The 57,671-nt window shown below is 57.5% G+C and carries 48 protein-coding genes and 1 tRNA gene (2 of these 49 only partly in view); 34 read left to right on the top strand and 15 right to left on the bottom strand.

The window, feature by feature from the left end; all coding sequences use genetic code 11:
* From C5F70_RS23795 to C5F70_RS23710, 18 genes are all read left to right on the top strand, one after another.
* Positions 1–1,516, top strand: the 3' portion of a protein-coding gene (locus C5F70_RS23795; protein ID WP_104904160.1) for an FUSC family protein. The gene continues 563 nt to the left of window position 1, outside the view; the window shows 1,516 of its 2,079 coding nt (coding positions 564–2,079); its start codon lies off the left edge, out of view; it ends in the stop codon at positions 1,514–1,516.
* Entirely contained in the window at positions 1,513–1,722 is a 210-nt protein-coding gene (locus C5F70_RS23790) for a DUF1656 domain-containing protein (RefSeq protein ID WP_017845525.1), read from the top strand. Before C5F70_RS23795 ends, C5F70_RS23790 begins: the two co-directional genes overlap by 4 nt.
* Positions 1,719–2,609, top strand: a complete 891-nt coding sequence (locus tag C5F70_RS23785) for an efflux RND transporter periplasmic adaptor subunit (protein WP_017845524.1) — start codon at positions 1,719–1,721, stop codon at positions 2,607–2,609. Before C5F70_RS23790 ends, C5F70_RS23785 begins: the two co-directional genes overlap by 4 nt.
* The gene (locus tag C5F70_RS23780) at positions 2,606–4,048 is read left to right on the top strand and encodes an efflux transporter outer membrane subunit (protein WP_046385110.1); all 1,443 of its coding nucleotides are present in this window, start codon (positions 2,606–2,608) and stop codon (positions 4,046–4,048) included. Before C5F70_RS23785 ends, C5F70_RS23780 begins: the two co-directional genes overlap by 4 nt.
* A 96-nt stretch (positions 4,049–4,144) precedes the next feature.
* Positions 4,145–4,777 carry a hypothetical protein gene (locus C5F70_RS23775; protein ID WP_026139839.1) on the top strand — a complete coding sequence of 211 codons (633 nt, stop codon included), beginning with the start codon at positions 4,145–4,147 and terminating at the stop codon, positions 4,775–4,777.
* A 149-nt stretch (positions 4,778–4,926) separates the two neighbouring features.
* The gene (locus C5F70_RS23770; protein WP_104904159.1) at positions 4,927–6,423 is read left to right on the top strand and encodes a YdgA family protein; all 1,497 of its coding nucleotides are present in this window, start codon (positions 4,927–4,929) and stop codon (positions 6,421–6,423) included.
* A gap of 296 nt (positions 6,424–6,719) precedes the next feature.
* Positions 6,720–9,200, top strand: coding sequence for a poly-beta-1,6 N-acetyl-D-glucosamine export porin PgaA (gene pgaA / locus C5F70_RS23765; RefSeq protein ID WP_104904158.1), 2,481 nt, complete (start codon positions 6,720–6,722; stop codon positions 9,198–9,200).
* A 12-nt stretch (positions 9,201–9,212) separates the two neighbouring features.
* Positions 9,213–11,210: a poly-beta-1,6-N-acetyl-D-glucosamine N-deacetylase PgaB gene (gene pgaB / locus C5F70_RS23760; protein WP_046489622.1), complete on the top strand. Its 1,998-nt coding sequence runs from the start codon at positions 9,213–9,215 to the stop codon at positions 11,208–11,210.
* A 2-nt stretch (positions 11,211–11,212) separates the two neighbouring features.
* The gene (gene pgaC, locus C5F70_RS23755; RefSeq protein WP_017845518.1) at positions 11,213–12,553 is read left to right on the top strand and encodes a poly-beta-1,6-N-acetyl-D-glucosamine synthase; all 1,341 of its coding nucleotides are present in this window, start codon (positions 11,213–11,215) and stop codon (positions 12,551–12,553) included.
* 2 nt (positions 12,554–12,555) lie between these two features.
* The gene (pgaD, locus tag C5F70_RS23750) at positions 12,556–13,038 is read left to right on the top strand and encodes a poly-beta-1,6-N-acetyl-D-glucosamine biosynthesis protein PgaD (RefSeq protein ID WP_104904157.1); all 483 of its coding nucleotides are present in this window, start codon (positions 12,556–12,558) and stop codon (positions 13,036–13,038) included.
* A gap of 432 nt (positions 13,039–13,470) precedes the next feature.
* Positions 13,471–15,192: a ShlB/FhaC/HecB family hemolysin secretion/activation protein gene (locus tag C5F70_RS23745; RefSeq protein WP_104904156.1), complete on the top strand. Its 1,722-nt coding sequence runs from the start codon at positions 13,471–13,473 to the stop codon at positions 15,190–15,192.
* Between the two features lie 31 nt (positions 15,193–15,223).
* Positions 15,224–22,123 (top strand): DUF637 domain-containing protein, encoded by a 6,900-nt coding sequence (locus C5F70_RS23740; protein WP_104904155.1) that lies wholly within the window; start codon positions 15,224–15,226, stop codon positions 22,121–22,123.
* On the top strand, positions 22,120–22,431 hold the full coding sequence (locus C5F70_RS23735) for a colicin (RefSeq protein WP_082107817.1): 312 nt from the start codon (positions 22,120–22,122) through the stop codon (positions 22,429–22,431). The genes C5F70_RS23740 and C5F70_RS23735 overlap by 4 nt, the downstream gene beginning before the upstream one ends.
* Before the next feature lie 280 nt (positions 22,432–22,711).
* Positions 22,712–23,266, top strand: a complete 555-nt coding sequence (locus C5F70_RS23730; RefSeq protein ID WP_046385102.1) for a hypothetical protein — start codon at positions 22,712–22,714, stop codon at positions 23,264–23,266.
* A 74-nt stretch (positions 23,267–23,340) separates the two neighbouring features.
* Complete coding sequence (locus tag C5F70_RS23725; RefSeq protein ID WP_082107816.1) at positions 23,341–23,736, top strand: hypothetical protein; 396 nt, start codon at positions 23,341–23,343, stop codon at positions 23,734–23,736.
* Complete coding sequence (locus C5F70_RS23720) at positions 23,736–24,212, top strand: lytic transglycosylase (RefSeq protein ID WP_082107815.1); 477 nt, start codon at positions 23,736–23,738, stop codon at positions 24,210–24,212. Before C5F70_RS23725 ends, C5F70_RS23720 begins: the two co-directional genes overlap by 1 nt.
* 539 nt (positions 24,213–24,751) lie before the next feature.
* Complete coding sequence (locus C5F70_RS23715; protein ID WP_256588305.1) at positions 24,752–26,023, top strand: DUF637 domain-containing protein; 1,272 nt, start codon at positions 24,752–24,754, stop codon at positions 26,021–26,023.
* Between the two features lie 29 nt (positions 26,024–26,052).
* A complete protein-coding gene (locus C5F70_RS23710; RefSeq protein ID WP_227778761.1) occupies positions 26,053–26,499 on the top strand; it encodes a pentapeptide repeat-containing protein in 447 nt (148 codons plus the stop codon).
* Between the two features lie 926 nt (positions 26,500–27,425).
* Here the strand turns inward: C5F70_RS23710 and C5F70_RS23700 are convergent.
* The 3 genes from C5F70_RS23700 to C5F70_RS23690 all read right to left on the bottom strand — a co-directional run bounded on the left by C5F70_RS23700 (position 27,426) and on the right by C5F70_RS23690 (position 29,407).
* A complete protein-coding gene (locus C5F70_RS23700; protein WP_046385097.1) occupies positions 27,426–27,683 on the bottom strand; it encodes a hypothetical protein in 258 nt (85 codons plus the stop codon).
* Positions 27,684–28,239: 556 nt separating this feature from the next.
* Positions 28,240–28,827: a hypothetical protein gene (locus C5F70_RS23695; RefSeq protein WP_104904154.1), complete on the bottom strand. Its 588-nt coding sequence runs from the start codon at positions 28,825–28,827 to the stop codon at positions 28,240–28,242.
* A gap of 16 nt (positions 28,828–28,843) precedes the next feature.
* Positions 28,844–29,407, bottom strand: a complete 564-nt coding sequence (locus C5F70_RS23690; protein WP_104904591.1) for a hypothetical protein — start codon at positions 29,405–29,407, stop codon at positions 28,844–28,846.
* Positions 29,408–29,783: 376 nt separating this feature from the next.
* Between C5F70_RS23690 and C5F70_RS23685 the strand changes: the two genes are divergently transcribed.
* The 8 genes from C5F70_RS23685 to C5F70_RS23650 all read left to right on the top strand — a co-directional run bounded on the left by C5F70_RS23685 (position 29,784) and on the right by C5F70_RS23650 (position 37,184).
* Positions 29,784–30,464 (top strand): CsgG/HfaB family protein, encoded by a 681-nt coding sequence (locus tag C5F70_RS23685; RefSeq protein WP_017848624.1) that lies wholly within the window; start codon positions 29,784–29,786, stop codon positions 30,462–30,464.
* 28 nt (positions 30,465–30,492) lie between these two features.
* Positions 30,493–30,855 carry a DUF4810 domain-containing protein gene (locus C5F70_RS23680; protein ID WP_017848623.1) on the top strand — a complete coding sequence of 121 codons (363 nt, stop codon included), beginning with the start codon at positions 30,493–30,495 and terminating at the stop codon, positions 30,853–30,855.
* Complete coding sequence (locus C5F70_RS23675) at positions 30,852–31,505, top strand: DUF799 domain-containing protein (RefSeq protein WP_017848622.1); 654 nt, start codon at positions 30,852–30,854, stop codon at positions 31,503–31,505. Before C5F70_RS23680 ends, C5F70_RS23675 begins: the two co-directional genes overlap by 4 nt.
* A gap of 684 nt (positions 31,506–32,189) precedes the next feature.
* Positions 32,190–33,812, top strand: coding sequence for a VWA domain-containing protein (locus tag C5F70_RS23670; protein ID WP_104904153.1), 1,623 nt, complete (start codon positions 32,190–32,192; stop codon positions 33,810–33,812).
* Between the two features lie 38 nt (positions 33,813–33,850).
* Complete coding sequence (locus tag C5F70_RS23665) at positions 33,851–34,423, top strand: RNA polymerase sigma factor (RefSeq protein WP_046488820.1); 573 nt, start codon at positions 33,851–33,853, stop codon at positions 34,421–34,423.
* Positions 34,420–35,007, top strand: coding sequence for a hypothetical protein (locus C5F70_RS23660; RefSeq protein WP_046385092.1), 588 nt, complete (start codon positions 34,420–34,422; stop codon positions 35,005–35,007). The genes C5F70_RS23665 and C5F70_RS23660 overlap by 4 nt, the downstream gene beginning before the upstream one ends.
* Positions 35,008–35,424: 417 nt before the next feature.
* A complete protein-coding gene (locus C5F70_RS23655; RefSeq protein WP_226926362.1) occupies positions 35,425–36,489 on the top strand; it encodes a 2,3-butanediol dehydrogenase in 1,065 nt (354 codons plus the stop codon).
* Positions 36,490–36,728: 239 nt separating this feature from the next.
* A complete protein-coding gene (locus C5F70_RS23650) occupies positions 36,729–37,184 on the top strand; it encodes a hypothetical protein (protein WP_017848617.1) in 456 nt (151 codons plus the stop codon).
* Positions 37,185–37,670: 486 nt separating this feature from the next.
* Here C5F70_RS23650 and C5F70_RS23645 read toward each other — a convergent pair whose 3' ends face one another.
* Positions 37,671–37,805 (bottom strand): KTSC domain-containing protein, encoded by a 135-nt coding sequence (locus C5F70_RS23645; protein ID WP_236447483.1) that lies wholly within the window; start codon positions 37,803–37,805, stop codon positions 37,671–37,673.
* Positions 37,806–39,432: 1,627 nt separating this feature from the next.
* Here C5F70_RS23645 and C5F70_RS23640 point away from each other — a divergent pair.
* The 6 genes from C5F70_RS23640 to C5F70_RS30685 all read left to right on the top strand — a co-directional run bounded on the left by C5F70_RS23640 (position 39,433) and on the right by C5F70_RS30685 (position 46,566).
* Positions 39,433–40,593: an AAA family ATPase gene (locus tag C5F70_RS23640; protein WP_218276633.1), complete on the top strand. Its 1,161-nt coding sequence runs from the start codon at positions 39,433–39,435 to the stop codon at positions 40,591–40,593.
* 209 nt (positions 40,594–40,802) lie between these two features.
* Positions 40,803–41,483, top strand: coding sequence for an HNH endonuclease (locus C5F70_RS23635; RefSeq protein ID WP_158683886.1), 681 nt, complete (start codon positions 40,803–40,805; stop codon positions 41,481–41,483).
* Positions 41,484–41,818: 335 nt separating this feature from the next.
* A complete protein-coding gene (locus C5F70_RS23630; RefSeq protein WP_158683885.1) occupies positions 41,819–42,667 on the top strand; it encodes a Dam family site-specific DNA-(adenine-N6)-methyltransferase in 849 nt (282 codons plus the stop codon).
* Complete coding sequence (locus C5F70_RS23625) at positions 42,664–43,839, top strand: metallophosphoesterase (protein ID WP_104904150.1); 1,176 nt, start codon at positions 42,664–42,666, stop codon at positions 43,837–43,839. The genes C5F70_RS23630 and C5F70_RS23625 overlap by 4 nt, the downstream gene beginning before the upstream one ends.
* On the top strand, positions 43,832–45,625 hold the full coding sequence (locus tag C5F70_RS23620; RefSeq protein WP_158683884.1) for a hypothetical protein: 1,794 nt from the start codon (positions 43,832–43,834) through the stop codon (positions 45,623–45,625). The genes C5F70_RS23625 and C5F70_RS23620 overlap by 8 nt, the downstream gene beginning before the upstream one ends.
* Positions 45,626–45,627: 2 nt before the next feature.
* The gene (locus C5F70_RS30685; RefSeq protein ID WP_158683883.1) at positions 45,628–46,566 is read left to right on the top strand and encodes a hypothetical protein; all 939 of its coding nucleotides are present in this window, start codon (positions 45,628–45,630) and stop codon (positions 46,564–46,566) included.
* A 193-nt stretch (positions 46,567–46,759) separates the two neighbouring features.
* Here the strand turns inward: C5F70_RS30685 and C5F70_RS23610 are convergent, their stop codons facing one another.
* The 11 genes from C5F70_RS23610 to C5F70_RS23565 all read right to left on the bottom strand — a co-directional run bounded on the left by C5F70_RS23610 (position 46,760) and on the right by C5F70_RS23565 (position 54,813).
* Positions 46,760–46,969: a hypothetical protein gene (locus C5F70_RS23610; RefSeq protein ID WP_227451530.1), complete on the bottom strand. Its 210-nt coding sequence runs from the start codon at positions 46,967–46,969 to the stop codon at positions 46,760–46,762.
* Positions 46,970–47,031: 62 nt separating this feature from the next.
* The gene (locus C5F70_RS23605; RefSeq protein ID WP_104904146.1) at positions 47,032–47,874 is read right to left on the bottom strand and encodes a chromosome segregation protein SMC; all 843 of its coding nucleotides are present in this window, start codon (positions 47,872–47,874) and stop codon (positions 47,032–47,034) included.
* A 98-nt stretch (positions 47,875–47,972) separates the two neighbouring features.
* Complete coding sequence (locus C5F70_RS23600) at positions 47,973–50,861, bottom strand: DUF927 domain-containing protein (protein ID WP_104904145.1); 2,889 nt, start codon at positions 50,859–50,861, stop codon at positions 47,973–47,975.
* Positions 50,858–51,130: a DUF3077 domain-containing protein gene (locus C5F70_RS23595; protein ID WP_104904144.1), complete on the bottom strand. Its 273-nt coding sequence runs from the start codon at positions 51,128–51,130 to the stop codon at positions 50,858–50,860. Before C5F70_RS23595 ends, C5F70_RS23600 begins: the two co-directional genes overlap by 4 nt.
* Positions 51,127–51,411, bottom strand: a complete 285-nt coding sequence (locus tag C5F70_RS23590) for a hypothetical protein (RefSeq protein WP_104904143.1) — start codon at positions 51,409–51,411, stop codon at positions 51,127–51,129. Before C5F70_RS23590 ends, C5F70_RS23595 begins: the two co-directional genes overlap by 4 nt.
* Positions 51,408–51,893 (bottom strand): hypothetical protein, encoded by a 486-nt coding sequence (locus tag C5F70_RS30680; RefSeq protein WP_158683882.1) that lies wholly within the window; start codon positions 51,891–51,893, stop codon positions 51,408–51,410. The genes C5F70_RS23590 and C5F70_RS30680 overlap by 4 nt, the downstream gene beginning before the upstream one ends.
* A 47-nt stretch (positions 51,894–51,940) precedes the next feature.
* Positions 51,941–52,246 (bottom strand): hypothetical protein, encoded by a 306-nt coding sequence (locus C5F70_RS23585; protein ID WP_104904142.1) that lies wholly within the window; start codon positions 52,244–52,246, stop codon positions 51,941–51,943.
* A complete protein-coding gene (locus C5F70_RS23580) occupies positions 52,243–52,503 on the bottom strand; it encodes an AlpA family transcriptional regulator (RefSeq protein ID WP_104904141.1) in 261 nt (86 codons plus the stop codon). Before C5F70_RS23580 ends, C5F70_RS23585 begins: the two co-directional genes overlap by 4 nt.
* Positions 52,504–52,595: 92 nt before the next feature.
* Positions 52,596–52,844, bottom strand: a complete 249-nt coding sequence (locus C5F70_RS23575; protein ID WP_104904140.1) for a helix-turn-helix domain-containing protein — start codon at positions 52,842–52,844, stop codon at positions 52,596–52,598.
* A gap of 489 nt (positions 52,845–53,333) precedes the next feature.
* Positions 53,334–54,569 (bottom strand): tyrosine-type recombinase/integrase, encoded by a 1,236-nt coding sequence (locus C5F70_RS23570; protein WP_104904139.1) that lies wholly within the window; start codon positions 54,567–54,569, stop codon positions 53,334–53,336.
* A gap of 167 nt (positions 54,570–54,736) precedes the next feature.
* Positions 54,737–54,813, bottom strand: a tRNA-Arg gene (locus C5F70_RS23565).
* 370 nt (positions 54,814–55,183) lie between these two features.
* Between C5F70_RS23565 and gabD the strand changes: the two genes are divergently transcribed.
* Complete coding sequence (gene gabD / locus C5F70_RS23560) at positions 55,184–56,626, top strand: NADP-dependent succinate-semialdehyde dehydrogenase (protein WP_017848616.1); 1,443 nt, start codon at positions 55,184–55,186, stop codon at positions 56,624–56,626.
* Between the two features lie 181 nt (positions 56,627–56,807).
* Positions 56,808–57,671, top strand: partial view of a 4-aminobutyrate--2-oxoglutarate transaminase gene (gabT, locus tag C5F70_RS23555; protein WP_017848615.1) — the 5' portion only. Its footprint extends 414 nt past the window's final position; 864 of the gene's 1,278 nt are visible here — the first part of the coding sequence; its start codon is at positions 56,808–56,810; the stop codon falls past the right edge of the window.

The following is a 57,671-nucleotide window of genomic DNA, read 5'->3' as shown; positions in this document are numbered from 1 at the left end:
TATGAGCCGCAACGTGGCGCGCGACGAAGTCAGCGCCTTGCGCGGCGGCATGGTCGCCACCTTCAACACGTTGGAATTGATGATCGGCCAGTTGCCCCACGAAGGCGCCCGGCCGCAGACGGTACGCAACACCAAGGAACTGCGCGGGCGGATGATCCACCTGCTGCCGGTGGTGGATGCGCTCGACGATGCGCTATACGCCATCGAACACCGTGCGCCGGAGTTTCTCGAAACGCTCGCGCCGCTGTTGGAGGCCACGGATCAGTGGCTGCAAAGCACCACCGAGTCGGCCCCGTTGGAACGCTGGCGCACCCTGCGTGAGCAACTCGACGCGCTGCAACCGGCAGGCGAAGCGCTGGACGACCGCCACACGCTGCTGTTCTCCAACGCGCTGTATCGCCTGGGTGAGTGGATCGACCTGTGGCAAGACTGCCGCAGCCTGCAGGCCGCGATCCAATGCGAGAGCCAGGACACCTGGCGCGCTGTTTACCGCCACTGGCGCCTGGGCCGCCTGACGCCTTTTCTCGACCGTGGCCTGATGTTCTACTCGGCGTTTTCCACCGTCACCGCGATCATCGTCGCCTCGGTGCTGTGGATTCTGCTGGGCTGGACCGACGGCGGCAGCGCCGTGATCCTGGCAGCCGTCGCCTGTAGCTTCTTTGCGTCGATGGACGACCCGGCGCCGCAGATCTACCGGTTCTTTTTCTGGACCGCCATGTCGGTGCTGTTCGCCAGCCTGTATCTGTTCCTGGTGCTGCCCAACCTGCACGATTTCCCCATGCTGGTGCTGGCGTTCGCGGTGCCGTTTATCTGCATCGGCACACTCACGGTCCAACCGCGTTTCTACCTGGGCATGCTGCTGACGTTGGTGAACACCTCGTCGTTCATCAGCATCCAGGGCGCCTATGACGCCGACTTCCTCAACTTCGCCAACGTCAACCTGGCCGGGCCCGTGGGCCTGCTGTTTGCCTTTGTGTGGACGCTGATCGCGCGGCCCTTCGGTGCCGAGTTGGCCGCCAAGCGCCTGACCCGGTTCACCTGGCACGACATCGTCGGCCTGACCGAACCGGCGAACCTGGCCGAACAACGGTACCTGGCCGCGCAAATGCTCGACCGCTTGATGCAGCACCTGCCGCGCCTGGCCATCATCGGCCATGACACCGGCGTCGCCCTGCGCGATTTGCGCGTGGCGCTGAACCTGCTCGACCTGCTGGCCTACTCGCCACGGATCTACGGCGTACCGCGGGTGTTGCTCGGCCAAGTGGTAGAAGGCGTCGGCGCTTACTACAAGGCCTGCCTCAAGGCGGGCCGACGCTTGCCCTCGCCGAGCGGCCTGCTGATGACCCTCGACCGCACGCGCCGCGCCCTCAACGGCCAAGGCCTGCAAGACGAAGACGACACCCGCCTGCATCTGTTGCATGCCCTGGTGGGTCTGCGCCTGGCGCTGTTGCCCGGCGTGGAATTGATTGGCGGCACCGAGACCGAGGCGCCGCTGCCTGATGGAGCGCCTTTATGATCGGTGATCTGGATGTCAGCGGGGTGTTCCTGCCCACGCTGCTGGTGCTGATGGGCATTGCGTACCTGTTGTTTCTGCTGGTGCATGGGTTGTTGACCCGTCTGCACTTTTATCGCCTGGTCTGGCACCGGGCATTGTTCAACGTGGGGCTCTACGCGCTGTTGCTGGGCGCGGTGGACTCACTCAGTCGATACCTGATGACATGAAAAAACCTTTTTTGACCATCGGCCGTGTCGTCCTGACGTTGTTGATCGTGAGCTTCGCGGTCGTCGTCGTATGGCGCATGGTCATGTACTACATGTTTGCGCCCTGGACCCGTGACGGCCACATCCGTGCCGATATCGTGCAGATCGCCCCGGACGTGTCCGGGCTGATCCAGCGCGTCGACGTGCGCGACAACCAACTGGTGAGCAAAGGCCAGGTGCTGTTCGCCGTCGACCAGGACCGCTTCAAGCTGGCCCTGCGCCAGGCCCAGGCCGCCGTGGCCGACCGCCAGGAAACCCTGGCCCAGGCCCAGCGCGAGTACAAGCGTAACCGTGGCCTGGGCAACCTGGTGCCGAGCGAGCAACTGGAAGAAAGCCAGTCCCGCGTCGCCCGTGCCCAGTCGGCCCTGGCCGAAGCGCAAGTGACGGTGGACTCGGCGCAACTCAACCTCGACCGTTCGGTGATCCGCAGCCCGGTGGACGGCTACGTCAACGACCGTGCGCCGCGCACGCAGGAGTTCGTCACCGCCGGGCGCCCGGTGCTGTCGGTGGTGGACAGCAACTCCTTCCATATCGACGGCTACTTCGAAGAGACCAAGCTCGACGGCATCCACGTCGGCATGGGCGTCGATATCCGTGTGATTGGCGACGGCGCCCGCCTGCACGGCCATGTGCAGAGCATCGTCGCCGGTATCGAGGACCGTGACCGCAGCAGCGGCGCCAACCTGCTGCCCAACGTCAACCCGGCGTTCAGCTGGGTGCGCCTGGCCCAGCGGATTCCGGTGCGTATCGCGTTTGACGAGGTGCCGGCGGACTTTCGCATGATCGCCGGGCGCACCGCGACGGTGTCGATCATCGGCGACAAGCCCAAGGACGGAGCCCAGCCATGAAGCAGATTTTGGCAACCGCGGCGCTGGGTGTGCTGTTGTCAGCCTGCCAGGTGGTCGGCCCGGATTATCGACTGCCGGACAAGGCCGCCATGAACCGTGGCGACCTGCAAGGGCAACTGGCGGGCGAGGGCGCCAACGTGGTCTCGGCGCCGGTGCCGGCGGACTGGTGGAAGCTGTACAACGACCCGCGCCTGGATGAACTGGTGCGCCAGGCCATGGCTTCCAACACCGACCTGCGCGTCGCCGCCGCCAACTTGCAGCGGGCGCGCTATCAGGTGCAGGAGGCTGAATCCGTCGGCGGCTGGAGTGCCGGCGCCAAGGCCGAAGCCCAGCGCCTGCAAGAGTCCGGCGAAGCGTTTTTACTCTCGGAAAAAGTCCCGGTGGGCAACATCGGCAGCGTGGGGATCACCACCTCGTATCAATTCGATCTGTTCGGCACCTTGCAGCGCGGCATCGAAAGTGCCCAGGCCAGCGCCGACGCAACCCAGGCTGCGGCCGATATTGCGCGGATCACCCTGGTCGCCGATGTGGTGCGTTCGTACACGCAAGTCTGCGCGGCCAACGAAGAGCTGGCGATCGCCAACGAATCCCTCGACCTGCAAGCCCAGAGCACGACGTTGACCCAGCGCCTGCGCGACGCCGGGCGCGGCGATGAAACCCAGGTCACCCGCTCGCAGACCCAGTACAAATCCTTGCGCGCCGACATGCCGCGCTACGAAGCTGCGCGCCAGGCCGGGCTGTTCCGCCTGTCGATGCTGCTGGCCAAGCCGGTGGCGCAACTGCCGGCGGGCACCGGTACGTGCGCCGAACTCCCGCACATCGCCCAACTGCTGCCGGTGGGCGATGGCGCGACGCTGCTCAAGCGTCGCCCCGATGTGCGCCAGGCGGAACGCCAACTGGCCGCGGCCACGGCGCGCATCGGCGTGGCCACGGGCGCGCTGTACCCGGACATCAGTATCGGCGCCTCGGTCAGCACGGTCGGGTTGCTCGAAAATCTCGGCACACCGGCCACCAACCGCTGGGGCTTTGGCCCGATGATCAGTTGGACCGTGCCGACCAACGGCGCCCGCGCGCGCATCCACGAAGCCGAAGCGGCGACCCAGGGCGCCCTCGCGCACTTCGACGGGGTGGTGCTCAACGCCATCCGCGAAACCCAGACCGGCCTGGCGCAGTACACCGCGCAGTTACAGCGCCGCGATGCGCTGGCCGAAGCCGACGCATCGGCCAAGGAAGCCGCAGACCAGACCCACCGCTTCTTCCAGGCCGGCCGCGCATCGTTCCTCGCCGACCTGCAAGCCACGCGCACCTACACCGATGTGCGCGCGCAACTGGCGGCGGCCAACACCCAGGTTGCCATGAGCCAGATCGATCTGTTCCTGGCCCTGGGCGGCGGCTGGGAAAGCGGACGAACGCAAGCCTCACAGCCCGGCAAACCCTGAGCAGCTAGCTATGCTTTGACAAGCGGGCCGCCATGCTTTTTGACCGGCAGGGGGCCCGCCTGACACAGCTCGCGTTTGCTCATGGGGATTCCAATAATGAAAAACCCTTATGCTCCCGCTTTCTGGTGCGTGTGCTTCGCACTGGTGTTGTTATCGGCGGCCTACTTCTACGGCGTCATGCTCGCTCACCGAATCGACACGGCCATGGTGTTTCTCGACAGCGCCTGCCTGGTGATCGGTACCTTGTCCATCGGCGTCGTCGCCTGGGCGTCCTACCAAAACCAAAAGGTGAAGAAAAAACTCCTCGAACAAGGCAAGACCCGCGTCGCGATCTGGGACACCAAGGTCGCCCTGCGCCGGGTCGAAACCGTGTTCGACCGCTATTTCTGGGGCAGCTATTGGCAGCCCGGGCGCACCTTCCAGGAAGTCATGGGCGACCTGACCGGCACGCCCCTGGAAAAAAGCCTCGAGACCCTGAAAAAACAATGCGTGCTGCTGGATCGGCAGGTCGCCGACGGTAGGCATTGGCTGAATAATGCGCGGGAATTGTCCGATGTGGCCACGCAGATGGCCCGCGAACGCTACCAACTGGACTTCTGCGACCCCAAGGTCGATACCCCCGGTAATGCCGTGATACACCGTGAATTCGAGGTGTTGGTGTACACCTGGACCGCCCGGTTGAAGAGTTTCGACCACCAGTTGGACGAGATCGAAACGGAATATTCCTGAACTTGCGTGGAACTGATCCCTCTGAAAGTCTGGGCCGTTCGCGGCCGCCAGTGCTAATCTTCCCCCCGTTTTTCGGCGGGCTTGAGCCAACCTCACTCGAGGTTCAAGGAAGACAGCCCACTTCTCACAGGATTTGATCAGGTCACCTCATGAATAAGCCAGCAGTCGTTCTTTTGGGTTTTGTTGTCGCCGTTGGCGTCGTCAGTGCAGGCGGCGCCTGGTACACCGGTAAGCAACTGGAACCGGTGCTGCAAACCGCGATCCAGAACGCCAACAAGGAACTGAAGACCTCCATGGCCGGCGTCGACGGCACGATGGCCCTTGAGCTGGTGTCCCTGGAGCGTGGCGTGTTCAGCAGCACCGCCCATTACCGCCTGAAAGCACAAGGTGCGGTCTTCGGCGAAGACAACCCGAACCCTGAATTGCTGTTCGTCGACCATATCGAACACGGCCCGCTGCCGTTGTCGCGCCTGGTCACGCTGAAATGGCTGCCGGTCATGGCCACCAGTCACTATGCGCTGGAAAAGAACGCCACCACCGAGAAGTGGTTTGCCGCCGCCCAAGACGTGTCGCCGCTCAAGGGCGTGGCCAACATCGGCTACAGCCTCTCGGTCAACGGCAACGTCGAATTGCTGCCCCTGGCGTTCAAGGACGACAAGTCGTCGGTGAGCTTCTCCGGTGCCAACCTGAACTTCGACAGCAGCGCCGAAGGCAAGAAGGTCAAGGCCGACGGTTACATGAACAGCCTCAAGGTCGCCGTCGTCGACGCCAATGGCTCGCCGTTCGAAGCCGAACTGGCCGGGCTGACAGTAGCCAGCAACCTGGAAAAATCCACGTTCGGTTTCTACACCGGGCAGAACACCGTGGAACTGACCGACACCAAGCTCACCATGGGCCCGCAGAGGGCCGTGCTGACCCTCAAGGGCTTCGAGCAGAAAGACACCAGCGACACCAAGGACAACAACCTGGCCGGGCGCGTCGATTACAAGATCGACGAGATCGGTTACCAGGGCAAACCCGTGGGTTCGGCCGCCATGGCCCTGAGCATGAAGAACGTCGACGTGCCGTCGATGCTGGTGCTGACCAAGCTCTATCAGGACAAGATGGCACCCGTGCAGGCCGCCGCTGCCGCCGGTGAACCGGTACCCGAGCTGCAACTGAGCGACGCCGAGCAGGCCCTGGCCGATACCAACGTCAACCAACTGCTGGCCGCCAAGCCGCAAGTGGCGGTGGAAAACCTGTCGCTGAAAACCACCGGTGGCGAAAGCAAATTCAGCCTGGTCGTGGACCTGGCCAAGCCAAGCAGCATGGAACTGCCGCCGCTGGAGCTGGGCAAGCAGATCATCGCGTTGCTCGATGCCAACCTGAGCCTGTCCAAGCCGATGATCGCCGACGTTGCCGCCCTGCAAGCGCAGCTCGGTGGTGTGACCGACCCTGAAGCCATCGAACAGCAATCCCAGATGGCCAGCGAGATGATCAGCGGCATGGCCGTCGGTACGCAACTGGCGACCCTGGTTGGCAGCGACGTGGTGTCCAAGCTGCACTACGCCAACAACGAAGTGACGTTCAACGGCCAGAAGATGACGGTTGAACAATTCCTCTCCTTCGTCATGTCCAAAGTCGGTGCGATGGGCGGCGCGCAGTAATAATTGCTGCACCGTTAAAAAAAATCTGCGGGGGCGGAGTTGCGGGTGATACGGGTCAAATAGTCGCCATGGCGATTGGCTGATACCCCGTTATCTCCGGCAAGTCCGCCCCCGTATTCATTTTTTAGTGTGTCGGGCAATTCTGAACAATTGTTCTGAATTGGACTTTTTCCTATTTTCTTGAGGGATAGTTCCCACAGGAAAGCTAGGCCGGGTCCCGAGACGCCGGCACCCTGCAGCAAATTGCTCAGGACCACCTATCGTTACAGCTTTCCGTGTGTAAGGAAGCTCGCGATATGTTGCCAAACCCTCCACTCAGTGCATCAGGCCGGTTGCGACTGCTCATCGGGGTCGCCTTGTGCAGTCAGTTGCTGATGCCCACCTTCGCCGTGGCCGACCCGGCCTATGACGCCCTGATCATCCAGGCGCGCAACGGCAACTTCACCCCCGCGCTGACCCAACTGCGCCAGTTGCCTGCCGAACGGCAGACAGCGGGCCAGGTCAGCGACCATCTGGTGATCGCCGGGTGGGCCGGCCAGGACGCCGAAGTGCTGAAGGTGTATGAGGCCCAGGGCAAGAATCGCAACCTGAACACCCAGGCGCTCGCCACGGTGGCACGCACTTATCGCAACCAACAGCAGTGGGCCAAGGCCGAGGCGGTGTATCGCCAGGCATTGCTGCGTGAACCGAACAATACCGACCTGCAACTCGGCCTGGCGTTGACCCAGGCCGACGGCGGCCAAGCCAGCGAGGCGGTGCAGCGCACCCGCGCAATGGTCGCGGCCAAGCCCGACGACCCCAACCGGCGCATGGCCCTGGGCTACGCGCTGACCCGCGCCGGCTTGAATTACGACGCCCTGTTTGAGTTCGACCAAGCGTTTATCCGCGCCGGCGACAAGCCTGAAGTCGCCCGTGAATACATCGTCGCCCTGCAAAAGGCCCGCCTGCCGGAGCCGGCCTTGCGTCTGGCGACCCAGCGCCCGGGCCTGCTCGACCCCGTCACCCAGCGCCGCCTCGAAGGCGACCTGGCCGCCGAGCGGGTACGCATGGCCGAGTTCGCCGCGCGCACCGAGAAAGAACGCTACGTGATCGCCGACCGCGCCCTGCAGGACTACGACAAACTGCTCACCCGCTGGACCCCCGATGCCAGCGCCCATGACGACGTGGTGCGCTGGCGCATCGACCGCCTGGGCGCACTCAAGGCCCGGGCGCGCACCGCCGAGGTGATTCGCGAGTACGAAACCCTCACGGCCGAAGGCGTGCAATTGCCGACCTACGCAGTGCGCTGGGTGGCGGCGTCCTACCTCGACCAGCGCCAGCCGGAAAAGGCCGAGCCGCTGTATCGCCAGGCACTGAGCGCCACCGACGCCGAGCCCGATGACCGGGTCGAAGACAGCACGGCCTTGTTCTACGCCCTGCAGGAAAGCGACAAAGGTGTCGAAGCCCGCAAGGTCGCCACTACCCTCGCCGACAACCAGAAACCGCGGGTCGAACTCAAGGGTCTGCCCATCGGCAACCCCAACGATGCGTGGATGGATGCCCAGCAACTGTCGGCGCAGTCCGGCGTGTACGGGGGCGATCTGCCGGGCAGCGAAGCCGGCCTGGAAGCCCTGGTGGCACGGGCTCCGGGCAACGTCGGCCTGCGCCTGGCCCAGGCGGACATGTACCGCGCCCGCGACCTGCCACGGCGCGCCGAAGCGACCCTCAAGGAAACCGAAGCCCAGGTGCCGCGCGACATCAGCCTGGAAGTGTCCCAGGCGTACACCGCCATGGATCTGCAGGAGTGGCGCCAACTCGACGTGCTCGCCGATGACGTCATCGCCCGCAACCCCGACAGCCGCCAGGTGCAGCGTCTCCAGCGCCTGCGCAACGTCCACGACATGGCCGAAGTGCGCGTCGAGGCCTACACCGGCAAAAGCTATGGCGGCGGTAATAACGGCGACGTGGGCGCGGTCACCGGCAGCCGTGACTGGGGCATTGAAAGCGTGATCTACACGCCGCCCATCGATGAAGACTGGCGCCTGTTCGCCGGCGCCGGCTACGCCACCGCCGACTTTTCCGAAGGCACCGGCCAGCACCGTTGGCAGCGCGTGGGCGTGGAGCGGCGGACCCGCGACATGACCCTGGAAGCCGAGGTGTCCAACCATTCCTACGGCTTTGGCTCCAAACAAGGCGCGCGCGTGTCGATCGCCCGCGACATCAACGATAACTGGCAATACGGCGGCAGCCTCGATTACCTCTCGGCCACCACACCGTTGCGTGCGCTGAATGCCGACATCACGGCCAACGGCGGCAGCGGCTTCATCCGCTGGCGCGCCAATGAAAGCCGTGAGTGGAAGCTGTCCCTCAGCCCGTCGCACTTCAGCGACGGCAACGACCGCATCGAAACCTTGCTCACCGGCCGCGAGGGCATCTACAGCTCGCCGGGCGTGCAAGTGGACCTGGGCCTGGAAGTCAGCGCCAGCCACAACAGCAAGGCCGACACGGTGTACTTCAACCCGAAGTCGGACTTCGGCGCGTTGCCCACTGTCACCGTCAACCACGTGCTCTATCACCGCTACGAGACCCAGTGGAGTCAGCAGTTCCAAGTCGGAGCGGGTACGTATAGCCAGAAGGATTATTCCACCGGCGGTGTCGGCTTGATCGGTTACGGCCAACGCTTTCGCTGGAACGACGTTCTCGAAGCCGGCGCCAACCTGAGCCTGATCAGCCGACCCTATGACGGTGATCGCGAACGCGATCTGCGCCTGCTCGTCGACCTCACTTACCGTTTCTAGAAGAGCCTGACCATGACTGTCCTCAGCCGTTGCTTACTGGTCCTGGGTGTATTGCTGGCCAGTGCCTGCGCCCAGCAGCCCGCCCCTTTCACTCCACCCGCCGAGCGGCCGACCCCGGCCAACGAAGTGCCGTGGCCGAAAAACCATTTCCTGGGCATTGCCTATCACGACGTCGAGGATCGCGACCCCGACCAGGCGGTGGTGGCAGTGCGTACCGAACGTTTGATCGAGCAGTTGGCCTGGCTGCGGGAGAACGGTTACCAGGCGGTCAGTGTCGACCAGGTCCTCGCGGCCCGCCGTGGCGGTCCGGCGCTGCCGCCAAAAGCCGTGATGCTCAGCTTCGATGATGGCTATTCGAGCTTCTATACCCGCGTGATGCCGATACTGCGGGCCTATCACTGGCCGGCCCTGCTTGCGCCGGTTGGCACCTGGATCGACACGCCGATGAACCAACCGGTGGACTTTGCCGGCTCACCGCGCCCGCGGGGTGAGTTCCTGACCTGGGCGCAGATCCGCGAAGTGTCTCGCTCGGGTCTGGTGGAAATCGCCGCGCACACCGATGCCAGTCACAAAGGGATATTGGCCAACCCCCAGGGCAACCTGGAGCCGGCAGCGACCTCCCTGCGCTTCGATCCGGCCACCGGCCGCTATGAAACCCAGGCGCAGTTCGAGGCGCGGATGCGCGCGGATGTCGTGGCGATCTCCAACAAGATCCGCAGCGTCACCGGCAAGGCGCCTCGGGTGTGGGTATGGCCCTACGGCGCAGCCAAGGGCACCTCGCTGGCGATCGTCGGCGAGCAGGGCTATGAGATGGCCCTGACCCTGGAAGACGGCCTCGACAGCTCGTCCAACCTGATGAACAGCCCGCGCTTCCTGGTGGCGTCCGACCCGGACGGCGAACATTTCGCCAACAGCATCGTCGCGGTGCAAACCCAGGCACCGCTGCGGGTGCTGCATGTGGACCTGGACAACGTCTACGACCCGGACCCGGCCCAACAAGCGCGCAACCTCGACCAACTGGTGCAGCGCGTGGTGGACATGGGCGCGGGCACCGTGTTCCTGCAAGCCTTCGCCGACCCCAAGGGTGATGGCCTGGTGCATCAACTGTACTTCCCCAACCGCCACTTGCCGGTGCGTGCCGACCTGTTCAACCGTGTCGCCTGGCAGTTGCACACCCGTGCCCATGCCAGCGTGTATGCCTGGATGCCGGTGCTCAGTTTCGCCCTCGACCCCAAGCTGCCGCGCGTGACCCGCTGGGACCCGGAGACCGGCAAGGTCGGTCTCGACCCGGATCAATACCAGCGCCTGTCGCCGTTCGACCCGCAGGTGCGCAAGATCATTGGCGAGATCTATGAGGACCTGGCCCGCAACAATGCCATCGACGGCGTGCTGTACCACGACGATGCGCTGCTGTCCGACTTCGAAGACGCCAGCCCCGCCGCGCTCAAGGTCTATGCCGCCAACGGCCTGCCCGCCAGCATCGCGGCCCTGCGCGCCGACCCGGCGGTGATGCAGCGTTGGACGCGCTTCAAGAGTCGTTACCTGATCGACTTCACCCAGGAGCTGACCGCCAAGGTCCGCGCCATCGGTGGTCCGCAGGTGCAGACCGCGCGCAATATCTTCGCCGAGCCGATGCTCAACCCGCAGAGCGAAGCGTGGTTCGCGCAGAACCTCGACGACTTCCTCCAGACCTATGACTGGACCGCGCCGATGGCCATGCCGCTGATGGAAGGCGAGACGCTCAAGAATTCCAATGCCTGGCTGGAAAAACTGGTCGCCACGGTCAAGGCGCGCCCTGGCGCACTGGAACGCACCGTATTCGAACTGCAAGCCAAAGACTGGCGCACCAAGGCCGCGCCGGACCTGAGCGGTGCGCAATTGGCCGAATGGATGGGCGTACTCAAACGCCAGGGGGTCACGAGTTTTGGCTACTACCCCGACAACTTCCTGGAAAATTCCCCGGACTTGAAAACCGTGCGTCCGGCCCTTTCCAACCAATGGAACCCTTGACCATGTTCGATAGAATCCTGGCTTTATTCGTACTGGCGTTGGTATTGGGCGTGCCCCTGGGCTTGATCTTCCTGATCACCGGGCAATTCCTGATGGACTTCGTGTTCTTCTACCCGCTGTTCATGTCGGCGCTGTGGATCGCCGGCGGCCTGTACTTCTGGCTGCACTGGGAGCGCCACTGGCCGTGGGAGGAAGACACGCCGGCGCCGACCCTGGCCGGCAACCCGCTGATCTCGATCATCATCCCTTGCTACAACGAAGGCGATAACGCCGCCGAGACCATTCATGCGGCGCTGGGCCAGGTGTACCCGAACATTGAAGTGATCGCCGTCAACGATGGCTCCAAGGACAACACGGCAGCGGTGCTCGATGCCTTGGCCTTGGAGCATCCGCGCCTGCGGGTGCTGCACCTGGCGCAGAACCAGGGCAAGGCCGTGGCCTTGCGCATGGGCGCTGTGGCGGCGCGCAGCGAGTACCTGGTGTGCATCGACGGCGATGCGCTGCTCGACAAAAACGCGGCGGCCTACCTGGTGGCGCCGATGCTCGACAACCCGCGCCTGGGCGCCGTGACCGGCAACCCACGCATCCGCACGCGCTCGACCTTGATCGGCCGCGTGCAGGTCGGCGAGTTCTCCTCGATCATCGGCTTGATCAAGCGCACCCAGCGTGTGTTCGGGCGGATCTTCACGGTGTCCGGTGTGGTGGTGGCGTTCCGTAAAAAGGCGCTCGACCGCGTCGACTACTGGAGCACCGACATGATCACCGAAGACATCGATGTCAGTTGGAAGCTGCAACTCGATCACTGGAGCATCTTCTACGAGCCGCGCGGCCTGTGCTGGATTCTCATGCCCGAAACCGTCGGTGGCCTGTGGAAACAGCGCCTGCGCTGGGCCCAGGGTGGCGCCGAAGTGCTGTTCAAGAACATCCGTGGCATCTGGCAATGGCGGCATCGCTACCTGTGGCCGCTGCTGTTCGAATACTGCCTGTCCACCGGCTGGGCCTTCACCTTCCTGTTGTCGGTGATCTTCTGGGGGGTGGGCAAATTCATGGTCTTGCCCCAAGCGATTGCGGTGGACTCCCTGGTGCCGCCGGCCTTTACCGGGCTGGTGCTGGCGATGGTGTGCCTGGTGCAGTTTGCCGTGAGCATCCTGATCGACCGGCGCTACGAAAAAGACCTGTGGAAAACCCTGTTCTGGACCGTGTGGTACCCGATGGTGTTCTGGCTGATCAGCTTGTTCACCACGCTGGTCAGTTTTCCCAAGGTGTTGTTCAAACAGCATCAGAAGCGCGCACGCTGGGTCAGCCCGGATCGCGGTATCAAACCTGCCAATGAGGACGTGTGATCATGAAACTGGTCCGAACTCGTCAACACCCGGTGATGTGGGGCATCGATGTGCTCTTGACCCTGCTGGCCTGGGGCGGGCTGATTTGGCTGCTGATGCGCGGCATTACGTCGATGCTTGACAGCCATGGCGGCCCGCGCCTGGAAGCGCCGATTTTCGCGGCGCTCAACACCCTGCAGATCTACCTGTGGATCGCCCTGTTCAACGCTGTGATCCTGATCAGCTGGGCGCGTTACCAGCAACGCAAGGGACGCAAGTTCGCCCAGCGCCGCGCCGAGGTCAACAGGCTCAGCGACAAGCACCTCAGTGAAAGTTTTAAGCTGGAGGAGGGGGCCCTGGAGCAACTGCGCAGGCCGGGTGTGCTGGTCATCCACAACGATGAGCATGGCGGCGTCGAGGACGTGAAATCCCATGTCTCCCGCGACGTGGAACGCCCGCCGCTGACCCTGGTGCCCGGCCAGGAAAAAGGCAAGGACATCGGCTGAAGGCCAAACCACGCCGCTCTTTGTGGTCGCTGTGGAGCCCCGGCGAGGCTCTACAGCGCCTCCAGCGGTTCTGCGGCATCAGGCTTGCCGCTCGTCGCCAATCGGTTTGCCCTGCAATCTCGATAAATGAGCCCTGGTTCACAAAACTCCTGCGAACTTTTCCGTCTTTCCCGGTACTAACCTAACTCGGCAATAACTTGATGGCCAAGTAGTGGCAATTAATAAGTTATTCGCTGAATCAACATCAAAATAGTTGCCGCTTGTCGGAATAATACTTCCGATGAGCGCTTGCTTATCTATTTTGATTATTTTTATGGTTATAAATCAGTGTGTTGCAGAACTATCTAGAGCTTGCGTGCAACTAATCCAGTCCCTTGGGTCAGCCGAAGTTCGATGTTAGTTTGCCGCGCCTTGATTTTCGACGGATCGAACATGTCTTTGTTATTGCCACGGACTCGGTATCTTCTGTGTACTTTGCTGCTCGCCTGGTTAAGCCTGAACAGCGCCACGGCCGCCCCCACGCCGGGCGATCAGGACCTGATCCGCGACCGCCAGAACCGCCTGCTCGACGAGCAGCGCCGGCGCCTCGACGAGCTCAAGGATCTGCCCGGCAAAGAAGCCAAGCCCCAGGCCCCGGCCACGCCCGCCGACAGCCGTTGCTTCCCGATCCGGGACATCACGCTCAAAGGCGCCGACAGCCTGCCCGCCACCGACCGCGAGCGCCTGCTCAAACCCTATGTCGGCCAGTGCCTGGGCGTGTCGCAGCTCAATGAACTGCTCAAGGTCATCACCGATTACTACATCGACAAAGGCCGGGTCACCAGTCGCGCCTACTTGCCGCAACAAGACCTTTCCAGCGGTCACCTCCAGGTGCTGGTGGTCGAAGGCAAACTCGAAGGACTCAAAGGCGCCCAAGGCAGCAGCGTGACCGATCGCGAGCTGGCCATGGCCTTTCCCGGCAAGGTCGGCGAGGCGCTCAACCTGCGCGAAGTCGAGCAACTGGTGGACCAGCTCAACCGCCTGCCCTCCAAGCAGGCGCAAATGGAACTGACCCCCGGCACCCAGGTAGGCGGCAGTGACGTCGTGGTCAAGAACATCCCGCAAAAGCCCTGGCGCGCCAGCCTGTCGCGCAACAACGACGGGCAGAAAAGCACCGGCGAACAGCAATGGGGCGCCGGCCTGGAGTGGGACAGCCCGCTCGGCCTGGCCGACCAACTGGTGCTGCGCGGCGGCCACGATGCCGTCAGCGACCACCAGAAAACCTCGAAAAACAGCATGCTCTACTACAACGTGCCGTGGGGCTGGTGGAACTTCAGTTACACCTACAACGAGAGCGACTACCGCACCTTTGGCGTGACCAACGACTACAAATTCAAGCAGAACGGCGACAACCAGAATCACCAGTTGCGCGCCGAGCGGGTGGTCCATCGTGACGATGTGAGCAAGACATCGCTGAACGTCGGCGTGGCGCACCTGCGCACCAACAACTACATCCTCGATACCCGTACCGCCTCGAGCAGCAACCGCCTCAGCGAATTGCAACTGGGCTTCAACCACGGGCGCCGCATCGGCAGCGGGTTCGTCAACGTTGACCTGGGCATGCAGAACGGCATCGGCTTGCTCGATGCCCAGGCCCAGGACGAGCGCGATGACGCAGGCAATCGGCAGCCCAACGCGCGCTATCGCAAATACACCGCCACCGCTAGCTTCCTGCAGCCGTTCACGCTGTGGGGCGAGTCGTTCAGTTTTTCCAGCCTGGCCACCGGCCAACGCAGTGAAGACATCCTGTTCAGCCCGCAGCGCATCAGCCTCGGCGGCTCGGCCTCGGTGCGCGGCTTCAAAGACCAGCAACTGAGCGGCGACAGCGGCGGCTACTGGCGCAACGACGTGCGCTGGGCGCGCCCGGTGACGCTCGATTGGCTGCGCCCGGCCTTTGCCGAATACGGCGCCAGCGTCGGCTACGACCAAGGTGTGATCAGCCACGGTCGCTACAACGACGACGTACACGGTCGGGTCTCGAGCAACTCCCTGGAGCTGTTCGCCCGGGGCAAACACGTCAGCACCAGCGTGACGTTTGCCCATTCTTTGGAACGCCCGGCAGTGATGAGCGAGCGCGAAGCGCCGATCTACTTCCGCATGGATTTCTTCCTGTAATTCAACGCCCCGTTACATCGAGAATTTGAAAATGGATGTTCGCCAATTTGCCTTCCTGGCCCGCCAACCTTCTGCCGCCCTGAAGCCGCGCGACGCGTTCTTCGGCCTGCCCAAGCGCGGGCTGGCATTGATCCTCGCCAACGCGCTGTTCTGGCAGCCGCTGCTGGCCCAGGCCGAGGGCATCGTGGTCAGCGCGCCCGGCACCACCGTCGGCGCCGCGGGCAATGGCGTGCCGGTGGTGAACATCGCCACACCGAACGGCAGTGGCCTGTCGCACAACCAGTTCAAGGACTACAACGTCGGCCCCAACGGCGTGATCCTCAACAACGCCAGCGGCGCGGTGACCAACACCCAGCTGGGCGGCTACATCGTCGGCAACCCCAACCTCAAGGGCGGCGCGGCCAGCGTCATCCTCAACGAAGTCAACGGCGGCAACCCCAGCCAGTTGCGCGGCTACACCGAAGTAGCGGGTCAGTCGGCCAAGGTCATCGTCGCCAACCCCTACGGCATCAGTTGCAACGGCTGCGGCTTCATCAACACCCCCAACGCCACCCTGACCACCGGCAAACCCGTCATCGACACCGTCGGCCGCCTGGACCACTACCAAGTCGACGGCGGCGCCGTGACCATTGACGGCCAGGGCCTGAACGCGAGCAACGTCGACCGCTTCGAAATCATCACCCGCTCGGCCAAGATCAATGCGCAGATCAATGCGCGCCAGCTCACCGTGATTGCCGGGCGCAATGACGTCGACGCGCAAAGCCTGAAAACCACCGCGCGCGCCGACGATGGCAGCGCCAAGCCTGAGCTGGCAATCGACTCCAGCGCCTTGGGCGGCATGTACGCCGGCGCGATCAAACTGGTCGGCACCGAAGCCGGCGTGGGTGTGAAGCTCGACGGTACGTTGGCGGCCAGTGGTGGGGATATTCAGTTGGATGCCAATGGGCGTTTGAGCATGGCGCAGGCAGCGGCCACCGGTAACGTCACGGTCAACGCGCAGAATATCGACCTCACCGATAAGGTCTACGCCACCGGCAACGTGCAAGTGACCAGCGCCCAGGCGTTGGTCAACCAGAAGAGTGTGGCGGCCGGTCAGCGTATCGAAATCAATGCGACGACAGTGACCAACCCCGGCATCATCGAAGCTGGCGTCGCCCCCGACAACAGCCGCAATGCCACCGGCGACCTGGTGGTCAACGCGCAAACTGTCAACACCACCGGCAACCTGCTGGCCAGCCGCACATTAGCGATCACTGCCGCGCAAACGCTGACCAATCAGGACGGCGTCATTCAGGGTAAAACCGTCAGCATCGATGCGGCCAAGTTGGTCAACCAGGGCGAAGTGGCACGGGTGTATGGCGTAAAAAGCCTGGCGATCAATGCGCCGGCCATCGTCAACCTGGGCGGTTTGCTCCGCTTCGGTGAAGGCCAGGCGGCGACCCTCGACAGCGCGTCCCTGGACAACCGTCAGGGCCGTATCGAAATGGCCGGTGGCAGCCTGGTGCTGAGCAGTGCCGCACTGAACAACAGCGAAGGCAAGATCATTGCTAGCGACTTGACGGTCAACGCGGGCCGCGTCAATAACCAGAGCGGCCTGCTCGTCGCCAACACCGTGACAGTGACAGCCGACACGCTCGACAACAGCAACGGCACACTGGCCAGCCAACTCGGCAACCTGAAGCTGACCGTTAAAGCCCTGACCAACCGTGGCGGCACACTGTTCGGCAAAGAATTGTTAACCTTCGACGGTGCCACCCTCGATAACAGCGCCAATGGCCAGATCAGCGGCAACCGACTGGACCTGACGGCTCGCGACACGCTCACCAACCGTGACGGCCTGATCGAAGCCAGCCAGGGTCTGACCCTCGGCGGCGGCAATCTCGACAATAGCGCAGGCGGGCAAGTACGCAGCCTGGCTGGCACCAGCAGCAGCCTCGACTTCAGCGGGCAGGTGAGCAACCAAAAGGGCATTCTTGAGTTTGGTAGCCAGGCCTTCAGCCTCGACGCCGGGCACTTGAACAACCAAGCCGGTCAATTGCAGCACGCCGGCAGCGGCCTGTTCCGCGTCAAAACCGCCAGCCTCAGCGGCAGCCAAGGCGACATCAATGGCCTGGGCACCGCCGACTGGTCCTTCGGTACTGTCGATGGCCTCGGGCGTGTGCAACTCAATGAACGCCTCACTTACACAAGCACCCAGAACCTGACCCTCAAAGCCGGCGACCGCATGGCCAGCGCAAAAGGCCTGGTGCTTGACGTGGCCAGCCTCGACAACGGCGGCGAACTGCTCAGCGACGGCGACCTGAGCATCACCCTCAGCGGCGACATGACCAACAGCGGCCGCGTGTCGGCCCTGCAAAAACTCAGCGTGCAGGCCAATAGCCTCAGCCAGAACGGTGGGCGCCTGGCGGGCAACACCACCCAACTGAACCTGCGCGGCACCCTCGACAACCTCGGCTACCTCACCGCACGTCAGCAACTGGATATCGCCGCGCTGCAAATCAACAACCGTGGCACCCTCGGTGCACAGGGTGCAGTGAACCTCAGCGCCGTCAACGGCATCACCAATGGAGCGGATTCGCTGCTATTCAGCGGTGCCGACCTGACCTTGCGCGGCAACGGCTTCAGCAACGTTTATGGCGACGTTTACACCCAGGGCAACCTGACGTTTGCCGCGCGTGATGGTGGTCAGGCGGCAGTGTTCAGCAACCTGTCGGGCACGGTTGAAGCCGAGGGCAACATCGGCATCAACGCCGCATTGGTAGAAAACGCCAAGGCCGTGTTCGAGCTGGGACGGACCGTGACCACCGGGAGTGTGTACTGGCAATGTGGCCAGCACTGCGACGGGGACTACTCGTACAAGCGCGGCGAGATACGCATCAACCAGACCTTCCTCGAATCCGCGCTCAAGGACTCGGCGCCCGCGCGCCTGGTCGCCGGCAAAGACATGCTGATCCAGGGCGACAACGTCCAGAACCGTTACAGCCTGCTGGCCGCCAACGGCAACCTCGGCATCGTCGCGAATAACCTGCTCAACCAAGGCGCGGGCACCCGCACTGGGCAGAACAGCATCGTTATCGGCACTCCGCGAAGAATTGACAAACATTACTGGGACCACGTTGAGTACGTCGAAGTCCCCGCGTTCAGCGCCGCCGTTGCTGCCGGTCACTTCGACCTGGCGACGTTTGAAGCGCTCAAGGCGCGCTCCAGTGACTGGCGTTTTGCCGAGGCAAGTAACGTCACTACCTGGACCGTAAAAGATGCGCTTGTCTACAACGCCACCCTGCAAGCCGGTGGCACCGTCGACCTGTCCAAAGTCGTCAACACCGTGCAAAACGGCACGCTGCTGGAAAACCAGAAAGCGCAACTGACCGGCACCCTCGACAACGACCAGACTGGCATCCCCGTCGGCGGCATTAACATCAGCCTCAGCCAGCAGGCCAGTGCCCCTGGCTCGGCGTTCACCCCAGTCGACCCGACCACCTCGCCGTATTTCAAACTGCCCAAGGGCGAGTACGGCCTGTTCGTCAAAAACGCCGACCCTACCAGCCACTACCTGATCGAAACCAACCCCCAGTTTGCCAGCCTCTCGGGCTTCTTCAGCTCCGACTACATGCTCGACAAACTCGGCTTCAGCGCCGACACCGCCTGGCGCCGTCTCGGGGATGGCCAATACGAAACCCGCCTGATCCGCGACGCCGTGCTCGCGCAAACCGGCCAACGCTTCCTCACCAGTGCCTTGAGCAGCGACGCGGACCAATTCCGCTACCTGATGGACAACGCGCTGGCCAGCAAAGACGCCCTGCGCCTGAGCCTCGGTGTGACCCTCACTAGCCAGCAAGTCGGCGCACTGACCCACGACATCGTGTGGATGGAAAATCGCGTGATCGACGGCCAGACCGTCCTCGTGCCGGTGCTCTACCTGGCCCAGGCCGACTCGCGCAACGTACGCGGCAACAGCCTGATCCAGGGCCGCGACCTCAACCTGTTCACTGGCGGCGACCTGATCAACGTCGGCACCCTGCGCGCCAGCAACAACCTCTCCGCCGCCGCCGGCGGCAGTCTCTACAACGGCGGCCTGATCGAAGCGGGCAACAACCTGACCTTGCTGGCCCAGGACAGCATCCGCAACGCCATGGCCGGTGAAATTCGCGGTACCCAAGTCAACCTCGCCGCCCTCAAAGGCGACATCACCAACGACACCACCGCGATTCAAGTGCGCGATGGCGCGGGCATGCGTACCCTCACCGACAACGGCACTAGCACCATCAGCGCCCGCGACAACCTGGTGATGGAGGCCGGTCGTGACCTCATCAATCGCGGTGCGCTTGCAGGCGGCAACGACGTCACCCTCACCGCTGGCCGCGACCTCAGCCTGCTGCCCGTCAGCGATACCCGCGTGAAGCACGAATTCAGCGACGGCGGGCACAAATCCAGCATCACCACCGACGTCAAAAACCTCGCCGCCAGCGTTACGGCGGGGGGCAATCTGAATATGAAGGCTGGGCAGGATGTAAACATCATCGGTAGCACGGCCACCGCTGGCAAAGACATCAATGTCGACGTCGGGCGCGATTTCAACGTGGCGTCGGTCAGCGATGTGCACAGTGTTGAAGGTAAGGAAAAACACGGCAAAAAACGCATCAAGACGATGGATGAGCAGACTACCCAAGTGGCCAGTGTGTTGACCGCGGGTGGGGATTTCAGAAGTCAGGCCGGGCGCGATACGACGCTGGTGGCGAGCAAGATCAGTGCGGGGAATGAAGCGTATTTGTACAGCGGGGAGCGGATGAATCTGCTGGCGGCTGAGAACAGTACGCATACCTTGTATGACATGAAGGAGAAGGGAAGCTGGGGCGCTAAAAAGGCGCAGATGGACGAAGTAACCCGCACGACTCAAGTAGGCACCGAGATCAAGGCGGGCGGAAACCTCACTCTGAAAAGTGGTGGCGACCAGTTGTACCAAGTCGCCAAGCTCAACAGCGGCAAGGACATCATTCTCGATAGCAGCGGTGCGATCGTCTTTGAAGGAGTCAAGGACCTGCACGATGAGAGCCACACCAAGAGTAAAAGCGACCTCTCCTGGTTCAGCGCCAAAGGTAAAGGCAATACCGATGAAACCCTGCGTCAGAGCGAGCTGGTTGCTCAAGGGCAGCTTGTTATCAAGGCCGCCGAAGGCATTCGCATCGATGTCAAACAGGTTGATCAGCAGACCGTAAGCCAGACCGTTGATGCGATGGTAAAGGCTGATCCCAATCTGGCTTGGCTGAAGCAAGCTGAGGCACGTGGCGACATTGATTGGCGCCAGGTGAAGGAGATTCACGAGAGCTTCAAGTACGACAACTCGGGGCTGGGTGCCGGTGCCAAGATTGCGATTGCGATCATGATGGCGGCGATCATGGGCCCGGCTGGTTTTGGTCTAGGTGGCTGGCAACTGGCGGTCGCTACGAGCTTCTCTACTACGGGTGTTACCAGCACCATTAACAACAAAGGCAACCTCGGCAGGGCTTTGAAGGAAACCGTTAGTACCGACAGTCTTAAAAGCGCGGCGGTTGCTGGTTTTACGGCGGGTGCTCTGGAGTATGCCGACACTAATTGGTTCGCTGGTGCCGACAAAGCAGGTGCAAGTACTAGCACCGTCCAAGGTGTTAACCCGAGTGCGGGCTCAACCTTGGCGGTTACTAACTCCTCCAAAGACATTTTCACCTGGACGTCAGCGGGTGATATCGCCCTGCGCACTGGAGGTCGGGCGGTAATCTCTAGCGGGATTTCTACGGCCATCCAGGGCGGAAGTTTCGGCGACAATTTCAATGCTGCCTTGCTGGGAGAGGCTGGCAACGTTGCGATGGCTACCGGTTTTAATTGGGTGGGTGACTACGTCACCTTCCCGAATGGAAGTCCTCAAAAGATCATTGCTCATGCATTGATGGGCGGATTGCTGGCGGAAGCGACCGGCAGTGATTTCAAAACCGGGGCTGCGGCGGCTGGGTTGAATGAAGCGCTCATCAATCAATTAACTTGGGCCGCCCAAGGCAATAAAGACATCACTTTGATGCTTTCACAACTGACTGGGTTGTTAGCAGCGGCGGCGGTTGATGGTGATTTAGAGAAAGGCTCTCAGATTGCTCAGAAGGCGACGACGTTTAACTACCTTTACCACAAAGAAGTCGAGGAGATGCTTCGGGAGGTTGACAGCAAAAGTACGGAACAAGAGAAAAGGGCGGTTAGGGAGCGGTATGCGGCCCTTGATCAGCAGAGAAATGACGAATTGGATGCGCTCTGCGCGCGCGATCCGCAACGCTGCAGGGGTATTGCTATCTCGTTGGCGAACGATGATCAGAAACTCGTCGATCTGGTAGGTAAGCTTAGGTCCCAGGGGCAGGGTGGTGCTGCTTCTGCTGTAGGTTTTGTGATAGGGAGCAACCTAGACGCTTCCAGCAAAATTGCTGCAGATATCAGCTCTGCTGGCGGTGGGGTGTTGGTTAAGCTCGGGGCGGAGGCTATCAAGGCTGGAGTTGGAGTAACATTACCCTCGCGCTCTGGAGCAGGGAAAGGGAAGGGTAGTCAGGGTGAAGCTGCGGGTCCTGATGTACCGCAGGGTGCAAAAGCGACAGGTGCCTCGCTGGACAACGTAGCCAGTAGCATCCATGCTGGCCAGCAAGGCAAGCATGTTCTGGGGCATAACAATTTTCTTCCCGGACGCAGCTATCTTAATGAGGGTGTCGATCCTCAAAAACTGTTGAATGGTGCTCATGCGGGAGAGTTTCCTGTCGTAGGTTATGGTTCAAGAGGGCAGCCAATAGTTGATTTTGGAAAAAATATTGGTGTTGATGGCACATCAGGCTTGACGACAAGATACGGAACAATACATTCAGGTAAAAGCGGAGCGCATATTGTTCCGACAAATCCTGCTACTGTCGGAGCGAAACCATGAATACTTTTCCTGATTGGTTGGTCTTATGTGTTTGGCGTGCTCTGATTGGTGAAATATATCCTGCAATAAGGGCGATTGCTATTTCACTGTCAGACGATGGAACATTACTTGTTCGTTACTATCTTGACAGGTCGCCTACAGACTTTGACTGGGAAAGTTTAGAGGTTGTTGCCACAAATATTTCAGCTTCAATTGGTCAAGAAAAAATTTCTCACATAGATTTAGATTGTAAGTTCGTGCTTGGTTCAATAGGGAGTCTTGAGTGTCTCGACGGCTTCATCTACTGTCGCAGAGAATATGATTTGTAGGTGCAAAAGCAACATCGATTGAGTTTTTGCCGAAAGCTACGCGGAATAGTGCAGGACAGATAGAGGCGAACATTACTCAGAGCAGCGCCATAAAGACCCTTGAGTCTAATGGTTATAGAAAGACAATTTCTCAGGATGGCTCAGTTACTGTGTTAACTAATGGAGAGAAGACCTATCGATTCTATCCATCTTCAACGTCCACAGGGCAACCTTCCGCGTCGTTGACTATAGAAGGGGTGAAAAAACCAACTGCGAAAATCAGGTTTTCAGGAGAGTAGTCATGGCTGTTTTGAGAGTTGAAGATAAAGATTTGAATTCTTTTCTTGATAGGCTGTCAGGTGTCATGAATTTTAATAAAGACTTGCCGATGAATGTTTTTGTAGGTGGTGGATTTCTGTTTTGGTTTTTTGAGAGACCATTGCTCTGCTTTTTTGAAATTTTTTCGGGATTGGTATCGAATAGCGTTTCCAGCTTTAAGTCAGATGTATTTATAAAGTTTTCAGGAAGTGAGCGATTAGGTAACTCTTGTTTTTCCTTGGATGGAAGCGATTTAGAGAAAGATGTTCGTTGGTTGAGTAAAAAGTTTGAAAGTTTTTTTGATGGAACGGTTGGTTATCCAATAGTTCTATGCGATAGCGCGTGCAAATGGGTTGCCTTTGAAAGCGCATATGAGGAATTTGGCGTTGTTGCTGTGAAGGAATCAGAGATTCAAGAGGGTTTTTACGAGTATTTAAACTCAAATTTGATCTCGATGGATGAGTTGGCTGAGCTGGCATCCGGTTGCACCGCGGAAGGTATAATCGCAAAGGCTCTGATTTCTTCCTATTCTAGCTAGTCGGTGCAAAAGCAACTGGCGGTGCTGCAGAAAAGGTAGATGATGTTGTAGCTCCATCGTCTAAACCTGAATGGTTGCAACGGCTTGATGCGGGTGATGAGTTTAATAAGGTACAGTCTAAAAACTACCCGAATAACGAAGTTTATATTCAGCGACCTGACGGGAATGGCTATTATCGTGTTGATTCGTATAATCCCATAAAAGGCGAAATCGTCTCTCGTAAATTGACACAGCTTTCTGAGGTTTCAGAGGCGACAGCAAAGAGCTACATAAGTGAGGCCATTACGAAATACCCTTCTGGTGCGACCATTGCGAAAGTTCCATCTAGTGGGTCTTTGGGTGGTCAAAAATTGCAAGGTACTGTTATTCTGGAGGTTCCTCCACAGAATGGAGTGATTCCAAAAGCCATCTTGGACTCTGCCAATAAAGCAGGGGTTTTAATTAGAGATACTAATGGGAAGGTGTATTGATGGAGCTGCCTATTTATTATTGTAAGACTTGGTTTCGGATGAAGAAGTTTGCGATAGAGCCTATGGATGAATCTCTGGCACATTCTAGGCATCTCTCGGGTGAGTCATATACGGCTCTCATTGGCTCGGACTCTGCGCCATCTTGCTTTGTTGAGTTCTCCATAGATAAAGGAATGGTTGGTGTCGGATTTTTAGATAAAAAATGTCGTGAGTACCTGACCTACCAATTTCAAGTAACAGATTCGGATAACTTATTTTTGACTATGGCGACTCATCGTGAGTTTGAAGGGGATGGAGACGAGGTCATAGGTGGGGAGTCCTATATTTTCAATGAGGAAGGCGGCCTTGTTATTAGGCGAGAAAAATTTAATCCTCATGAGGTTGAAGAGGCCAGATCAAGTTTCGAGCCGTCTCGAAATTATGAAAAACTTCCCAAGTTTGGTTGTTACTCTAATTTAACAAAAGCTGACAGATGAAAAAGACAGGTGAGTTCCATTATAAATTTTAAGGGGTCTGAGTTGATATGGCACCGGCCTTGCGCCGGTGTTTTTGCACCCTGACGACCTACGGTCTAGCTGCTCAATACGCCCTTTTTGAGCATGATTTTTCGCCCCTTAACAGGAGCAAAATCTCAATACACATCACGCACCTCTCGCGAGGTGGGTATTTTCTATATGTATCAATTAGTTATCCGGTTTCTGTCTGCTGGGTGCTGTTATACATTTGTAATACAAAACGAGTGTTTCACCCAGCAAGCACTGACGTGAGTTGGGGAAATAGGGGTCATGGGAAATAGGGGTCAGACCACGTTTTGCATTTATGGAGTTTTTGTGACTATTGTTCAGTCCTTTAAAAAGAGAGTTCTCCGAGGAGTGGTATGTCGTCCGAAGGCTGTTTTTTCTTAGTCTTATAATGGTGGTCTGACCCCTATTTCTCTAATTGGTTCGCTGGTGCCGACAAAGCAGGTGCAAGTACTAGCACCGTCCAAGGTGTTAACCCGAGTGCGGGCTCAACCTTGGCGGTTACTAACTCCTCCAAAGATATTTTCACCTGGACGTCAGCGGGTGATATCGCCCTGCGCACTGGAGGTCGGGCGGTAATCTCTAGCGGGATTTCTACGGCCATCCAGGGCGGAAGTTTCGGCGACAATTTCAATGCTGCCTTGCTGGGAGAGGCTGGCAACGTTGCGATGGCTACCGGTTTTAATTGGGTGGGTGACTACGTCACGTTCCCGAATGGAAGCCCTCAAAAGATCATTGCTCATGCATTGATGGGCGGATTGCTGGCGGAAGCGACCGGCAGTGATTTCAAAACCGGGGCTGCGGCGGCTGGGTTGAATGAAGCGCTCATCAATCAATTAACTTGGGCCGCCCAAGGCAATAAAGACATCACTTTGATGCTTTCACAACTGACTGGGTTGTTAGCAGCGGCAGCGGTTGATGGTGATTTAGAGAAAGGCTCTCAGATTGCTCAGAAGGCGACGACGTTTAACTACCTTTACCACAAAGAAGTCGAGGAGATGCTTCGGGAGGTTGACAGCAAAAGTACGGAACAAGAGAAAAGGGCGGTTAGGGAGCGGTATGCGGCCCTTGATCAGCAGAGAAATGACGAATTGGATGCGCTCTGCGCGCGCGATCCGCAACGCTGCAGGGGTATTGCTATCTCGTTGGCGAACGATGATCAGAAACTCGTCGATCTGGTAGGTAAGCTTAGGTCCCAGGGGCAGGGTGGTGCTGCTTCTGCTGTAGGTTTTGTGATAGGGAGCAACCTAGACGCTTCCAGCAAAATTGCTGCAGATATCAGCTCTGCTGGCGGTGGGGTGTTGGTTAAGCTCGGGGCGGAGGCTATCAAGGCTGGAGTTGGAGTAACATTACCCTCGCGCTCTGGAGCAGGGAAAGGGAAGGGTAGTCAGGGTGAAGCTGCGGGTCCTGATGTACCGCAGGGTGCAAAAGCGACAGTTCAGGGACCTTTGGTTTCTAAAGGGTCCGATGTAACGCCAGAGATCATTCAAAAAGCATTACAAGGTGATCCTGCTATTAGCGGTCAAAATTTTGTTTCATTACCTGCGGTTCAGAGATACGTTGATCGTCTTCTTAAGGGTGATGTCGCTCCTCCAATTAAAATGGATGGAAATATAATTGTTGATGGGAATCATCGTTATATCGCTGCGAAAATATTAGGGCGAAGTCCAGAGGTGGCTCCAGGAACATTGTCACCGAGCAAAGCTGGACAAACCAAACCTGTATCAGATGTAAAAATTGATCCGGTAGATTGGGGGAATAGATGATAACTATTTACTTTGAGACAGGTGAGACTATGGACTTGCCTTTGGATAGTCTAGCTAATTCTATATTTAGTGGGTTGGAGCTTCATCGTGCAATTTTTGATAATTTTGATGTTTCTGGAGCAAATTTTACAAATTCGAATTTGAGAAATGCATCTTTTAATCACTCTATATTGAATGGGGCGGTAATGCATGGTGCCGCTCTTATGAATGCGACACTGGTTGGCGTACAGATGAAACGGGCGGATCTTTCAAGTGTTATAGCAGTTGGGGCTGACTTTACCGAGGCCGATCTTTCATCGTCTGGTCTGAAAAATGCGGATGTTTTTGGCGCTAGTTTCGTAAGAGCTAATTTATGCGATGTTAATTTTGACGTTAAAAGAATAGAAAACGCTTCTTTTTCTGGTGCTATATATAATGAAGGGACAGTTTGGCCTGAAGGTTTTGATCCTATAATGTTTGGTGCGACCAAAATTTAATTTTAGTCTCTCTATTCGGGGGAAATAGGGGTCAGACCACGTTTTGCATTTATGGAGTTTTTGTGACTATTGTTCAGTCCTTTAAAAAGAGAGTTATCCGAGGAGTGGTATGTCGTCCGAAGGCTGTTTTTTCTTAGTCTTATAATGGTGGTCTGACCCCTATTTCTCTTCAACATCAATCTGAACTTGCAACACCTGGACAATTACAACGTTGGCTTTCATCGCCTAGTAACCGAGCGAAGCCAAACAGATAGCCTCGCCCCTGCTCATCCACTTTCACCGATCTTTTTTGATCTAAGACCTTTTATCAATCAAGTATTGAACCTGGTTTTAACTTCTCCACCACGCGCATAAGTCATCACAAACGAACTCCAATTTTCACCACGTCTGGTGGCGCACTCCCTCAACTCCTTCACCAAACGATAGAGGATTGCGCCATTGTAATCCGTTTCCGCATCCGTCACCCGAACCCCTTTGTTCTCGACAGTAAGAACAGTTTCTATATAACCCGCACCTACTGTTACCTCATAAAAAAAGAGTCGTAGCCATCCACGATACCTGCATCTAGCAGCTCAAAAATCTGTTTCACTAACTGTACGTCTTGAGTAACCACTATATAACCTCCGGAATCTTATGAGCCTCATTTTCAAAGAAAACTTTTTCGGTCTTTCCATTTATCGTATAGGTCAACTCCATGTTATCAGGACGCGGGAAATAGGGGTCAGACCACATTTTGCATTTAAGGAGTTTTCGTGACTATTGTTCAGTCCTTTAAAAAGAGAGTTATCCGAGGAGTGGTATGTCGTCCGAAGGCTGTTTTTTCTTAGTCTTATAATGGTGGTCTGACCCCTATTTCTCTTTAATGGTGGGGCCTAGAGTTGATTATCTGCACAAACCGGGGCGGCACCAAGGCCGCCCGATTTTATTCAGGTTGGATCGGCATTGAGCCTGCGGCTGATCACATCCAACAAATCACACCCATCGCGCAGCGGAATCGCCAGTAGATGGGCAAAGTCTTGCAGCACCACGGCATCGCTGCTGAGCTGTTCGCGAAAGGCTAGGTTTTCCAGCAGTTGGGTGACGGCTCGAATCCGGTACACGGCGGCGTCGTGGAGGACGTCGAGGGGTGCCTGAGTGTCGATGAGCAGGGCGGGGACGGTGCTATCGTGACCGGTTAGGGGCATGTATCGATTCATTTGAAGTCTCGTTTAGAGGGTATGAGATCTACCACCTAATCGTCGCCAAACGAATTAGGTGGCAGCTGTACGCAGGTTGGCGAACCGGAAACGAGTAACCGGCAGACCCGAAGGTCTCCCACGCACAGCCGCCATAACAGCGACTCTGCGGGTGCAAAATGCCTGCAAAAAAACGCAGAACGCTTTTGCACTCGTTTACGGATCGCCAAATCCGATCGCCCGGTTGGGCGACGGCCGGACTATAAGCCCCCTGCCCAAAACCACGCAAGGTATAGCACCCCGCCACTCCCTCAAGCCCCGCAGCCCTCAAAACGCCCCCACCCGGTCAGGTTGCATGGATTGCAGCGTTTTCAAATGACATGAGTGGATGGGGTAATGCTCAAGGCGCGTTACGCGTTCCAAGCCAGAACGCCGCCGGGCCAAGGGCAAACACTGTACCTGTGGCGAGGGAACAAGCTCCCGCGCCACAGGTCGCTTTTCGAGCGTTGTGTTTTTTCACTGAGCAGCGTGAGGGCTTGGCCTGCCCTCACAGCGACTTTTGACCTCAGAACAACTTGCGCTGCACCGCCTCATCCAGCGTGCTGCGCGTCAACGCCTCCACCACTTTCCGCGTGTCCGCCTGGAACGGGATGCCCACGATCAGCACCAGGTGCATCCAGGTGCGTACCGACTCACTCTTTTTCACGCGCCCGAGTTCTTTGCCGTCTTTGTCCTTGAACACGGTTTCCAGGGTGAAGGTGTTCTTCGCCGTGGACGGGATGATGAAGAACGTCACACCAGTGATGATCGCCGAGGCCATGTTGAACTGTTCGTTGTTGTACAGGGTGGCGTCGGCGTAGATGTCCGAGTCGACCTTGTCGGTGCTCACCCGCGAGAAGCGGTTGGACTGGCGAAACGAATCCGCCACGGCCTTTTCCCACAACGCCGCCGGAGCGCCGGCTGCAGTGTTGCCCGGGCCGCTGTTGACCTGGCGGAGCGCCGTGGTACGCACGAACGCCGTGGGTTTTTGCGCCGGTGCGTTGGCGGTCGGCGGCCAGGTTTGCACGGGCGGCAGTTCGTGTTGCGAGTAAGACACGCAACCTGTCAGCAAGATGGCCGCGAGGACCAGGCTGTGTTTGATCAATCCTTTCATGTGTCGCTCCTTGAAATTACGGTTTGGCCAGCTTCGCGGTAGCGGTGTCGAGCAGTTGCGCGACCAGTTCGTTCAGTTGCTTGGCGCCCATGGTTGGGGCCCAGTATTCGCGACCGTAGAGGCCGACGTTGCGCTCGAACTTGACCTCGTGTTTGGCGCTCGCCAGTTCCTTGCCATCGCGATCGACGATCACCAGGTCGCCGGCCACGTCAAAGGTGTCGACGTAGATTGGGCCGTTGACCCAGATCCAGACCGTCAGCGTCAGCAAGGCGCCGGGGACATAGCCCGGGTGTATGCCACGGTGGCCCTTGAGGGAGGTCATGTTGAACTTGAGCGACACGTCCTGCTCGCCCAGGCGCACGGGGTATTCGGTGACCTGCTTGAAGTAGCCCGCAGTACTCACGTACTGATTGAGCTGGGCGGTCAGCGAGCGGCTGATCGCGGTCTTGTTGGCGTCGTTGATGTCGGCGGCGCTCACCGTCACATCGGCGACTTGTGCGCTGCGCGGGCTGGCGATGGCGGCGGGGTGGAGCGGGGCGCCAATGGGGCCGGTGACGGTGTAGGACACACAACCGGTCATCGACAGAGCGGCGATCAGGGTCGCTGCCCGGAAGAGGGTTTTCAATACTCAATTTCCCTATTAATGAATGAGCCAGGCCAGTGTCTCGACCGATAGCCCAAAAACTTGAGGAATGTGCGTCATCGCACGCCCTCCGAAGAAACACCTTGAGAACCCCTCTCAACCCCGTAAAATGCTGCAGCCGTTGCGACCCGACATGTTCAGGGATGAAGTCAGTTACGCGCGTGTTCTTGCCTTTGCGCAGGCCAGCCTGCCTCCCTCCCTGAAACTGCCGCCCTTGGCCCGACGCCTTCGACCTCGAAGGGGTGGGTATCGCCTCGTGCCCGGTTTCTCGCTACACCGAGCGCTGCTGATTTCCTCACTTTAGGAGCAACATGTGAAAACACTGTCCCAAATCCTGCTGTCCGGCGTTGCCGTCGCAGCGCTGCTGACCGTGGCCGGTTGCGCCACGGAGAGCAACCGCGCGATGCCGGTGGAACAAGTCGCCAGCGCCCACGTTGCCTATTCCGGCGTGCGCGTGCCGATTGCCGTGGGCAAGTTCGATAACCGCTCCAGCTACATGCGCGGCATCTTCTCCGACGGCGTCGACCGTCTCGGCGGCCAGGCCAAGACCATCCTGATCACCCACCTGCAGCAGACCAACCGCTTCAGCGTGCTGGACCGCGACAACATGGGCGAAATTTCCCAGGAAGCCGCGATCAAAGGCACCGTGCAGAAGCTCAAAGGCGCTGATTACGTGGTGACCGGCGATGTGACCGAGTTCGGCCGCAAAGAAACCGGCGACCGCCAGTTGTTCGGCATCCTCGGCCGTGGCAAGACGCAAGTGGCCTACGCCAAAGTCGCGTTGAATATCGTCAACATCAGCACTTCCGAAGTGGTGTATTCCACCCAGGGTGCCGGTGAGTACGCGCTGTCCAACCGTGAAGTGATCGGCTTCGGCGGCACCGCCAGCTACGACTCCACCCTCAATGGCAAGGTGCTCGACCTGGCCATGCGTGAAGCGATCAACCGCCTAGTCGACGGCATCAACGCCGGCGCCTGGAACCCGCGCAACTGATTGGCAACCCTCAAGGAGTAGTACACGGATGAGCAAGGCAGTGAAGTTGGCGCTGATGCTGACAGCAATCGCGACGGTCGCCGGGTGCCAGACGGCGCCTCAACCCCTGTATCAATGGGAAAGCTACCAGCCGCAGGTTTACGAGTACTTCAAGGGCGAGCCCAAGGAAGCGCAGGTCGAGGCCCTGGAGCGCGATCTGCAGAAGATCAACGCCAGTGGCCGCAAAGCACCGCCGGGTTACCACGCCCACCTGGGCATGCTGTACCTGAGCATGGGCAAGGATGACCAGATGGTGCAGGAGTTCCGCACCGAGAAGGCGCTGTTCCCCGAATCCGCTGCGTACATGGACTTTCTGCTGAAAAACGCCAAGACTGGAGTCGCCACCAAATGAGCCTATTGAAACTCACCGGCGCCTTGCTGGCCCTGGCCTTGCTCGGCGGTTGCGCGGCACCGAAGACGATTGATTACACGGCATACAAACAGGCGCGGCCGAAGTCGATCCTGGTGCTGCCGCCGATCAATGAATCGCCGGAAGTGCAGGCGTCCTACAGCATGGTTTCGCAGGTGACCTACCCGCTGGCCGAAGCCGGCTACTACGTGTTGCCGATTGCCCTGGTGGACGAAACCTTCCGCCAGAACGGCCTGACCACCGCCAACGATATCCAGGGCGTGCCGCCGGCCAAGCTGCATGACATCTTCGGTGCGGATGCAGCGCTGTACATCACCATCAGCGAGTACGGCACCCAGTACATGCTGATCTCCAGCAACACCGCGGTGACCGCCTCGGCCAAACTGGTGGACCTGCGCACCGGCACCACCCTGTGGACCGGCTCGGCGCGGGCGTCCAGTGAGGAAGGCAACAATAACAACGGCGGCGGCCTGGTGGGCATGTTGATCACAGCGGCGGTCAAGCAGGTGATCAACAGCTCCACCGACGCCGCGCATCCGATCGCGGGCATCACCAGTGCGCGCCTGCTCTCGGCAGGGCAGCGCACCGGGCTGCTGTACGGTCCGCGCAACCCGAAATACGGTACGGACTGATCTCAGCGAAGGTCAAAGGTGGGAGGGGGCAAGCCCCCTCCCACACTGATCGAGGTGTTATCTAAACCAGGATTCAGGCGGGGCAGCGCGCCGGGCTGAGTTAACCGTCTCGATTCTGGCACCACCGAAGATCAAAGGTGGGAGGGAGCTTGCTCCCGATGGCGGTGGGTCAGTCGCCCGATGCAGTGGCTGACAGTTGGCAATCGGGGGCAAGCCCCCTCCCACACTGATTGAGGTGTTATCTAAACCAGGATTCAGGCGGGGCAGCGCGCCGGGCTGAGTTAACCGTCTCGATTCTGGCACCACCGAAGATCAAATGTGGGAGGGAGCTTGCTCCCGATGGCGGTGGGTCAGTCACCCGATGCAGTGGCTGACGCTTGGTCATCGGGGGCAAGCCCCCTCCCACACTGATTGAGGTGTTATCTAAACCAGGATTCAGGCGGGGCAGCGCGCCGGGCTGAGTTAACCGTCTCGATTCTGGCACCACCGAAGATCAAAGGTGGGAGGGAGCTTGCTCCCGATGGCGGTGGGTCAGTCACCCGATGCAGTGGCTGACAGTTGGCAATCGGGGGCAAGCCCCCTCCCACACTGATTGAGGTGTTATCTAGTCCAGGGTTTAACCCGAACACCCCACACCTTGCGTCTGACCTTGTGAACGGATCATTCATTCACGAGGTTCAGTCCATGTCCCATCCTCTGCTTTTCCTGCGTCCTGCTGCCCAGGGCTTTGCGGTTACCTTGCTGGTGGCGCTGGCCGGTTGTGGGCTGTCTTCGCCGCCTGATTTAGCCAAACCGACTGAGCCCGTCGCCGAGCTGCACAGCGCGCCGGTCCAGGGCGCGTTGGTCAAGCGCCAGGCGATGCCTGCACCGATGCGGATGCAGGAATCGGCAACCCTGGATTACCAAAGCGAACCCCGCGAGCAATACGCCAACCTGCCGGACAACCCGGTGCATCGGGTCGCCGAAACGCCGGTCTCGACCTTCAGCATCGACGTCGACACCGGCAGCTACGCCAACGTGAGACGTTTCCTCAACCAAGGCCGTCTACCGCCCGAGGGTGCTGTGCGACTGGAGGAAATGCTCAACTACTTCCCCTATCACTACGCCTTGCCCACCGACGGTTCGCCGTTTGGCGTGACCACCGAACTGGCGGCCACCCCGTGGAACCCGCGCACCCAACTGCTGCGCATCGGCATCAAGGCCTCCGACCGCGCCGTAGCGCAGCTGGCGCCGGCCAACCTGGTGTTTCTGGTCGATGTGTCCGGCTCCATGGACCGCCGCGAAGGCTTGCCGCTGGTGAAAAGCACCCTGAAATTGCTGGTGGATCAATTGCGCGAGCAAGACCGCGTGTCGCTGGTGGTCTACGCCGGCGAGTCGCGCGTGGTACTCCCTCCGACCTCCGGGCGCGACAAAGTGAAGCTGCGCAACGCCATCGACCAACTCAGCGCGGGCGGCGCCACCGCCGGTGCTTCAGGCATCGAACTGGCCTACCAGATGGCCCGCGAAGGCTTTATCGAGCAGGGCATCAACCGCATCCTGCTGGCCACCGATGGCGACTTCAATGTCGGCGTCAGCGATTTCGACAGCCTCAAGCACATGGCCGCGGAACAACGCAAAAGCGGTGTGTCGCTGACCACCCTCGGCTTCGGTGTGGATAACTACAACGAACACCTGATGGAGCAGCTGGCCGACGCGGGCGACGGCAACTACGCCTACATCGACACCCTGCGCGAAGCGCGCAAGGTGCTGGTGGACCAACTCAGCTCGACCCTGGCGGTGGTGGCGCGGGATGTGAAGGTGCAGGTGGAATTCAACCCGGCCCAGGTCAGCGAATACCGCTTGCTGGGTTATGAAAACCGCGCGTTGAAGCGTGAGGACTTCAACAACGACAAGGTCGACGCGGGAGAGATCGGCGCCGGGCACACGCTGACCGCGCTGTACGAAATTGTACCGAAGGGCCAGCAGGGCTGGCTGGAGCCGCTGCGCTATGCCGCCGCGCCTGCGGTGTTGGGCGCTTCCGATGAGTTGGCCATGTTGCGCGTGCGCTACAAGCCCGCGGCCGGTGGCGCGAGCCGCTTGATCGAGCGGCCGGTGAGCAACGCCTCGGCCAAGGCCAGCGACGACCTGCGCTTCTGCGCCGCCGTGGCCGCCTTCGCCCAGCAACTCAAGGGCGATGGCCGCTACACTGGCAGCATGAGTTTGCAGGACACCGCCGCACTCGCCCGCTCTGCCCGGGGCGATGACCCGTTCGGCTTGCGCAATGAATTCGTGCAACTGGTGGAAGTGGCGCAAAGCCTCAAACCTTGATCGTGAACACAACGACCAGAAAGGAGTTCGCCACCGACATGCCCGCTCCAGATGATTCACCCAGCGACGAATCGCTGCTGGCCCGCTACCGAAGTGGTGACGGCGCCGCGTTCGAAGCCTTATACGCGCGGCACCGCCAAGGTCTCTACCGCTTCCTGGTGTCCCTGAGCAACAAGGCCGAACTGGCCGAGGAAATTTATCAGGAGACCTGGCTCAGCCTGATCCGCAGCGCCACTCAGCCACAAGGCCGGGCGAGTTTTCGTACCTGGCTGTTCCAGATCGCCCGCAACCGCCTGATCGACTATTGGCGCAAGCACGGCATCCACAACCCGTTGCACGACAGTTACGATGAACAACTGCACGCCCAGCCCGACGCCAGCGCCGGCCCCGAGCAGCATCTGAGCCTGAGCCGCGACCAGGCGCGTCTCGACGCCGCGTTGCAAGACTTGCCCGAAGACCAGCGCGAAGTCTTCCTGCTGCGCCTGCATGGCGACCTCGACGTGCCGCAGATCGCCGCCCTCACCGGCGCCCCGCTGGAAACCGTGAAAAGCCGCCTGCGTTACGCCCAGCAGAAACTGCGCCGCCTGCTGGCCGAGGAGATACCCGCATGACCGACTCCCGATACACCCCCGACCCCGACGACCTGCTCATCCAGCACGTGCGTCAACACAGCCGCGGCGAGCCACCGGCGTCCCTCGATGCCTTCATTCTCGCCACCGCCCGCCGCGAAACCCCAGCGCCGCAACCCAGCCGCTGGCAACGCTGGCTGCACGCCTGCCAACGCCCGCGCTGGCAGATGGCGTTCGCCACCGTCGCAGGGTTAGCGCTGATGATCGGCGTGGTCATGCGCTCGCCCGTGCCTCAACCCGACATCTCCCCGGCGACGTTCTCCGCGCTCCACCCAGAAAGCGCCCGCCCGGCCCCCGCGCCGATGGCCCGGATGGCCGTCGCGCCCAGAGCCGAAAGCGCGCCGGTCCAAGCCGAAATTGCCGGGGCGTTGTCGGATCAATCGCCGGCCAGGCTCAGCAAGCGCGCACCGGTTGCACTGCCTTCATTGGAAGAGGGCTTGCAGGAAATCGTCAACCTGCGGGCGGCCGGGGACAGCCAAGCGGCGGATGAGAAGCTGCTGGCGTTGCACGCGCGCTTTCCCCAGGAGGACTTGCCGGCGCGCCTGGAGGTGTTGCGCAAGCGCTGAACGCGGGGCGGGCGGTGAGACGCAACGTCTCGCCGTCTCATCGCCACCGGGTGCGGCCTGACATGGCGTGTCTCATTCCAACGCGATCGCGGCCGCCCCTGGGGTTCCAGCGGACCGCTCTAAGCAAGGCCTGTTCAGGTGCTTTTGCGGATCTGGCACCGGCCTTGCTCTGGCTCTGGTAACCAGCCCGACTGGTGACCCAATAATAAAAACAGGTGCCCGATGTCCTGCCCAACTCCCTTTCCCGGTTCTGCCCGTGGCGGCGTCATGAGTCGCATGCCGCAACAGCTCAATCGACTGGTTCTGGACCTTGTGCTACCGCGCTGATGCCCCTCCTGGCGGACTCTTGCGGGGCGCCAGGGCCAATCGTTCCAAGGAGATTTCGCTATGACCCTTTCGATCAATCCGCAACGCAGCATGCGCGCCGCTGTCTGGCACGGCCGTCACGATATCCGCGTCGAAGACGTCCCGCTGCCCATTTCGCCGCCGGCCGGTTGGGTGCAGATCCGCGTGCAGTGGTGCGGAATCTGCGGGTCCGATTTGCATGAGTACGTGGCCGGGCCGGTGTTCATACCGGTCGACGCCCCGCACCCGCTGACCGGGATAAAGGGGCAGTGCATCCTCGGGCATGAGTTTTGTGGCGAGATCGTCGAACTCGGCGCCGGCGTACAGGGCTTCAGCGTCGGCGAGCCGGTGGCGGCCGATGCGTGCCAGCATTGCGGCACGTGCTACTACTGCACCCACGGGATGTACAACATCTGCGAGAACCTGGCCTTCACCGGGCTGATGAACAATGGTGCCTTCGCCGAACTGGTCAACGTGCCCGCCAACCTGCTGTATAAATTGCCGGCGAATTTTCCCGCTGAGGCCGGGGCACTGATCGAGCCGCTGGCGGTGGGCATGCACGCAGTGAAAAAAGCCGGAAGCCTGCTCGGGCAAAACGTAGTGGTGGTCGGTGCTGGCACCATCGGCCTGTGTACCATCATGTGCGCCAAGGCGGCCGGTGCGGCGCAGGTGATCGCGCTGGAAATGTCCGGCGCCCGCAAGACCAAGGCCCGGGAAGTGGGCGCGACCCATGTGCTCGATCCGAATGAATGCGATGCCCTGGCCGAAGTCCGCCGCCTCACGGGCGGGCTCGGCGCGGATGTCAGCTTCGAATGCATCGGCAACAAACACACGGCCAAGCTCGCAATCGACCTGATCCGCAAGGCCGGCAAGTGCGTCCTGGTGGGGATCTTCGAGGAACCCAGCGAGTTCAACTTTTTCGAGTTGGTGGCGACGGAAAAACAGGTAATGGGCGCGCTGGCCTACAACGGCGAGTTCGCTGACGTGATCGCGTTTATCGCCGATGGACGGCTGGACATTACGCCGCTGGTGACGGGGCGTATCCAGTTGGAACAGATCGTGGGGCAGGGCTTTGAGGAGTTGGTTAAAAACAAGGAGCACAATGTGAAGATTATTGTGTCGCCTGCTCGGGTTTGAAGTGAGCGATGATTCTGCCACTTTGTTGTAGATGGCAAAGGGTGGCAGGGTGCTGATGGGATCTATCGACTGCCTTTCCCGTCGCCCGGCTGAGGACTGGCAAAAGCAAAGCACACGAAAAGGCCCCGCACTTGGCTCAAGTGTGGGGCCTTTTGATTTACTATTCGCACGCCGCCCGTTCCGGCGGCGCTCAGCCCAACGGCTACACTCCGAATTTAAAATGGAAGGATCCTCACGTCATGTCCGATAAGTTGTTCCGCACACTCGCCTTGTCCAGCCTGTTCGTACTCGCCAGCTGCACCACGGCAACGCCAACCGTATCGACGCCTGTCACCTCCAAGGCCATCGAAGCCTTCGTCGACATCTGCCTGAAGACTGCGCCCTCATTCGCAGGCTCGGCTGAAGCGGCCAAGCGGTTCGGCATCAACGACCTCCAGGACATGGGCTTCATGCGCCTCGGCTTCACCACAGACAAAAAACTCGGCGTGCAACTTTCTGAAAAGGAATGCGTCGTCACCACTCCGAATCAATCGGACGACAGCCTCACCCGCCAACTGCTGAGTGCCGCGCAGACTTACTCGCAAACGCCGGTAGCCGATCGTGTGCCATCGAAGGTGCGTATCCAGGACAACAACTTTATTCTTCAGCATGACCGCAAAGGCGGTGAAACGTATGTGCTATTGCGGAACAAGTAATTAGCACTTTTACCCTGCGCACGAAAAAAGCCCGCTTTGCGGGTTTTTTTATGTCGGGAATTTAACGAAAACGCCGTTATTAGACGCCACCTTCCGCTTGGGAATCGCTAGTGAAGAGACCTACCTTTTTCGGCTCGATGGGCTCACTGAATCGCCCTGGATTCTCTAGACACCTTTCGAGCTCCAGTTATAGGAATCTCAAAGCCTACAAATGGGCATATACGGCGGGAAGTTACAGGGGTAGACAGGGATGGATAGCCAGAAACAAGAAAGCCCGCACAAGGCGGGCTTCTTGGGATGTTTCGTAGACTGTCTGAGACAGCCAGAAACTAGTATGTGGTGCCCCGGCGTCGTTTGAACTGGGCGGTAAGATGCCCGGTTTATAAGGGTTCTTGTGGTGGTGTCTCGGTTAGGCATACACAGGGGCATACACGTCCCCCCGTGCTGGGTGTGCATCTGGCATGAAAGACGTCTGTATGCCCAGGTCTAGCACTGATACCGGTCCTTGATCATCCTATCGAAATAAGTACCTTTCGAGCCGGCCCCCATTAGGCCCTGATGGATGTTAGGTGGGACGCGGCAGTAGTCGTAAGTACGCCCTTGCTTGAACGTGATTTTCATCCTGCCTGTAGCTGGGTCATAGCCGACAGCTGTGATCGCCGTCGAGTTGACACGAACCATATCCATAGCGCTTTCCCTACCCCTGATTGATAACGTTCTCTGTTCTGATACTAGTCGGTGTTTCGTTCGGCGGTGCCATTGCGTCCGTGCAAAAGGCGGGCGGTGCTGAAAAGCTGCTGGGGACCCTGAGGTTTTTCTTTCAGTACGGGGCATGAAACCCGCGGGATCGAGTTAGTGGGAGGCATTGCAAGTTACTGAAATTTCAATCGTTGAAATTGAAAGGATCTTGAAGAAAAAGGGCCATCGTTACAGCTTCGGTAAAGGTGGCTGTATCTGTTGCTGATAGTGAACACCTGCATAGCGTCAACCACGGTAATGGGTGTCAACCACGTCAACCTGTCAACCAACTAAAAAAATCCAGCCGCTAACACGAACGCGCGGGTTCTATGCCCCGTGTCTATCCGAAATGGCCAGGGTCCCCAGCGGCTTTACGATTCATAGGGCAAATGCACTGGTGAACAGCAGTTCACCTGGTTCACCTGTTCACTAAGCTGGGCACCTTTCCGCTGACACGATCACGCGGGTTTCCTACCCCGTACCTTCAAGAATGCTTCAGGGTCCCCCTATCGAACCAAGGCCAAGACCAACCTCGCTTCGCTGGAGGAGCAATACTGATGGGGCTTGGGGGATACCCTAATAAAAGGGTGTTACTGATGTTACGCGTGTTACGACTGTCTATAAGCATATGATTTAAATAGCTTTTATGGCGTTACACGGTTGTAGCTGGTTTGCAGATGTGCGTGTTACATGCCAAATAGGTGTTACATCAACGACGGCCGTGAGAGGAGTGGATTGCGATGGTTAAGGCAAATGTCATGGAATAGAGGCCATTGGTTATAAGGTCCCCCCTACTGGCCTGACGCAATCGTGCACAGCGTCGGCTGTACGAAGAGGTATCTATGCACTTGGATATCGCTGGCTGAGACTGGAGGACTGCGGCCCAATATGGTAGTAGTGGCAAATCGATACTCTTAGATTGATTTGTGCCATGATCCGGGAAAACAAGGCTTAACCGGCGTAAGGCTTCGCGCAGGGGTTGCTTACATTAGGTATGTCGCGACGTGGAAGTCAGCCAGTAGTGCTTTGCCTTACCACTTAAGGTATTTGCCCTAGCACTGGATCGGAGTAAGAGCCGTGAATCGTTTGAGGTAAAAACGGATGTTTACTGTATTGGAAGTAGGGCAGCAGCTACCTCAGCACGGCACGAACTGCGCCTATCTGGTCGTCGACAATTGGGATGACTGGTTCAAATTTAGAACGATGTTCACGCTGTTCGTGTTTGATATGCGATCGACTAGACACAGGGTGGGGTCCGTCAAAATAGGTCAGGCGGGCTTGCTGCCCAGCTCTGGGGGGGGCAGATGCTCCGGCTGGCAGTCGGACCCCGGGGCTTCCTGGCGCCTTTGTTCAACTGGATGAGCATCAGTTCTTTTCTCTGGGACAGGATGAAGACTACTACTCAGCCCTTCGAGCTTTACCCAATGGGCAGGGCATTACAATCTTAAGGTCGCTGTGCGACTGCGCCTTTAATCTTGAAATCCTGGATCGGCACCTGCCCGAACTGGTCATGTCTGAGTCGATCTTGCGATCCATCCATGAGGCCAACGTTCGAAACCGTTTGAATCGACTTGCTAATGGAAACCCGGAGCTGACTCGGTTTGAATTCCAGTACACCTTTCCGCCTGCACCTGCGGAGCCGGACGGCTTACCTCCATTGCCACCCGCTGTAATGCAATTTCAGGTTATTCCGGATGTTGTACCTCCGACGAACCTGCACGTCCTGGTGGGACGTAATGGCGTTGGCAAGACGCGATGCATCCAAAGCATCATCAATACGCTTTTAGACCGTGATACCTCAGGTGCACCCAAGGGGATGTTGCATCGGCTGGGTGAGAACCACGATCAGTGGACCTTCTCTGGCTTGGTCTCGGTATCTTTCAGCGCCTTCGACTCATTCGAGCTGCCAGCGATTGGGCAACAGCGTACGCCAGCGACTTTCGTAGGACTGAGGACTCAGAAAAAGGACGATCAAGGGAATGTATTCGACGTGTTGAAGAGCGCTGTTGATCTAGCTGAGGACTTCGTTACAAGCCTTGAGCGCTGTCAGACTGAACCCCGTCGCACGCGCTGGCTCACCGCAGTCGCAACATTGTCTACGGATCCGCTCTTTGGCGAAACGGGGGTTGAACAACTGATCGAAGGCGGCTTTGAGTGGACGGAGAGAGCAATGCGCTTTTTCGGAAAGCTAAGCTCTGGCCACGCAATTGTGCTACTCACGACTACGCGCCTTGTTGAGCTGGTAGATGAGAAAACCCTCGTAGTTTTAGACGAGCCTGAGGGGCACCTGCATCCGCCGTTGCTGGCCGCATTTATACGCACCGTCGCTGATCTTTTGGTCTCGAGGAATGGCGTCGCTCTGTTATCGACTCACTCACCTGTGGTCTTGCAGGAAGTCCCGCGAAGCTGCGTTTGGATGCTGCGCAGGACTCGCACGCAATCTGCGGTTGAGAGGCCTTCTATTGAAACATTTGGGGAGAGCGCAGGGGTCCTAACTCGAGAGGTGTTCGGCCTGGAGGTCACCAACTCTGGCTTCCATAAGCTCGTCGCCAATATTGCTCGAAGGCCCGGTATAACCTATGCAGGTGTTGATCATCACTTTCGAGGGCAACTAGGGGTTGAGGCCCAGGCATTGGCCAGGAGTTTGGTCGCGGGTCGGGGCAACGGATGAAAAGACTCCGACCTCCAGTCATGCGGGCCTCTGATACGGTCCAGGCTTGTGTTGCTGGTATCACCATCCCGGAGCGCGCACTAGCTCTCACGGAGGCCTTACCGACGATTCAGAGTTGCGAAGCCGAGTATCTGGAGCTTGGGCCTGCCGGCCAGCTTTACCGAATACTCCCAAGCCCAGGTGTGACCTCTGCGATTGATGCTGCACTCATGGGCGTCATTTACAAGAACCATTTTGCACGCCAGGGCTCGCCATCACGGGCACTCTATGACCGTATCAAGATGGCTCCCGAATTCGGCCTCTGCCCGATGTGCGGGCAGCGAATCGTTGCGACAGTTGACCACTATCTTCCCCAGTCCCGTTTTCCCACGCTGAATCTTACGCCTGCCAACCTAATTCCTGCCTGCTCGGACTGCAATAAGCGCAAGCTGGCCAGCGTTCCCTCAAGGGCAGAGGATCAGACCCTGCACCCATACTTCGATGACCTTGGCAATGAGCGCTGGCTGATTGCGGATATTCAACCCTCTATGCCTCCCACTGTGTCATTCGGTATTCGCGCGGCCGGAACTTGGGGTGAGGTGCTCACAGCGCGAGTCAGAAATCACTTCGATGTGATGGGCCTAGCCGACCTTTTCGTCGCCCAGGCCGCGAGTGAGCTGGCAGACATGTCTTATGGGCTCGAACAAATCGGTGCCACAGCTGGGCCGTTAGGGATTCGTCAGCACTTGGAGATTCAGTTCTGGTCATGCCAAGCGCGGGACGCAAACTCTTGGAAAACCGCGTTGTACGAAGGGCTCCGAAACTCGGATTGGTTCTGTGAAGAAGGGTATGGGCTGATACGCAACCGCCATCCCTCAAATGAAGCCCCTATGGCGCATATCCTCCTGTAATCAAGGCAAGTTGCGGGAGCTGGAGCGCTCTAGAGCGTATATCTTGAGCAAGCAGGTTCGCATGTACACTTTAACGAGAGTCTCTTATGGGTCGAGCTTGGCTGGTTACGACATGGCGCCATTGGCAGGAAAAAGCCAATCATGAACGGCTGCTTTCGGTCAGAAGTGGACGCTCAGGAAGGCCTGGAAGCTTTTCGAAGATTTGGAGCTACTCAAACCAGATAAAGTTGAGATTAATACGCCCTGGCGACCATCACCAACCCAGTACAGCTAGTCGAGCGACCGCGTATACAGTAGAATCCAGAAAATTTCACTATTATCTAATATAAATGAAAATGGCCAACGCAGAATATAAAGAAGAAATTGCAAGGCGGCCATTAGAGCCCCTAATAAGATGGGCGGGAAGTAAGAAAAAATTAATTCCCCTGCTCAAAGCGAATATACCAAAAACGTTCAATAAGTATATTGAACCATTTTGTGGTTCGGCATGCCTCTATTTCAGCCTTCGCCCCGCTAAAGCCGTTCTTAGCGACATTAATAAAGAACTAATAATAAGCTACAAAACGGTAAAAAAAGACTCAAAAAAGATCACTGAAAGACTTCTAGGTGTTGAAAAGTGCAAAATTGAGTATCTCAGGCTACGAGAGTTAGATCCGAGTACTCTTGATGAGGTCGAAAGATCTTATCGATTTATTTATTTAAATAGATTTTGCTTTAACGGCGTATATCGAACGAACAGGGAGGGGAAATTTAATGTCCCCATGGGAACCAAAACAGGAAATCTTCCAACCCCTGCAAAAATCTCAAATTGCGCAAATGCCCTAAAGGGCGCCAGTCTTATTTATGGCGATTTCAAGAAAACCTTAAAGTATGTTGAGCAAGGCGACTTTGTATATATTGACCCTCCATACACAAAGGAGGGCGCAAAAAATAGAGGGGAATATGGCCATGGGTCTTTTGACTACCAAGATATACCAACACTTATAACTTATCTGGAAAAAATTGATGAAAAAGGCGCTTTCTTTCTTTTGTCGTACAGCTGTGATAGCGCTCTATTAGATTTGCTGCCAAGCAGATGGAATAAGCTCGAGCTTAGTGTAAACAGGCATGTTGCTGGATTTAAGCAGCACCGCAGCATAGCGAAAGAAGTATTAGTTGCAAACTACGAGCTTGCATCGCTATGACCAAGATAACTATAGCCGTTCTAAGCGATCTTCATCCTACAGTATCTTCTGATCAGAAAAAATCACATCTGCATATAGATACTGAAGAAAATGAAGCATTTCATCCAGTCAGTGGTATTAGAAAACTAGCAGAAAGTTATTCGCTCAAAGTAGATGTCGTTGTATGTCCTGGAGATTTTGGGAATAGATCTGATCAGGCGAGCATAAAATATGGCTGGCAAAGCATACATAAGATCAAGGAGTACTTGTGCGCAAGCGCCGTCATTACCTCGCCGGGGAATCATGATCATGATTCAAGAGGGACACAAGTAGATTTCGACCCAAAATATTTCCTGCAAAGCCTTGAGCCAGGTTTTCCATTCTCTGAACATGATAAGAACACACACTTCTGGGCATGGCACTGGGCTGAGTCGAAACTTGATAAGTGTAGATTTATTGTGTTGAACACTAGTGCATACCATGGCATAAAAGAGGAATTTGGCCATGGAAGAGTAGCTCCGCGAACTGTTGAAATGATAGCGGAATATGTTAGTCACAACAAAAACCCAATAAACGTATTGGTATGCCATCACCACCCCGTTAGAAATGAAGATATTCAGGGTGATTATGAGTCAATGGTCAACGGGGAGCTATTATTAAGCAAGCTAGATAGCTCGAACTCCGGACCTTGGCTAATTATACATGGCCACAAACACTTCCCCAAAATATTCTATGCACAGGGGACTTCCGATTCGCCAGTAATATTCTCGGCTGCTAGTTTCTCAGCTTACTTGCATCAAGAAATATCAGCCCGGGTTGGAAATCAATTCCATATTATTGAAATTGATGTTGAGAAGACTAATGACGAAGGCCATTGCCACGGGACATTCAAAACTTGGGACTGGTCGAACGGCATAGGCTGGATACCGGCACCTGATGAAAAGGGCTTGCCACATCAAGGTGGTTTTGGCCATCGGGCGTCTTCCACGAAGATCGCTACTGAGCTTGCAAAGCTCCTCACTAGCCAAAAACTTGCCCAGCAAGATGACATTTATAACCATTATCAAGATTTGATATACGTCACCCCACTTGACCTCCAGAAAGTTAAAGAAAAGCTTAGAGTAAGCCATAATATAACCATAGAAATAACAAAGGGAAAGATCACTTCGATGGGGATTTCTGCAGATGACTGAGTCAATTACTAACCAAGCACCATCTGCCTTCGACTCCTTTAACGCCAGGAACCTACGACCTGAACAGGTAGCAAAGACATTTGTTCCGTCTGAGTACTATAAGAAAATTTCCAAAAAACGCCACAGCGTGGTTTTGGGACCCCGCGGAAGTGGCAAAACTACACTATTTAAAATGTTAGAATGTCGAGCTCAAGACATATGGATTGAGAGCAAGAAAAATCTAACAGACATCGATTTTTGTGCTGTTTTTATACCCACCGACCGCCTTTGGAATGAGCAGGTTGAAACTCTGACTGGTCTCGGCTTCACAAGCGAACATTCTGAGATATTTACCTCTTCTCTTTTTTGTGCTCAGGTTCTTCATAGGTTAGCCGAGTGCATAAAGTACAGATGCCGAGAATCTTCCTCCACTAACTGGAAGATTGAAATAAGTAACAATGAAGAGTATGAGCTTGTAAAAGAGATCTCGAGAGGCTGGCGTGTTAAGCCATCGACGTACACGTTTAATTCTCTCATTTCAGAACTTGCTTCCAGAAAATGTGAAATTCCGGCCTTTATTGCAAAGGAGCGCATTTTGGGAGAAGAAGGTAGAGTATCAAGAATTGCTGATCAAGAATTTTTCTTCTTAGATTTCTTGAGGGCTACTGAGACCTTTATTGATATAGTAAACAGCTTTGCCAAGCAGGATAACCAAACTTGGGCCTTATTATTTGACGAGCTTGAAATTGCACCGGCATCGATAGTTAAACGACTGATGGAGTCAATGCGTGGCGGTGGAGATAAGATCTTATTAAAACTATCTCTAGCTCCGTATAACCCAAATTTCGACATTGAAAGTAATATTTTCTCTGCCACAGACGGGAACGACTTCGATCTCATCCCGCTTTGGAGTGCAAAAAAAACCAGCGAAGCTAGAAAGTTTTGTATAGACCTGCTTGATTCCATGCTCACCGAGAAAGGGATAGTCAATACCACAGCTGAGCAAATATTCGGGAAATCTGAGCTTGATGGCTACGATGAAATACTCGATGGAATTGCTCGAGAGCAAGATGATGAGGCGTCTATAAATTATCTACTGGAAAATAATATTAGAGCCTCTGACCTAGTGCAGCTTAAAGGTATAAAAAGAGCTCAGCATTTACGGAAGGCGATCCCTATACTTCGCGCTCGCTATGAATTCCTGAGGGAAGGGACTGATGGCCAGCGTAGTCGAAAGTCCATTCCCACAATGTATTCCGGTGCGAACGCTCTTTTTGATATGGTCGAAGCTAATCCACGGTGGTTTATTGGGGTATTTGAACCTCTTATTGCAGAATACATTGCCAACAAGAAAAGTGTTCCACGCAAAAGGCAAGTAATCGAGATTGAGAAAGCTGCTGCGAAGTTTCTTTCGCTTTTGAAAACCATTCCCTGTCCAATTAAGTCCTCCTCTATTTCCGCCGTAGGGGTCGATAAAGCAATTGATACCATTGGTAACTATTTTAAATCTGAGGTCCTGGGTGAAAAGTTAATCATAGAGCCTGCAGGTTCTTTTGTTGTAGATAGCGATCTCTCACCCGAACTCAAGAAGAGCCTGGGTGCAGCTCTCAATGCGGGAGCAATAGTGCTAGCCAGCACACTTACCGAGGCCACATTCCTAAGAAGCTTGGACAATCAGAGATTCCGTATTTGCTACTTGTTGGCTCCAAAATACAGAATTCCGCTACAACTCATGAAAGATGTAAAGCTCAAACGAATCCTCTCGCTAAGCGAGACATCCCAGCAAGCAGATTTGGTATTTGGCTGATCATGACTATACTCATATCTAATTTGAAAAGTGTTGAAAATATCGCCTATGATCTATTCATAAGCTCATATGGGTATGAGTCCAGATGCACTGCCGTTGTCAAAAAGTTCAAAATAACAGCCTCTAAAAAGGTCGCCCTTGGATTCAACTTTGGACATGTGCTCGCTCATGTTAAATCTAGTGCTTTCTACAAAGACGCTCAATGGGAACTGACCGAGCTTAGCGATGATAGGTTTGACGCTCATATCGAGCATCTTCTTGCTGAGTCCAACCCTACTAAGATTCTCATTGATATTTCATCTTTTTCAAGGCTTAGAATTGCCAAGTTGGTTTGGGCGATATACGGCTTTTCCAAGAAAAACTCAAGCCAGTTGGAAGTTGATGTCGCCTATTCAGTGGCGAAGTACACTGCTCCTTCTTCGGATTTCCCGCCAATAACAAATGTGGGGCCGATAACTTTATCCCTGGCGGGGTGGCCTAGCGATCCAAGCAAGCCCATTTCTTGTCTGATTGGACTTGGTTATGATGAAGGGCGCGCGATTGGTGCTGCAGAGTATTTAGAAGCGGCCCAGCTTTGGTTGTTTAGGCCGGTCGGTTTTGATAAACGTTTTCTTGCATCTCTCAACAAAGCAAATCAAACCCTCATAGAAAAAACCGGGGCCAGCCGAGTAATAGATTACCGGCTGGATGATCCAGTTAGTACATATATGCAGATTCATTCATTGCTATGGGGGCTTAAAAGCGAGACTCGCCCACTTATGCTTCCCTTCGGGCCGAAAATATTTACTGCTATAACTTGCGCTGCCGCTATAAACTTCTTTCCCGATATTTCGGTCTGGCGAGTGAGTTCCGGCGAACTTGAAAGCCCTGTTGATAGGGTTGCATCTGGTGAAACCGCTTTGGCACGATTTTCTTGCCAACCACCTCAATCTAAATCTTGAGTGGAATCAATGTATTCGACTTTTCTGGGTGAGGGGTGAATCGCCCCGAATTCGCAGGCGCTCAATGCCCGCTTCTGGCCGAGAACTGTCATACGCCCACGGCCCTATAGATTAATATCCGAAAGGATCCGAACCCTTGCTTGTAAGGGTAGTGTCCAACGAAGCGGAAGCTGCATGGGCTTCCGCATCTTTATCACCCTCCCTTTCTCTTGAGTTGAAGGTCAATGAAGTCAAGCTCTGCCTTGATTGCATCAATTGTGAGCGTCTCAACTTTAGTGTCAGTGTTTGCCCTTGCGTTGAGCTTTTTCACGCCCGCCATGCCGGCAATTATTCCGTTCAAATGCAGCTTTCGGGCCTTTAGGTAATCAGGCATCTGTGCGCTGTTCTGTGGTGCTTTGTTCATAGTTAGACCGATGGTAGGCCCGAAGCTGCCGGCCTCGCCGGTTGCTTCGGGGAAGGTTTAGGCTAGGCCGCCAATAGGTCAAGCAGACTGTGTTGCTTTGAGCGATCCACGAGTTCTTGCCAGGTCCAGCTTCCGAAGTTTTCGCCCTGTTCAGGGATGTCTAGCTTCATGAGTGCAACTGGGTCTCGATTAATCAGGTCGCGTGCAGCCCACAGCTTGCCGCCGGTCTCCAGCAGTGCTTTCGCTGCCTCATTCCATTGTTCTTCTAACACTGTGTTTGCCAGGTGAGCCGCTTTGTTCTCGATCTTGGCGCGTTCCTTTTGTGCCTCCGTGATGTGCAGATCAATCGTCACGAGTTCCTGCTCCAGCGCCGTGATGAGCAACTGTTGGCGGCGGTGATGCTCAACCGCCGCCGTAAGGTTTTTTGCTGCCTTTTGAGCTTCGGCGTTTGCCGCTTTCTCGCCTTCCACATCGCCCCAGGCGACAGCCTGCGCATAAGCGGTGGCTGCGTCCGTTTCAGCTTGTCGAGCCTTTGCCATGTCTTCCTGATCGCTCTGGCGAACTTGCTGCAACCTGGTCTCGATGCTGCTGCGCTTTTCGTTAAGCTCCATCTCGTCGGCTTTCCAGTTCGCAATGCCGCTGAGGTAACCCGCAGCCAAGCTCTCACGGTTCGCCAGAGCCTCGAGGCGATCGATTTTTTGATTCAGGCGATAGACCTCATGATCTCGTGAGTCGATGCGTCTTTTGTGATCGTTGATTTCATTTTGCACTGCCCGTTGACGGCCTTGCTGGATAATCTCCGGGCTTTCCAGCGCTTCTTCGAACGGCGCCAGGTCGCGCTGAATGCTCTCCATTTCGAGGGTCAGTGTGTCGCGGCGGTCTTTCAGTTCTTGGATAGTGTTCATCTGTATTGTCTCTGGGTACTGCGGTTGATAGGGATGGTTGTCCAACGGCTGGCGAGGCCGGTAATGAGCCGGCGCTACCTCGATCAGCAGGCATGCCGTCAGGCGGCCTTGGCCTCGCCTTCATCCGTTCCTGGAACCGTCTTCACCACATAGCAGCGTTGAGGCCCTAATCCGGGCAGGCGGATCAAGCTGTACGCCTTGCCGTCACTTCCCGGCTCAAGCACGCCCCGTTGCAGCAACTCCTTGTTCACCGCGCTGATGTTCATGCCCTTAAAAATCTCGGCCCTCCAGGCTTCAGGCAGCACGTAGTAGGTGTTGGTGGTGTGCAGGGCATCGCCCATGCCGTGTTCCAGGGTCTTGCGAAAGCCCAACCGATCAATCGTGCGTGGGCCGTGTTCATCGATCTTGGCGGCGGCAGATTCCCAACGGGTGAAGCGGCTTTCTCCAAAGCGCTCGATGACCTGGCGCAGCCGCGCCACAATCGCATCCCCCTCAAAGTTACCGGCGCCGCCACGTTCGGCCAGCCACGCATGCAGGCAAACCCGTGCAGCAGTCGTGGCCGTACCATCAGGCCAACCGGTGACGCCGAAGGCTGTGGCCAACTCTCCGGCCGCTGCTGCGAGGCCAAAGCGAAGGGCTGCACGCTGGGCCTGTCCACTGGCCGAGGCGGGCAGGTTTTGGGTGATGAACTGTTCTACCGTGCGGCGAACGATCACCGACCACCTGAGCATTTCTCCAGGCGCACACAGTGCGTGCAGGAAGGCGGTGAGGGGTGTGCCGTAGTATTTTGCTACACGGGCCTTGAGCGCATCAGAGAGGGCAGCAGCATCCTCAAAACCGTTCAGCACATCGAACATGCCGAGACCTTTGCTCGCATCCGCAGGCACGGCGAGCATGCGCACCTCCATACCGGCTTTCAGCTCCTTGTTTGCATCCGCCATGTGCTGCGCCAACGTCTTCTCGCCGGTCGAGAGAAACAGCAAGCGCCACTCCTGCACCTGTCGGCCCGCTTGTCCTCGATCATTCGCCCGGGCTTTGCCGGTGCCATTGCCGAGCATGTACACCGTTTCCCCAATGATTCTTGGGTCACACATGCCGATTTCATCCAGCACCAGGAGACCGTCTGAGTGGGCTGCGGCGATGGACTCCAGGGCGTTATCCGTCGATCGCCATGAGCGCACCAGACGCGGCCCGCCATAGACCGAGGCGGCGACTTGCAAGTGTGTGGTCTTGCCCCCGGAGCTGTCGCCGTAGAGGTGGAAGCCGCCCGACTCATGCCCAAGCAGGTTCAGCAGAGGCCCCGCGAAGGCCACAGAGACGACAAACGCCAAGCGGTGATTACCAACGCACAGCGCGCCGATTTGCTGCTGCCATTGCTCCAGAGAACCCGCCTCGCTGATCGGCGGCAACTGCGCACCAGCCTCGTAAAAATGCAGGTGTTCTGCGTGCGAGCCGATCTGTTGTTCGGGCAATAGGAACGCATTGTCGTGCCAGCCCAAGCGCGTCACCAATCGTGCGCGCTGGGCGCTATCGAAGCCGCCAAGGTAACTCTGCAGGTCATTGCGTGCGTTGCGCCCTGATCGGCTTCCGGCTAGGCGCAAGCCCATGTCTACCAGGGGGCCGAGTACATCCTTGCCGAAGTCGCCGGTCATGGTTCTGGCCGGAATGTTCCAGCGCTTTTTGGCACCGTCCGGGTCGTCGAACTCGACCAACAACCCCCAGTTGTGGCCCTTGTCGTCGCGAGTGCGGGCGATGATTTCGAGAGGCGAACATACAGGACGCGCCTCGCCATCATCGCCGGAATAAAACACCCCTTCAGGCGTCAGCCGAAAGCCGCCCGGCAACAGATCATTTTTCGATTTCGCAGGGCGTTTGGCGGGTGCCTTGGTCTTTGGTTCTTGAGGCTCGGTGGGCTCAGTAACACTGCCGAAAAACTCGCCGTTGCGCACCAGCTCGGCGACGTGGCCTGTGGTCCAACCTTTGGCTAACGCATCCGCTGCATCATCGCCATCCGCCCATTTGCCACCCTTGATAAATGTCGGCTTGCCACCTTTGCTGCTGGGCTTGAGCTTGAACACGTCGAGCGAGATTCGTTGTACTGAAGCGGCGCCCAGCTCAATCAGCTTGAGCTCGATGGCTTCCATGCAGGTCTTGCCGCTGGCGTCGTTATCCGGCCACAGCACCACAGCGCGTCCTTTGAGTGACGTCAGGTCGGCCTTGTGCCAAGAGTTGGAGCCGTTCGGCCAGCAGGTGGCGACGTAGTCTGGCATCAGTTCAGCAGCGGCATCAGCGGCCTTTTCGCCTTCACACAACACCACGGGTGCATCGGCGCGCTGTGCCAGCTCATCCAGGCGCAGCAATGGTCGAGGTTCTGGCAACCCTTGCCAGCGCCATTGCGTGGTTTGCCCATTGGAACGCTTGCACCAGGTCAACGGCGCAAAGACTTTTCGCGGCTTGCCGTCTTCATCGGGGCCCAGGTCGAAACGATACAGCGCCATGACCGGCCGGCCCTGATCATCCCGATAGATCCACACCTTGGACGGAGCACCATGTTGCCGGTGTTTGGCTGGGCACTTGTTCATGGCCTCGGTCGGGATCGGCTGAATTGCGATCCACTCCGGCGTTGCGCTCTTGGCCGGTGCGCTTTTGGTGATCGCAGAGTCTGCGGAAACACTCAGCAGATCCGCCAGCTTTTTGCAGGCCTCAACATCGGTGCCGCCATTGATGTAACGCACCAGGTCGATCAGGTCGCCGCCCTTATCGCCAGTGGCAAAATCCGCCCAGGTGCCTTTGCTCAAATTGACCTTGAGTGAGCCCGCACGTTTGTCCGTGCGTGTGGGATTCGGTGCGGTGTATTCCTTGCCGCCATCAACACGTTTGCCGTTCGGCAGCCAGTGAGTAAGGACGCGGTCGATGTTCTTCAGGGCAGCGCTTTTTACGTCAGCAAAGCTGGGGCGTTTTGAGGTGTTGCCGGTGCGCTGAGTCATAGTGTGGTCCTCGACTCAAGCAACGCCTCGTTCACGTCGTCGATCAGCGCCTTAGCCATCTCGCCGAGGTAGAACGCAGGCCAACTAAAACGCTCGCCCGCATCGCTGATGGCGGCGTCGAGGATCAGTTGATTGGCGTGGTGCAGAATCTGGGAGACGGCTTCAAGTGCGTCCTCCAGCGGGATACCGGCATTTACCCGAAAAAGGTTTTGGCCGTTACCGTTGGCAGGGGAAAACTCGGAGCGTCCACGCGTGCTGGAGTGGGTCACAGCGCACCGCCTTTCTGGCCCATCGGCACAGAGGAGGCATCACCGTACATGGCGAGTGTTTTGATCAAGCCCAAGGTGCCGCGCACGTCCCAAATAACGGACGACAGCACGTGGTTGGAAAGTAGGGGTTTATCGCCGTCTAAGTGATCTTCCAGCAGCATGAGAACTGAATTGGCACGGTCGAGGGCACAGGTGATGGCGTCGATAGGCAAGCCAGCTTCGGCGTCCTGGCTGACGCAGAGTAGATCTTCGGGGAGTGCAAAGCCTGGGAGCATGCTCATTGGGCACCCCCTGCGGCTTCCAGGGCGCGAGCCTTGGACATATGGGCGTTGTAACGGGAGAGGCGTGTAGCGAGGCTGGAGTTGGCATGTAAAGCGGCGAGAGCCATTGCTCGATGAGCAGCGGCGCGAATTTTGGACGGATTGAGGGCGTGTTTCATCTGTGTAGCTCCTTGATTTGAGGAGCTGCCACGTTCGTTACCAAGCGAATGGGTGGCAGCTGTGCGCAGGTTGGTAAACCGGGAATCAAGGAACCCGGCAGGCACGAATGCCTCCCACGCACAGCCGCCATAACACGTAACTGCGGGCACAAAAAAAGCGCCTGCAATCGTAATGGGGGCGCTGTTGCGCCTTGATTTCGTCGGGTTACCAAGCCCGTTCGCTGAATTTGCAGCGACTACCAGAGAGTAACGTCCGTTTTTTGAAAGCGCAACCGTGCGGATCACTTGCGGATTTTTTCGGTGGGGAATAAATTGCTCAGGCATGCAGATTTACCTCAACGCCTCCGGTTGCCGCCGGAGGCGTTTTCGTTTCAGGCATTGGCTTCCCAGCGCAGGGAGAGCAGTGGGAGGAAGTCGCCGTCGAGGCAAGATCGTGCATCTTCGTAAGCGTCGATTTGTTGCCCTTCATCCACGATCACTGCACGCGGGGCTTCGCTGGGTACTGAAAGTGCACACCAAGTGCCGTCGGCCCATTGCATGACTACAACTACTCGATTCAGGCGTTTTTGTTGCGTTCTGTGAAGCTCAAAACGTTGCATCCACCGCGACGAGAAACCGACTTTTCTGAGTACAGAGAAGGGCTGCAAAATGGCCTTATTAGCGACACGGTTCGTCATGCCGCCACCCGGTCGCGGGCCGCGATACGCGCACGCGTCCAATTCAAAATTTCGGCTAATACCCAAGCGACCGGAGCCCCACGTGCATTGCTGTCGGTGAGCTTCACGGCTTGCGGAAAGCCGCTCTCTGGCTGGCTCATAAGTTTGTAAACCGTTGCGCGGCCGATACCTGTCAGGGCCATGACTTGAGTGATGCGTATCAGCGTGGCGGCCGGATCGAACTGTCCCATTTCCGTATGAGGCGCGATGATCGGCATGTATGCGGATCCGCTAGGGGCTTTTTGGTGACTTTCTCGTGGAGCGGAGGGAGCAAGCCCCACGACTTTTGCAGATTGCTTTGGGGCGCTCATCAGGTCCTGTCTCCAGCGTTTTTTGCAGGTGAGCACACTCGGCTTTCAAGCCACGCGACCACGTCTTGGGAGCGATAACGAACCCGAGACCCGGTTTTGACGTAGGGAAGTGAGTTGCTGCGAGAACTTCGCCAGGCGGCGAGCGTTCGGCTGGATAGACCTAGGGCGGTAGCGACTTGGTCGGTAGTCAGTAAATCGACGGGATTAAGAGAGGTGGCAGAAGGTTCTAAAGTGTCGTGGCGCGTCATAGGGGAGTTTCCTGTCGTAGTTTGTACAGGCCCCAGCTATGTAAACGATTTTCTATTTTTTTAAAGTTATATTTTTACGTTTTTCGACGCATTTTTCTCGATTAACCCAAACAAAATTGGCAAGATCGCTGCAAAGTTTTTGACTTTATGGAATTTGTCCCACTTGTCCTACTGGTTTTTCATACAGTAAAAAATCGAAAATAGAAGATTGCGAGCTGTCTGTATCAGACGAACGGTAGTTCCCCGAGCCCCTTCTGGTAGTCCGATGACAGCGGCGCCTCCTCAGTGTGTGGCGACCAATAAGGGATGGCCGCCAGAGGTTTCGGGCGCCTTAGGCGTAACACGCTTTTGACGCGTAACACGTGGTGTACGAACGTCTTCGAATACGTGTTACACGATTATTATTTAATAAAATCAATTAGTTGGTCGATTACGTAACTCGCGTAACACCAGTAACACCGATTTTTGATGGGTGTGGGGTTGGCGTGTTCAACCCGCCTTTCCAAACTGTCCCTGAATAATGTTGCCATCTACTAGCTCATCCAGATGATCTGCGTACCACTGCATCATCACTCTGCGCTGAGGCAGGTAAACCGCCTTGTTGTACACCCCTGCAATTCCTTCCTTTGCGTGAGAGAGCTGGGCCTCAATGTGATTCTCATCGAAACCCTGCTCATTGAGTATGGTGCTCGCGATGTGACGAAAGCCGTGGCCTGTTTGCCGACCGGCATATCCCAGTCGGCGGAGCGCCATTAGAAAGACGGTGTTACTACGGGGGATTGTCCTGTCTTTCCTGCCTGGAAATAGGAGAGGGTACGCACCTGTCAGTGTTCGTAACTCAGTGAGCGCTTCGATTGCCTGCCGAGAGAGAGGCACCACATGTTCGCGACGACGTTTCATTCGCTCGGCTGGGATCGTCCATAGCTTTTTGGAGAGATCGATTTCTGACCAGCGTGCTTCTCGGATCTCGCTCGGGCGCGATGCTAATAAGGAAAGCAAGCGAAGCCCTATACGAACGTCCTTTGCGTGAGGGTAGGAGTTGATCGCTCGAAGTAGCGCAGGCAGTTCTTCAATCGAAACGTGTGCATAGTTTTCAGCGCTACGTGATTGCAGGAATTTGCTGAGACCTTCAAGGGGGTTGTGGACGGCTCGTCCTGTTACGCGGGCCAGGTCATAGATCTCTTTGCAAAAGGCACGAACTCGGCCCATTTGTTCAATGATCCCCTTCTGCTCCATGCCGCGTAGAAACTCCATCCATTCCAGGGGCAATATTTCTGTGTACACGCGTTTGCCGAAGACGGGGAACACGTGAAGCTCAAGTGCGCCAAGTACTCGTCGAGACGTACCTGATTCCCAGCTTGTGCGTCTGGCCTCAAACCACTCGCGGCCTAAAGCTTCAAAGGTGTTGTTGGCAGCTACCTGGTCTGCAACTTTGCGAACTTGCTTGCTCACCAAAGGATTTTTGCCGGTCGACGCGTCTTCCCGCAGTTGAGCTGCTTTCTGTCTCGCCAATGAGCCACTGATTTCCGGGTAGCCGCCGAGACCCAGCCAAGACCATTTTCCATCTGGCTTTTTGTAACGCAGCTCCCATGATTTCTGCCCGTTAGGTTTCACCCGGAAGTACAGGCCATTCCCGTCCTGCTCCCGATACGTCGTGTGCTCAGGCTCCAGGCCCGCAAGAGTGGTGTCTGCTAAGGGGCGGCGTTTGATTTCAGTGCGCTTCACTTCCTGTATGCCTCCAGTTATAGGAATCTCAAAGCATACACGTGGGCATACACGGCGGGAAGTTATAGGGGTAGACAGGGACGGATAGCCAGAAACAAGAAAGCCCGCACAGGGCGGGCTTCTTGGGGTGTTTCGTAGACTGTCTGAGACAGCCAGAAACTGGTATGTGGTGCACCCGGCGGGATTCGAACCCACGACCCCTGCCTTCGGAGGGCAGTACTCTATCCAGCTGAGCTACGGATGCTTGTGCGGGCGACATCATACCCATGTCGACCTTGGGCGTCCATGCTGGTTTTTGGCTGCTGGCGGGTGGGAATTGTCTGTGTTGGGGCCTTGCGTCGGGCGCTGTGGCTCGGTGGTGGGGCGCGGGGCTTGAGGTCGTTGATCTGATAAATCCGGCAAATAAGCGGTTTTCGTTCTTTTTTTCGAACATCCTATTGCCCTGTACCCCCTTTGATCCTAGGATTCGTTTGAGATTTCAAACGCTCTGTCTCCCGTGCGCTCTCCACTTGCTTGCACGCAGGGGCTGATTTCCCTGACGGCAGCCCCCAAAGGCGCCTTTCAACAACTCTAATTCGCTCCGCGCGCGCGCGGTGCTGTTAAGGAAAGCCGACATGCAGCTTAAAGATGCCCAGTTGTTCCGCCAGCAAGCCTTTATCGATGGGGCTTGGGTCGATGCGGACAACGGTCAGACCATCAAGGTCAACAACCCCGCCACGGGCGAGATTCTCGGCACTGTGCCGAAGATGGGCGCCGCTGAAACCCGCCGCGCCATCGAAGCGGCGGACAAAGCGCTGCCGGCCTGGCGTGCGCTGACCGCCAAGGAGCGCGCCAACAAGCTGCGCCGCTGGTTCGAGCTGATCATCGAGAACCAGGAAGACTTGGCGCGCCTGATGACCCTGGAACAGGGCAAGCCGCTGGCCGAAGCCAAGGGCGAAATTGTCTACGCCGCCTCCTTTATCGAGTGGTTCGCCGAAGAAGCCAAGCGCATCTACGGTGATGTGATTCCCGGCCACCAGCCGGACAAGCGTCTGATCGTGATCAAGCAACCGATCGGCGTGACCGCTGCGATCACGCCGTGGAACTTCCCCGCCGCGATGATCACGCGTAAAGCCGGCCCGGCCTTGGCCGCCGGTTGCACCATGGTGCTCAAGCCTGCCTCGCAAACGCCGTTCTCGGCGTTCGCCCTGGCTGAACTGGCGCAGCGTGCCGGCATTCCGAAAGGCGTGTTCAGCGTGGTCTCCGGCAGCGCCGGCGATATCGGCAGCGAGCTGACCAGCAACCCGATCGTGCGTAAATTGTCCTTCACCGGCTCGACTGAAATCGGTCGCCAGTTGATGGCCGAATGCGCCAAGGACATCAAGAAAGTGTCCCTGGAACTGGGCGGCAACGCGCCGTTCATCGTGTTTGACGACGCTGACCTGGATAAGGCCGTCGAAGGCGCGATCATCTCCAAGTACCGCAACAACGGCCAGACCTGCGTCTGCGCCAACCGTCTGTACGTTCAAGACGCGGTGTACGACGCGTTCGCGGAAAAACTCAAAGTGGCGGTGGCCAAGCTCAAGATCGGCAACGGTCTGGAAGACGGCACCACCACCGGCCCGCTGATCGACGGCAAAGCCGTGGCCAAGGTCCAGGAACACATTGCGGACGCGCTGGCCAAAGGCGCCACGTTGCTGGCGGGCGGCAAGGTCATGGAAGGTAACTTCTTCGAGCCGACCATCCTGACCAACGTGCCGAAAGATGCCGCTGTGGCGAAGGAAGAAACCTTCGGCCCACTGGCGCCGCTGTTCCGTTTCAAGGACGAAGCCGAAGTGATCGCGATGTCCAACGACACCGAGTTCGGCCTCGCGTCCTACTTCTATGCGCGTGACCTGAGCCGTGTGTTCCGTGTGGCCGAAGCCCTGGAATACGGCATGGTCGGCGTCAACACCGGGTTGATCTCCAACGAAGTGGCGCCGTTCGGCGGTATCAAGGCTTCGGGCCTGGGCCGTGAAGGTTCCAAGTACGGGATCGAGGATTACCTGGAAATCAAATACCTCTGCCTGGGCATCTAAGCCCGGCAAGGCATTGCTGCAAACGCAAAGGGCACGAGAGCGCTGACCCTTTGCGTGTTTTACACCGTTATTCGTAGTGGCCGGGAACGCTGTGTCAGTCGATCATCGCATGCTGCCGTAGTTGCCCCCCGCCACGTATTCCTTGAACAACGCCACCCGATGAGTGGCGAATGAGGACTTTATGAGCAAGACCAACGCTTCCCTGATGAAACGCCGCGAAGCCGCTGTACCACGCGGTGTTGGCCAGATTCACCCGATCTTCGCCGAGTCCGCGAAGAACGCCACCGTGACCGACGTTGAAGGTCGCGAGTTCATCGACTTCGCCGGCGGTATCGCCGTGCTGAACACCGGCCACGTACACCCGAAAATCATCGCGGCCGTGACCGAGCAACTGAACAAGCTGACCCACACCTGCTTCCAGGTACTGGCCTACGAGCCTTACGTGGAACTGTGCGAAAAAATCAACGCCAAGGTCCCAGGTGATTTCGCCAAGAAAACCCTGCTGGTCACCACCGGTTCCGAAGCGGTTGAGAACGCCGTGAAAATCGCCCGCGCTGCCACTGGCCGTGCCGGCATCATCGCGTTCACCGGCGCGTACCACGGTCGCACCATGATGACCCTGGGCCTCACCGGTAAAGTCGTGCCTTACTCGGCCGGCATGGGCCTGATGCCAGGCGGCATCTTCCGCGCGCTGTACCCGAACGAACTGCATGGCGTGAGCGTCGACGACTCCATCGCCAGCATCGAACGCATCTTCAAGAACGATGCCGAGCCGCGTGATATCGCTGCCATCATCATCGAGCCGGTGCAGGGCGAAGGCGGTTTCTACGTCGCGCCTAAACCTTTCATGAAGCGCCTGCGCGAACTGTGCGACAAGCACGGCATCCTGCTGATCGCCGACGAAGTGCAAACCGGTGCCGGCCGTACCGGTACGTTCTTCGCCATGGAACAGATGGGCGTGACTGCCGACCTGACCACCTTCGCCAAATCCATCGCCGGCGGTTTCCCGTTGGCCGGTGTGTGCGGCAAGGCCGAATACATGGAC

It is taken from the genome of Pseudomonas sp. LH1G9, assembly GCF_002949975.1.
GTDB classification, from domain to species: domain Bacteria; phylum Pseudomonadota; class Gammaproteobacteria; order Pseudomonadales; family Pseudomonadaceae; genus Aquipseudomonas; species Aquipseudomonas veronii.
Note: the sequence above shows the minus strand (reverse complement) of the source record. Positions and strands in the feature narration are given on the sequence as shown.

Bases quoted from the DNA above. Each gene is read 5' to 3' on its own strand.
- C5F70_RS23720 (WP_082107815.1), top strand. From the start codon at position 23,736: ATGGAGCTGCCTATTTATTATTGTAAGACTTGGTTTCGGATGAAGAAG.
- C5F70_RS23735 (WP_082107817.1), top strand. From the start codon at position 22,120: ATGAATACTTTTCCTGATTGGTTGGTCTTATGTGTTTGGCGTGCTCTG.
- C5F70_RS23775 (WP_026139839.1), top strand. From the start codon at position 4,145: ATGAAAAACCCTTATGCTCCCGCTTTCTGGTGCGTGTGCTTCGCACTG.
- C5F70_RS23770 (WP_104904159.1), top strand. From the start codon at position 4,927: ATGAATAAGCCAGCAGTCGTTCTTTTGGGTTTTGTTGTCGCCGTTGGC.
- C5F70_RS23665 (WP_046488820.1), top strand. From the start codon at position 33,851: ATGCCCGCTCCAGATGATTCACCCAGCGACGAATCGCTGCTGGCCCGC.
- C5F70_RS23690 (WP_104904591.1), bottom strand. From the start codon at position 29,407: ATGACCGGTTGTGTGTCCTACACCGTCACCGGCCCCATTGGCGCCCCG.
- C5F70_RS23745 (WP_104904156.1), top strand. From the start codon at position 13,471: ATGTCTTTGTTATTGCCACGGACTCGGTATCTTCTGTGTACTTTGCTG.
- pgaA (WP_104904158.1), top strand. From the start codon at position 6,720: ATGTTGCCAAACCCTCCACTCAGTGCATCAGGCCGGTTGCGACTGCTC.
- C5F70_RS23580 (WP_104904141.1), bottom strand. From the start codon at position 52,503: ATGCCGATCATCGCGCCTCATACGGAAATGGGACAGTTCGATCCGGCC.
- C5F70_RS23790 (WP_017845525.1), top strand. From the start codon at position 1,513: ATGATCGGTGATCTGGATGTCAGCGGGGTGTTCCTGCCCACGCTGCTG.
- C5F70_RS23650 (WP_017848617.1), top strand. From the start codon at position 36,729: ATGTCCGATAAGTTGTTCCGCACACTCGCCTTGTCCAGCCTGTTCGTA.
- C5F70_RS23740 (WP_104904155.1), top strand. From the start codon at position 15,224: ATGGATGTTCGCCAATTTGCCTTCCTGGCCCGCCAACCTTCTGCCGCC.
- C5F70_RS23640 (WP_218276633.1), top strand. From the start codon at position 39,433: ATGTCTGAGTCGATCTTGCGATCCATCCATGAGGCCAACGTTCGAAAC.
- C5F70_RS23680 (WP_017848623.1), top strand. From the start codon at position 30,493: ATGAGCAAGGCAGTGAAGTTGGCGCTGATGCTGACAGCAATCGCGACG.
- C5F70_RS23695 (WP_104904154.1), bottom strand. From the start codon at position 28,827: ATGAAAGGATTGATCAAACACAGCCTGGTCCTCGCGGCCATCTTGCTG.
- pgaC (WP_017845518.1), top strand. From the start codon at position 11,213: ATGTTCGATAGAATCCTGGCTTTATTCGTACTGGCGTTGGTATTGGGC.
- C5F70_RS23645 (WP_236447483.1), bottom strand. From the start codon at position 37,805: ATGAAAATCACGTTCAAGCAAGGGCGTACTTACGACTACTGCCGCGTC.
- C5F70_RS23610 (WP_227451530.1), bottom strand. From the start codon at position 46,969: ATGAACAAAGCACCACAGAACAGCGCACAGATGCCTGATTACCTAAAG.
- C5F70_RS23655 (WP_226926362.1), top strand. From the start codon at position 35,425: ATGCGCGCCGCTGTCTGGCACGGCCGTCACGATATCCGCGTCGAAGAC.
- C5F70_RS23585 (WP_104904142.1), bottom strand. From the start codon at position 52,246: ATGACGAACCGTGTCGCTAATAAGGCCATTTTGCAGCCCTTCTCTGTA.
- C5F70_RS23600 (WP_104904145.1), bottom strand. From the start codon at position 50,861: ATGACTCAGCGCACCGGCAACACCTCAAAACGCCCCAGCTTTGCTGAC.
- C5F70_RS23620 (WP_158683884.1), top strand. From the start codon at position 43,832: ATGACTGAGTCAATTACTAACCAAGCACCATCTGCCTTCGACTCCTTT.
- C5F70_RS23575 (WP_104904140.1), bottom strand. From the start codon at position 52,844: ATGACGCGCCACGACACTTTAGAACCTTCTGCCACCTCTCTTAATCCC.
- C5F70_RS30685 (WP_158683883.1), top strand. From the start codon at position 45,628: ATGACTATACTCATATCTAATTTGAAAAGTGTTGAAAATATCGCCTAT.
- C5F70_RS23605 (WP_104904146.1), bottom strand. From the start codon at position 47,874: ATGAACACTATCCAAGAACTGAAAGACCGCCGCGACACACTGACCCTC.
- C5F70_RS23625 (WP_104904150.1), top strand. From the start codon at position 42,664: ATGACCAAGATAACTATAGCCGTTCTAAGCGATCTTCATCCTACAGTA.
- C5F70_RS23675 (WP_017848622.1), top strand. From the start codon at position 30,852: ATGAGCCTATTGAAACTCACCGGCGCCTTGCTGGCCCTGGCCTTGCTC.
- C5F70_RS23700 (WP_046385097.1), bottom strand. From the start codon at position 27,683: ATGCCCCTAACCGGTCACGATAGCACCGTCCCCGCCCTGCTCATCGAC.
- gabD (WP_017848616.1), top strand. From the start codon at position 55,184: ATGCAGCTTAAAGATGCCCAGTTGTTCCGCCAGCAAGCCTTTATCGAT.
- C5F70_RS23590 (WP_104904143.1), bottom strand. From the start codon at position 51,411: ATGAGCATGCTCCCAGGCTTTGCACTCCCCGAAGATCTACTCTGCGTC.
- C5F70_RS23780 (WP_046385110.1), top strand. From the start codon at position 2,606: ATGAAGCAGATTTTGGCAACCGCGGCGCTGGGTGTGCTGTTGTCAGCC.
- C5F70_RS23785 (WP_017845524.1), top strand. From the start codon at position 1,719: ATGAAAAAACCTTTTTTGACCATCGGCCGTGTCGTCCTGACGTTGTTG.
- C5F70_RS23670 (WP_104904153.1), top strand. From the start codon at position 32,190: ATGTCCCATCCTCTGCTTTTCCTGCGTCCTGCTGCCCAGGGCTTTGCG.
- C5F70_RS23710 (WP_227778761.1), top strand. From the start codon at position 26,053: ATGGACTTGCCTTTGGATAGTCTAGCTAATTCTATATTTAGTGGGTTG.
- pgaD (WP_104904157.1), top strand. From the start codon at position 12,556: ATGAAACTGGTCCGAACTCGTCAACACCCGGTGATGTGGGGCATCGAT.
- C5F70_RS23730 (WP_046385102.1), top strand. From the start codon at position 22,712: ATGGCTGTTTTGAGAGTTGAAGATAAAGATTTGAATTCTTTTCTTGAT.
- C5F70_RS23635 (WP_158683886.1), top strand. From the start codon at position 40,803: ATGGGCGTCATTTACAAGAACCATTTTGCACGCCAGGGCTCGCCATCA.
- C5F70_RS23660 (WP_046385092.1), top strand. From the start codon at position 34,420: ATGACCGACTCCCGATACACCCCCGACCCCGACGACCTGCTCATCCAG.
- C5F70_RS23630 (WP_158683885.1), top strand. From the start codon at position 41,819: ATGGCCAACGCAGAATATAAAGAAGAAATTGCAAGGCGGCCATTAGAG.
- C5F70_RS30680 (WP_158683882.1), bottom strand. From the start codon at position 51,893: ATGCCTGAGCAATTTATTCCCCACCGAAAAAATCCGCAAGTGATCCGC.
- pgaB (WP_046489622.1), top strand. From the start codon at position 9,213: ATGACTGTCCTCAGCCGTTGCTTACTGGTCCTGGGTGTATTGCTGGCC.